Origin of the sequence: Scleromatobacter humisilvae, from assembly GCF_023231945.1 — a bacterium.
In the GTDB taxonomy this organism is placed as follows: domain Bacteria; phylum Pseudomonadota; class Gammaproteobacteria; order Burkholderiales; family Burkholderiaceae_C; genus Scleromatobacter; species Scleromatobacter humisilvae.
This window is the reverse complement of the sequence record NZ_JAJLJH010000004.1, coordinates 57,094-111,674: the sequence shown is the minus strand read 5'-3', so window position 1 is coordinate 111,674 and position 54,581 is coordinate 57,094. Positions and strand designations below refer to the sequence as shown.

General features: G+C 69.0%; 57 protein-coding genes, 1 tRNA gene and 1 pseudogene (2 of these 59 only partly in view). 21 read left to right on the top strand and 38 right to left on the bottom strand.

The genetic code is table 11. The annotated features are described in order from the left end of the window. A protein-coding gene (locus tag LPC04_RS16270) for a hypothetical protein (protein WP_275683306.1) crosses the window boundary here: on the top strand, positions 1 to 214 show its 3' end. Its footprint begins 497 nt before the window's first position; only the last 214 of its 711 coding nucleotides appear in the window; its start codon lies off the left edge, out of view; the stop codon is at positions 212 to 214. Continuing rightward, positions 211 to 681 (top strand): hypothetical protein, encoded by a 471-nt coding sequence (locus LPC04_RS16265; RefSeq protein ID WP_275683305.1) that lies wholly within the window; start codon positions 211 to 213, stop codon positions 679 to 681. Before LPC04_RS16270 ends, LPC04_RS16265 begins: the two co-directional genes overlap by 4 nt. A 44-nt stretch (positions 682 to 725) precedes the next feature. On the opposite strand, the gene LPC04_RS16260 is transcribed toward LPC04_RS16265, so the two are convergent. The 4 genes from LPC04_RS16260 to LPC04_RS16245 all read right to left on the bottom strand — a co-directional run bounded on the left by LPC04_RS16260 (position 726) and on the right by LPC04_RS16245 (position 3,655). After that, a complete protein-coding gene (locus LPC04_RS16260) occupies positions 726 to 1,493 on the bottom strand; it encodes a hypothetical protein (RefSeq protein ID WP_275683304.1) in 768 nt (255 codons plus the stop codon). A gap of 10 nt (positions 1,494 to 1,503) precedes the next feature. Continuing rightward, positions 1,504 to 1,710, bottom strand: coding sequence for a hypothetical protein (locus tag LPC04_RS16255; RefSeq protein WP_275683303.1), 207 nt, complete (start codon positions 1,708 to 1,710; stop codon positions 1,504 to 1,506). Between the two features lie 157 nt (positions 1,711 to 1,867). Next, positions 1,868 to 2,641: a hypothetical protein gene (locus LPC04_RS16250; protein ID WP_275683302.1), complete on the bottom strand. Its 774-nt coding sequence runs from the start codon at positions 2,639 to 2,641 to the stop codon at positions 1,868 to 1,870. A gap of 75 nt (positions 2,642 to 2,716) precedes the next feature. Then, positions 2,717 to 3,655, bottom strand: coding sequence for a hypothetical protein (locus LPC04_RS16245; protein ID WP_275683301.1), 939 nt, complete (start codon positions 3,653 to 3,655; stop codon positions 2,717 to 2,719). A gap of 353 nt (positions 3,656 to 4,008) precedes the next feature. Between LPC04_RS16245 and LPC04_RS29085 the strand changes: the two genes are divergently transcribed. Then, entirely contained in the window at positions 4,009 to 4,656 is a 648-nt protein-coding gene (locus LPC04_RS29085; protein ID WP_420854736.1) for a DNA topoisomerase, read from the top strand. Between the two features lie 156 nt (positions 4,657 to 4,812). Here LPC04_RS29085 and LPC04_RS16235 read toward each other — a convergent pair whose 3' ends face one another. Next, positions 4,813 to 5,697 carry a hypothetical protein gene (locus tag LPC04_RS16235; RefSeq protein WP_275683299.1) on the bottom strand — a complete coding sequence of 295 codons (885 nt, stop codon included), beginning with the start codon at positions 5,695 to 5,697 and terminating at the stop codon, positions 4,813 to 4,815. On the opposite strand from LPC04_RS16235, the pseudogene LPC04_RS29055 reads away from it, so the two are divergent. Both LPC04_RS29055 and LPC04_RS16225 read left to right on the top strand, forming a co-directional pair. Then, positions 5,654 to 6,721: pseudogene (locus tag LPC04_RS29055) on the top strand (HNH endonuclease); the annotation flags it as partial. The gene LPC04_RS16235 and the pseudogene LPC04_RS29055 sit on opposite strands and share 44 nt — an antisense overlap. 42 nt (positions 6,722 to 6,763) lie before the next feature. Next, entirely contained in the window at positions 6,764 to 6,982 is a 219-nt protein-coding gene (locus LPC04_RS16225) for a hypothetical protein (protein WP_275683551.1), read from the top strand. A 239-nt stretch (positions 6,983 to 7,221) separates the two neighbouring features. Here the strand turns inward: LPC04_RS16225 and LPC04_RS16220 are convergent, their stop codons facing one another. After that, entirely contained in the window at positions 7,222 to 7,653 is a 432-nt protein-coding gene (locus LPC04_RS16220; RefSeq protein ID WP_420854733.1) for an OsmC family protein, read from the bottom strand. A 166-nt stretch (positions 7,654 to 7,819) separates the two neighbouring features. After that, positions 7,820 to 8,644 (bottom strand): polysaccharide deacetylase family protein, encoded by an 825-nt coding sequence (locus LPC04_RS16215; RefSeq protein WP_275683298.1) that lies wholly within the window; start codon positions 8,642 to 8,644, stop codon positions 7,820 to 7,822. 145 nt (positions 8,645 to 8,789) lie between these two features. Between LPC04_RS16215 and LPC04_RS16210 the strand changes: the two genes are divergently transcribed. Further along, entirely contained in the window at positions 8,790 to 9,218 is a 429-nt protein-coding gene (locus LPC04_RS16210; protein ID WP_275683297.1) for a hypothetical protein, read from the top strand. Positions 9,219 to 9,280: 62 nt separating this feature from the next. Here LPC04_RS16210 and LPC04_RS16205 read toward each other — a convergent pair whose 3' ends face one another. The 9 genes from LPC04_RS16205 to LPC04_RS16165 all read right to left on the bottom strand — a co-directional run bounded on the left by LPC04_RS16205 (position 9,281) and on the right by LPC04_RS16165 (position 20,128). After that, positions 9,281 to 9,970 (bottom strand): DUF899 family protein, encoded by a 690-nt coding sequence (locus LPC04_RS16205; RefSeq protein ID WP_275683296.1) that lies wholly within the window; start codon positions 9,968 to 9,970, stop codon positions 9,281 to 9,283. Between the two features lie 62 nt (positions 9,971 to 10,032). Further along, positions 10,033 to 10,473, bottom strand: coding sequence for a CopD family protein (locus LPC04_RS16200; RefSeq protein WP_275683295.1), 441 nt, complete (start codon positions 10,471 to 10,473; stop codon positions 10,033 to 10,035). Positions 10,474 to 10,479: 6 nt separating this feature from the next. After that, the gene (locus tag LPC04_RS16195; protein ID WP_275683294.1) at positions 10,480 to 14,187 is read right to left on the bottom strand and encodes a DUF748 domain-containing protein; all 3,708 of its coding nucleotides are present in this window, start codon (positions 14,185 to 14,187) and stop codon (positions 10,480 to 10,482) included. 317 nt (positions 14,188 to 14,504) lie between these two features. Next, positions 14,505 to 14,861: a hypothetical protein gene (locus LPC04_RS16190; protein ID WP_275683293.1), complete on the bottom strand. Its 357-nt coding sequence runs from the start codon at positions 14,859 to 14,861 to the stop codon at positions 14,505 to 14,507. A gap of 57 nt (positions 14,862 to 14,918) precedes the next feature. After that, positions 14,919 to 16,391: a TolC family protein gene (locus LPC04_RS16185; RefSeq protein ID WP_275683292.1), complete on the bottom strand. Its 1,473-nt coding sequence runs from the start codon at positions 16,389 to 16,391 to the stop codon at positions 14,919 to 14,921. Between the two features lie 2 nt (positions 16,392 to 16,393). Further along, entirely contained in the window at positions 16,394 to 17,353 is a 960-nt protein-coding gene (locus tag LPC04_RS16180) for an efflux RND transporter periplasmic adaptor subunit (RefSeq protein WP_275683291.1), read from the bottom strand. Positions 17,354 to 17,361: 8 nt separating this feature from the next. Further along, positions 17,362 to 17,574 carry a DUF1656 domain-containing protein gene (locus LPC04_RS16175; RefSeq protein ID WP_275683290.1) on the bottom strand — a complete coding sequence of 71 codons (213 nt, stop codon included), beginning with the start codon at positions 17,572 to 17,574 and terminating at the stop codon, positions 17,362 to 17,364. Further along, positions 17,571 to 19,637, bottom strand: a complete 2,067-nt coding sequence (locus LPC04_RS16170) for an FUSC family protein (protein WP_275683289.1) — start codon at positions 19,635 to 19,637, stop codon at positions 17,571 to 17,573. Before LPC04_RS16170 ends, LPC04_RS16175 begins: the two co-directional genes overlap by 4 nt. After that, positions 19,634 to 20,128: a MarR family winged helix-turn-helix transcriptional regulator gene (locus tag LPC04_RS16165; RefSeq protein WP_275683288.1), complete on the bottom strand. Its 495-nt coding sequence runs from the start codon at positions 20,126 to 20,128 to the stop codon at positions 19,634 to 19,636. The genes LPC04_RS16170 and LPC04_RS16165 overlap by 4 nt, the downstream gene beginning before the upstream one ends. Before the next feature lie 205 nt (positions 20,129 to 20,333). Here LPC04_RS16165 and LPC04_RS16160 point away from each other — a divergent pair, with 205 nt between their 5' ends. Together LPC04_RS16160 and LPC04_RS16155 are read left to right on the top strand one after the other, a co-directional pair. Next, a complete protein-coding gene (locus tag LPC04_RS16160; protein ID WP_275683287.1) occupies positions 20,334 to 20,597 on the top strand; it encodes a hypothetical protein in 264 nt (87 codons plus the stop codon). 187 nt (positions 20,598 to 20,784) lie between these two features. After that, positions 20,785 to 21,243: a hypothetical protein gene (locus LPC04_RS16155; protein ID WP_275683286.1), complete on the top strand. Its 459-nt coding sequence runs from the start codon at positions 20,785 to 20,787 to the stop codon at positions 21,241 to 21,243. A 31-nt stretch (positions 21,244 to 21,274) separates the two neighbouring features. On the opposite strand, the gene LPC04_RS16150 is transcribed toward LPC04_RS16155, so the two are convergent. From LPC04_RS16150 to LPC04_RS16100, 11 genes are all read right to left on the bottom strand, one after another. Continuing rightward, positions 21,275 to 23,017 (bottom strand): DUF4382 domain-containing protein, encoded by a 1,743-nt coding sequence (locus tag LPC04_RS16150; RefSeq protein ID WP_275683285.1) that lies wholly within the window; start codon positions 23,015 to 23,017, stop codon positions 21,275 to 21,277. A 2-nt stretch (positions 23,018 to 23,019) separates the two neighbouring features. Then, positions 23,020 to 23,589, bottom strand: coding sequence for a DUF2059 domain-containing protein (locus tag LPC04_RS16145; protein WP_275683284.1), 570 nt, complete (start codon positions 23,587 to 23,589; stop codon positions 23,020 to 23,022). A 16-nt stretch (positions 23,590 to 23,605) separates the two neighbouring features. Then, a complete protein-coding gene (locus LPC04_RS16140; RefSeq protein WP_275683283.1) occupies positions 23,606 to 25,273 on the bottom strand; it encodes an OmpP1/FadL family transporter in 1,668 nt (555 codons plus the stop codon). A gap of 4 nt (positions 25,274 to 25,277) precedes the next feature. Next, positions 25,278 to 26,405, bottom strand: a complete 1,128-nt coding sequence (locus LPC04_RS16135; protein ID WP_275683282.1) for a transporter — start codon at positions 26,403 to 26,405, stop codon at positions 25,278 to 25,280. Next, positions 26,402 to 27,178 carry a C39 family peptidase gene (locus LPC04_RS16130; protein WP_275683281.1) on the bottom strand — a complete coding sequence of 259 codons (777 nt, stop codon included), beginning with the start codon at positions 27,176 to 27,178 and terminating at the stop codon, positions 26,402 to 26,404. Before LPC04_RS16130 ends, LPC04_RS16135 begins: the two co-directional genes overlap by 4 nt. A 25-nt stretch (positions 27,179 to 27,203) precedes the next feature. Continuing rightward, the gene (locus LPC04_RS16125; protein WP_275683280.1) at positions 27,204 to 27,665 is read right to left on the bottom strand and encodes a DUF6160 family protein; all 462 of its coding nucleotides are present in this window, start codon (positions 27,663 to 27,665) and stop codon (positions 27,204 to 27,206) included. Between the two features lie 41 nt (positions 27,666 to 27,706). Then, the gene (locus LPC04_RS16120; protein WP_275683279.1) at positions 27,707 to 28,702 is read right to left on the bottom strand and encodes a hypothetical protein; all 996 of its coding nucleotides are present in this window, start codon (positions 28,700 to 28,702) and stop codon (positions 27,707 to 27,709) included. Next, entirely contained in the window at positions 28,699 to 29,469 is a 771-nt protein-coding gene (locus tag LPC04_RS16115; RefSeq protein ID WP_275683278.1) for a hypothetical protein, read from the bottom strand. Before LPC04_RS16115 ends, LPC04_RS16120 begins: the two co-directional genes overlap by 4 nt. A gap of 156 nt (positions 29,470 to 29,625) precedes the next feature. Next, positions 29,626 to 30,159, bottom strand: a complete 534-nt coding sequence (locus LPC04_RS16110; RefSeq protein WP_275683277.1) for a DUF6160 family protein — start codon at positions 30,157 to 30,159, stop codon at positions 29,626 to 29,628. Between the two features lie 487 nt (positions 30,160 to 30,646). Next, entirely contained in the window at positions 30,647 to 31,675 is a 1,029-nt protein-coding gene (locus LPC04_RS16105; RefSeq protein ID WP_275683276.1) for an AraC family transcriptional regulator, read from the bottom strand. Between the two features lie 411 nt (positions 31,676 to 32,086). After that, entirely contained in the window at positions 32,087 to 32,434 is a 348-nt protein-coding gene (locus LPC04_RS16100) for a nucleotide pyrophosphohydrolase (RefSeq protein WP_275683275.1), read from the bottom strand. Positions 32,435 to 32,508: 74 nt separating this feature from the next. Here LPC04_RS16100 and LPC04_RS16095 point away from each other — a divergent pair, with 74 nt between their 5' ends. Next, positions 32,509 to 35,106, top strand: a complete 2,598-nt coding sequence (locus LPC04_RS16095; protein ID WP_275683274.1) for a S9 family peptidase — start codon at positions 32,509 to 32,511, stop codon at positions 35,104 to 35,106. A 40-nt stretch (positions 35,107 to 35,146) separates the two neighbouring features. Here the strand turns inward: LPC04_RS16095 and LPC04_RS16090 are convergent, their stop codons facing one another. Next, on the bottom strand, positions 35,147 to 35,794 hold the full coding sequence (locus tag LPC04_RS16090) for a TetR/AcrR family transcriptional regulator (RefSeq protein WP_275683273.1): 648 nt from the start codon (positions 35,792 to 35,794) through the stop codon (positions 35,147 to 35,149). Between the two features lie 117 nt (positions 35,795 to 35,911). On the opposite strand from LPC04_RS16090, the gene LPC04_RS16085 reads away from it, so the two are divergent. Genes LPC04_RS16085 through LPC04_RS16075 form a run of 3 tightly spaced genes read left to right on the top strand, consistent with a single transcriptional unit; the run spans position 35,912 to position 39,428 of the window. Then, positions 35,912 to 37,030 carry a dipeptidase gene (locus tag LPC04_RS16085; RefSeq protein WP_275683272.1) on the top strand — a complete coding sequence of 373 codons (1,119 nt, stop codon included), beginning with the start codon at positions 35,912 to 35,914 and terminating at the stop codon, positions 37,028 to 37,030. Positions 37,031 to 37,047: 17 nt separating this feature from the next. Next, positions 37,048 to 39,045, top strand: coding sequence for an amidohydrolase family protein (locus LPC04_RS16080; RefSeq protein ID WP_275683271.1), 1,998 nt, complete (start codon positions 37,048 to 37,050; stop codon positions 39,043 to 39,045). Next, complete coding sequence (locus LPC04_RS16075; RefSeq protein ID WP_275683270.1) at positions 39,042 to 39,428, top strand: RidA family protein; 387 nt, start codon at positions 39,042 to 39,044, stop codon at positions 39,426 to 39,428. The genes LPC04_RS16080 and LPC04_RS16075 overlap by 4 nt, the downstream gene beginning before the upstream one ends. 115 nt (positions 39,429 to 39,543) lie before the next feature. On the opposite strand, the gene LPC04_RS16070 is transcribed toward LPC04_RS16075, so the two are convergent. From LPC04_RS16070 to LPC04_RS16035, 8 genes are all read right to left on the bottom strand, one after another. Beyond that, a tRNA-Asn gene (locus LPC04_RS16070) sits at positions 39,544 to 39,619 on the bottom strand. A gap of 39 nt (positions 39,620 to 39,658) precedes the next feature. After that, positions 39,659 to 41,833: a TonB-dependent siderophore receptor gene (locus LPC04_RS16065; protein ID WP_275683269.1), complete on the bottom strand. Its 2,175-nt coding sequence runs from the start codon at positions 41,831 to 41,833 to the stop codon at positions 39,659 to 39,661. Between the two features lie 248 nt (positions 41,834 to 42,081). Further along, entirely contained in the window at positions 42,082 to 43,137 is a 1,056-nt protein-coding gene (locus LPC04_RS16060) for an NAD(P)/FAD-dependent oxidoreductase (protein WP_275683268.1), read from the bottom strand. Positions 43,138 to 43,162: 25 nt separating this feature from the next. Further along, positions 43,163 to 43,486 (bottom strand): ferredoxin FdxA, encoded by a 324-nt coding sequence (gene fdxA, locus LPC04_RS16055; protein WP_275683267.1) that lies wholly within the window; start codon positions 43,484 to 43,486, stop codon positions 43,163 to 43,165. Positions 43,487 to 43,527: 41 nt separating this feature from the next. After that, entirely contained in the window at positions 43,528 to 44,286 is a 759-nt protein-coding gene (gene cobA, locus LPC04_RS16050; RefSeq protein WP_275683266.1) for a uroporphyrinogen-III C-methyltransferase, read from the bottom strand. A gap of 67 nt (positions 44,287 to 44,353) precedes the next feature. Continuing rightward, the gene (locus LPC04_RS16045; RefSeq protein WP_275683265.1) at positions 44,354 to 45,139 is read right to left on the bottom strand and encodes a phosphoadenylyl-sulfate reductase; all 786 of its coding nucleotides are present in this window, start codon (positions 45,137 to 45,139) and stop codon (positions 44,354 to 44,356) included. Between the two features lies 1 nt (position 45,140). Next, positions 45,141 to 45,620 (bottom strand): DUF934 domain-containing protein, encoded by a 480-nt coding sequence (locus tag LPC04_RS16040; RefSeq protein WP_275683264.1) that lies wholly within the window; start codon positions 45,618 to 45,620, stop codon positions 45,141 to 45,143. Positions 45,621 to 45,634: 14 nt separating this feature from the next. Beyond that, the gene (locus LPC04_RS16035; RefSeq protein ID WP_275683263.1) at positions 45,635 to 47,335 is read right to left on the bottom strand and encodes a nitrite/sulfite reductase; all 1,701 of its coding nucleotides are present in this window, start codon (positions 47,333 to 47,335) and stop codon (positions 45,635 to 45,637) included. Between the two features lie 120 nt (positions 47,336 to 47,455). Here LPC04_RS16035 and LPC04_RS16030 point away from each other — a divergent pair, with 120 nt between their 5' ends. From LPC04_RS16030 to arsC, 5 genes are all read left to right on the top strand, one after another. Beyond that, a complete protein-coding gene (locus tag LPC04_RS16030) occupies positions 47,456 to 48,412 on the top strand; it encodes a patatin-like phospholipase family protein (protein ID WP_275683262.1) in 957 nt (318 codons plus the stop codon). 118 nt (positions 48,413 to 48,530) lie between these two features. Next, positions 48,531 to 48,854: an ArsR/SmtB family transcription factor gene (locus tag LPC04_RS16025; RefSeq protein ID WP_275683261.1), complete on the top strand. Its 324-nt coding sequence runs from the start codon at positions 48,531 to 48,533 to the stop codon at positions 48,852 to 48,854. A gap of 23 nt (positions 48,855 to 48,877) precedes the next feature. Then, a complete protein-coding gene (locus LPC04_RS16020) occupies positions 48,878 to 49,318 on the top strand; it encodes an ArsI/CadI family heavy metal resistance metalloenzyme (RefSeq protein ID WP_275683260.1) in 441 nt (146 codons plus the stop codon). A 1-nt stretch (position 49,319) separates the two neighbouring features. Further along, positions 49,320 to 50,006: an aquaporin gene (locus LPC04_RS16015; RefSeq protein WP_275683259.1), complete on the top strand. Its 687-nt coding sequence runs from the start codon at positions 49,320 to 49,322 to the stop codon at positions 50,004 to 50,006. After that, on the top strand, positions 49,999 to 50,430 hold the full coding sequence (gene arsC, locus LPC04_RS16010; RefSeq protein WP_275683258.1) for an arsenate reductase (glutaredoxin): 432 nt from the start codon (positions 49,999 to 50,001) through the stop codon (positions 50,428 to 50,430). The genes LPC04_RS16015 and arsC overlap by 8 nt, the downstream gene beginning before the upstream one ends. Positions 50,431 to 50,544: 114 nt before the next feature. Here arsC and LPC04_RS16005 read toward each other — a convergent pair whose 3' ends face one another. Continuing rightward, on the bottom strand, positions 50,545 to 51,102 hold the full coding sequence (locus LPC04_RS16005) for a phasin family protein (protein ID WP_275683257.1): 558 nt from the start codon (positions 51,100 to 51,102) through the stop codon (positions 50,545 to 50,547). A gap of 179 nt (positions 51,103 to 51,281) precedes the next feature. Here LPC04_RS16005 and LPC04_RS16000 point away from each other — a divergent pair, with 179 nt between their 5' ends. From LPC04_RS16000 to LPC04_RS15985, 4 genes are read left to right on the top strand one after another with little or no spacing between them, the layout of a single operon-like run. Continuing rightward, positions 51,282 to 52,235 carry a histone deacetylase family protein gene (locus LPC04_RS16000; protein WP_275683256.1) on the top strand — a complete coding sequence of 318 codons (954 nt, stop codon included), beginning with the start codon at positions 51,282 to 51,284 and terminating at the stop codon, positions 52,233 to 52,235. Positions 52,236 to 52,258: 23 nt separating this feature from the next. Beyond that, entirely contained in the window at positions 52,259 to 52,735 is a 477-nt protein-coding gene (locus LPC04_RS15995) for an acyl-CoA thioesterase (protein WP_275683255.1), read from the top strand. Continuing rightward, positions 52,732 to 53,436, top strand: a complete 705-nt coding sequence (locus LPC04_RS15990; protein WP_275683254.1) for a nitroreductase — start codon at positions 52,732 to 52,734, stop codon at positions 53,434 to 53,436. Before LPC04_RS15995 ends, LPC04_RS15990 begins: the two co-directional genes overlap by 4 nt. Beyond that, positions 53,433 to 54,425: a 2-hydroxyacid dehydrogenase gene (locus LPC04_RS15985; protein WP_275683253.1), complete on the top strand. Its 993-nt coding sequence runs from the start codon at positions 53,433 to 53,435 to the stop codon at positions 54,423 to 54,425. Before LPC04_RS15990 ends, LPC04_RS15985 begins: the two co-directional genes overlap by 4 nt. Positions 54,426 to 54,501: 76 nt before the next feature. On the opposite strand, the gene LPC04_RS15980 is transcribed toward LPC04_RS15985, so the two are convergent. Beyond that, positions 54,502 to 54,581, bottom strand: the 3' end of a protein-coding gene (locus LPC04_RS15980) for a sodium-translocating pyrophosphatase (RefSeq protein ID WP_275683252.1). It continues 2,119 nt past the right edge of the window; 80 of the gene's 2,199 nt are visible here — the last part of the coding sequence; its start codon lies beyond the right edge, outside the window; the stop codon is at positions 54,502 to 54,504.

Genomic DNA, 54,581 nt, shown 5'->3' with positions numbered 1-54,581 from the left:
CAGCGTTTCGCCCACGCTCACGGTCGAGGAGCCGGCGCTTCCCAGTCCCTCGGCGGCTACGCCATGGTCTGAGCCGGATATCGCGTCGACCCCTGCCGCCGGCGAGGATGCTCGCGCCGCGGCAGCTGCGGAACTCGCTCAGCTGCGCGGCGACACCCCGAGCGAGCTCGAATCCGTTCTGAGCAGGTTCCTCCCGCAGAAGGCGTCGCAATGACGGCGCCCCTTCTCATCGAGCTCGTTCCAAAAAGCGCGCATGGCGTGAACCTGCGCTCAGCCGGCACGAAGTCTCAGTGGAGGGCCATCAAGGAGCTCACCGTACGGCTGGCCTGCGGCCGGTGTGAAATCTGCAACGCTCCCCCTATCAAGGAGCACCCGCTCGAAACTCATGAAGTCTGGCGCTGGGACGTTGCCACATCGCGCCAGGTGCTCGTGCGCACCATCGCGCTCTGCTGGCTCTGCCATCTCGCCAAACATCCGGGGATGGCCGACAAGCTTCGCCTCACGGAGCGCATGCACCGGCACGTGATGCGCGTCAACGGATGGACGGGTGAGGAGCTCGTTCACCACACCAAGGCATCGCTGCGCGAATGGGTGGAATTCTCGTTCGTGCGCTGGAGCTTCGAGCCTGACCTGGCCGCTGTCCTCGCCGACCTGAAGGCCAAGGCGCTGGTTCAGACGTAGGAAAGCCCGGCGGTGGCCGGGCTTTTACTGTTGCTGGTTGCGCGTCAGTGCGCGTACGGGCTCGGCGCACTCATCGTGAAAGGGCTTTCGTACTCGAAAGCGCTTCCGACCTCGACGCCGAGCACGCTCGAGGTGCCAGCCTGCGGCTTCGTCATGAACGCCTCGGCAATGAAGATGGCCGATTGCATCAGCGGGTTCGCGTCCTTGGTTTCCGCCGGCAGCGACCGGTAGAGTGCCATGGCGCCCTTGATGTCACCCATGAACAGCATCGAGGAAATGGCCAGGCCATTCCCGTCGTCACCGCGATACATCTTTTCCATCTGCTTCAGGTATTCGTTGAAGCGCTTGCGGCGGTACGCCATCACGTTGCCCTCCATGAAGTCATCACGACGAGCGAGCCGCTCATTTTTCCCCCCAAGGATTTCCGCGCCGAGCTTCTCCGCACGCTCCTTCCGGTGACGAGCGGCGATGATTTGCCTCATGCGCTCTTGGTCACGGATATCGTCGACGAGCTTGTAGCTCGCCACGACGTTCGCCGCCTTGGCATCGTAGGCACGCTCCAGGATGTCACGCATCAGCTGCTCGACATCACCCATGCGCTCCGCGTTGAGGTACCAGTCGCGCTCCAGCTTGTCCCTGAGCTCACCCGCAAGCCGGTTCAGCATCCCGTCTTTCGATGTACGCACTTCGACATACGCCTCGACGCCCAGATGCTGCCGAAGGAAGTCCACGCAGGTCAGGCGGTCACCAATATCGAGACCTGCCAGTACCCTGCCGACCTCCTGATTGATGTTGCATGCCTGCGCCTTCATGATTCCCTCCTTACAGCACTACAGCCACTACAGCGGAGATGAAAATCACCGCGCCCCCAAGAACCCAAGCGGCTCCGCGAAACGTCTTCACACCAGTCAAGAGAATCAGAATCGCCAGCCCGGTCATAAGCGACTTGCCAACGGCCACGGCAACCTCGACCGCGGCAGTCAGCGCACGATTGATTCGGTAGTCGTTCGTCCAGTCAACGGTTTTCATAGTGCTGCTCCTTCATGTTGCTTACAGTATATACTACTAGTGGCGCTTGGTCAAGCGGCGGCACCAATAAGATGTCCACCGTATGCTTGGACAGCACGGTGGACAAGTAGAGCTGTGTCGTTCAACGCCAGTCGAACATTCGGGGTGGCTTCGATTGCTACTTTTTCGAGCTCGCCTGTCCAGCGGGGTCCGCGAGGACGGCCCATGCCGGATGTGAATTGACGACCTGGCAATGCATGAGCAGCTGGTCGGCCAGGCGGGTGGCGGATTCATTCGTCATCCGCACCGTCCCGCATTCATAAGCCGACATCAGGGCGGCCGGTGACACGCTGTTTGGCGCAGCCCACCGACCAGCGCACTCTTGCGACACACGAGCACCTGTGCACAACTCTCGAAGCGCCTCCGTCGACAGACGGACTTCTCGGTCAAACGCCAGCCTCGCATCACCAGCCTGCCGTTTCATCTCGAGCAGTGCAGCTTCGATTGAAGCAATGCGCTTGCTCGTCATCTGCTTGCGAGAGCGCCCACCGAGTACCAACCCCAGCATCCGATGGGTCACGCCACTCTTCTCGGCCAGTTCGTTTGAGCTGAGCTCGAAGACGTACATCAGGCTCTCGATGGCCTGCGCAACGTCGAGGCGGCGCTCCTCCGTCACCCAGAGCATCTCGTCGACGCTTACCTGTACATTTTGCCGCGTCTTGCCTGCCGCCACCTCCGACCTTGCCAGCTCGCCTCGCCCTGCCGCTTCGAGCACGAGCTGCCAGCGCCACGGAGCCAGCTCGACACTCCCCTCCTCGACGAGCCACCAGCTGCGTTTGGTCTGGTACCCAGCCGCGCGCGCCATCGCGTAAATCGGCGCACCAAGCCGCACACGCAACGCGCGTACGTCACGAGGATGAGGTGGACTCGCGCTCGACTCCACGTTGGTCACTGCGAGTAGCGCATGTACCACTGTCACCTCCGATACTCTTCTATATGTGGGTGTATTGTCGCACATTAGTGCGAACTAGAAGGCGTATCCAACGCTGGCTTGCGCCCCGCCTTCTGGCGACGTCCCCAGACTGACTCCCGTCAAGCCCACCGACTCGGTTTTCTGAATGAGGTAGGTGAGCTGAAACATCATCGTCGGTGTGGCGTTCCAAATTTTCCCCTTGACGACAATTTTCGGCGCGAAGGCAATGTTGACACCGACACCGCTCTTCTCTTCGTTGATAGAGAGCGCAGGCAGGATGAAGGGTACCGTTCGGCGCCCCAATGCCCAGCCACCGTCCGTGGCCTCACTGCGACGCCACAGCCCCGCCACAACCCCTCCATCGACGCTGAGCGTGCCCAGCGCAGCGATGGGCCACTCGCGACCGCCCGCTGCCATGAACGATGGCGTGCCGTAAGAATCGCGCACGAATGTCGCGTAGACCAAATCGACGTGGTCGCTGTATCGCCAGTCGCGTTGCAAGCCGAACGCTGGATTGTCTTGGTGCCAGGCGCGAACCTGGCCGGTATTGTTCGTCGAATCGCATGTGGCACTCTTGTACGTCTCGGTTTTGGTACCAGGGTCGTATGCGAGAGAGCCAGTGGCCTTATAGTCCAGTCCACCTTCGGCGGGGATGGTCGGACCGCCATACCCCGACGGCTTGCCGACGGCTTCTGCCAGAGCACCGGTCGGAACGAACGAATTCTTGGCGTCGAAGGGGTTGGTCGTTTTGAACGTATAGACGATGTTCGACTGGATGACGGCGTTTTCGTGCGCCTTCACCGCGGAGACCGTGCAGTACCACGTCGGAGGCGTCTGAACGCGAAGTGCGCCGTCTTTGCTGAAATGATAGCTAAACGCCGGCCCAAGGACTCGCCACTCATCAGTCGCGCCTTCGGCATGAGCTGAACCACCAAGGACGGCAGCCGAAGAGGCTGCGATGTTGAGGATGGTTCGTTGGATTGACGTGGACATTGGTACCTCCTTGGAATGCATGTTGATAGGTGTTCCCCTCGAAGACGCTTCAGCAAGCGGTGCCCATAGTATATCCTATACGCGTTAGTTTGGTCAAACCAATGCATGAGAGAGAGGATATTCATGCGGGCTGGATAGAAGGTGTGTGGCAATACGCATACATCTCTCGACCCTCGCGCGTCGCTTCTGCCAGCTCGCCTCGTTTCGAGGCGGCAGCGCCGGCGATGTGCGGACGAACAGGCCGCTGTATTTCCTTCTTCTTCTACTTGTCTTCGAGCCCTGGCGCGCCCTGCGCACATGGAGTGACATGACCGAACTCTCTCCTTGACCCTTCTACTTTCTTCCTTAGGCGCATCGCCTGCCTTCGGCCAGGTGATGAAGAACATCCACCAGCACATCCAGGACGAGGCGTCAAGAAGCGCCTAAAGGAAGGCGCCGGCATTGGCACTGATGCCACGCGGGCAACCATCATCGACGGCCTGAAGACGAAGGGGCCGCTGCTCAAGGAAGGCAAGAACCTGAACCCAAGCGAAGATGCCATCAAGCTCATCGAGCTGCTTCCGGTCGAAATGACGGCGCCCGACATGACGGCCGAGTGGCAACTGCGGAACGATGAAGTGCTTCGCCGGCGTTCTACGCACGCGGACTTCATGGCGCAGCTCAAGCCTTGGCTGCATGACCTGGTGGGCCGCTCGGCGTCGTTCTTCCGGCCCGAGCACTTCCCTGGTGGGACGCCACAGAAGCTGCGCGCTGAACGCGTGGAGTGGGAGGTAACCGACCACGCCTGCTTCGGCAGCTTCGAGAAGGAGGGCTGTGGCTCGGCGCTGAAGCGCATCCCTGGGCAGTACGGGTTCTTCTACGGCTGCACAAACACCAATTGCAAGAAGACCATCCGCGAGGTCGATGGCAAGCCGGCGGAGAAAACGCCGGCCCGGCACCCAAGGCGGTGGACAAGACCCACGTATGCATGGCCTGCAAGGACCCGGAGCTCGGTTTCCTAAGGCGAATCGCGCACAAGGATGGCTCTGGCCATTTATGGGGTTGCACCAACTGGAAGGGCGGCTGCAAGGGCTCTGCAAACGATGTCGACGGCCAACCCGTTGCGAAGCAAGCCGTCAGGGCCTCGGCTTGACTAGCACAAAGAAATCTATTGCCTTCTACGTCGTCGCCGGCGTGGCTACCGCGCCAGCCGGCCTCGCGCACAGGTCACGCAGCATCGCAATGGTCTCGTCCTGACGCGCGACCTCGCGCTTCAAACCATCAACCTCGGCAGCGGCCGCGGCGGCACGCACAGCCTCCGGCTCGAGGCGACGAACACTCGCCTGGACTTCGTCGAGGTGGGACTGCCGTGACGCCTGCGCTTCTTGCAGTCCCACGAGGTGAGCCTTAGCGGCGGCGGCTTCACTGACTGCTGAGGCCACGCGCCGTTCTGCATCCACCTGGCCGGCACGGGCCTGCGCCAATTCGGCTCGCAGTTGCTCCATCTGGCGGTCTGCCGACGACCGGATTTCCTGCACGCGACCATCGGCGGCCTGGGCGATTGCTTGGGCAGCGTGAAAGTCACGCTCGGTGAGCGAGAGTCTCCCCTGGACTTTGGAGAGCATGTCCTTCAGCTCGGCGATTTCTCGCACTTGCTGCTCAAGCTGGCCCGTAAGCTCGCTGTTGCGGCTACCCAACTGCGCCGAGGTCGCCCGGACCTCCTCGAGCTCATCGCCGAGTTCCTTGGTTTCGGTAAGGAGTGCCACTTCCGCTGCCTTGGCTTGCGCGAGCTGGTTTCCAAGCTCCTCGCGAGCAACGGACTCGCGGCGGTCGCCGTAGGACTCGATAGAGGCGACGATGTCGATTGGCAACTCGCGGGCGACTGGTTTCGTTTCGGGGTGCGCTTCAAGGTAAGCGTTCCGCATTTTTACCAAAGTCGAGTTGCTGGCCGGCAGCCGCTCGGCCAGCATCTTGAGGGTAACCTTGGAGGGTGACGACCCAGCGGAAACGAATTCCGCCATGGCTTCGTTGAACTGGACGGGGGTGATTCCGGGACGGGGCATAGATGAGCACTCTCGACGAATAGTAGTACCGTACAGAAGCACATATACTATACTAAACGCGTCTTGTCTGCAACGGAACTGTGACGAGTCGACTACCGCTCACCCGATGCTGCGAAGCACCATACGGAGACAGCCGGCGTACAGTAGCGCGACCGCATCGCCGCAATCCTCCATGGCCGCCCAGTCTCAAGCAGCATTCGATACCGCACACAACGAGGCTTTTCGAGCTCTCGGGGCGCTTGCACCAGGCCAGCAGTGGTCGGCGTTCGATGTCTCGAGGGATGAGGCACGAGCTGGGCGAGCGAAGTTGTTCGTGACCACAATCTGGAACTTCAACAGTTCTCGCGACGGCGCCGGCAAGCGAGTTCGCGAGGGCAGGGCTATCCTTCAAGACCGTATGGACGGCACTCTCTGGTACCGGATGGGGTGCCCAGCCGAGAATCCGCGAAAGACTTGGGTAGCGCACTGGACAGGCCTGCAGCTAGCGTTCGAGCAGGGACTGCCGGTGGTTGGAGTTCTGAAGGACGTCGACACGGGTCGATGCTCACTGGGCTCGTTGTTTGACTGTCCGACGATGCTCTATGAGCCTGAGGAGCAGGCGATTTGGTTGCACCTCGTACCGCGAGGCGACGTAGGCTGTGACGTCGGTGTAGCCGACGTCCGGGCGGCCACGGGCGGCCAAGCCGCTCGGCCTCTTGAAGCCGAGCGCGTTGCCGCTGATTTTCAGGCCGCGGTGGCTCGGGCAGCCAAATCCACGGAAGAGCAGCGTTTGGACAGGCTCGCGCGCGCGCCTCAGGTGCCCCGACGACTGACAGTGACTAGTACGGCATTTGCTCGCAATGCAGATGTTGTCGCCCAAGTGCTCTTCCGGGCCGGAGGCTACTGCGAGTGCTGCAGAGCGCGTGCGCCATTCTTCCGACGTGCCGATGGCTCACCGTATCTGGAGGTGCATCATCGCGTTCAGCTCGCGGTAGGCGGGCATGACACCGTCGAGAACGCCATCGCGGTGTGTCCGAACTGCCATCGCGAGGCGCACTTCGGCGCGTCATCAAGCATCGGAGTTCCCATGACTGACTTAGACATTTCCCCCGAAGAAGGCCGGCGTCAACAGGACCTGATTGCCGCAGAGGAAGCTGAAGCGAAGAGGCTTCAAGCGGCGGGGGTTGAGGTGACGGTCTTACTGGAATCGAAAGACAATGAAGTACTGGCCGTATGGCTAAGGTCAGGCGTTCCGCCTAGAGACTTCGAGGCACGCCCTCCGGGCGAGGCGAGCGGGAAAAGCTGACCCAATTTTGTTGAATACTTCGCCTGAGCTTGCAGCCAAGTTGTTGATTCATAAGACCGCGGTTATCCCCACTTGTATTCAACACAAGAGTCTGAAACCCGCATGGATGCTGGCTCCGAAGGCTTTCTTCGCGTGCATGGGGTGCAAGGGGTCGCGAGTTCGAATCCCGCCGCCCCGACCATTGAACAAGCAAAAGCCCGGTATCGAAAGATGCCGGGCTTTCTGCTTTTCGGGACGCCTCAAGCCACCAGCTGCGCATCCAGCGAGATGTCCGCCTTCAACAGCTTGGACACCGGACACCCCGCCTTCGCCTTGTTCGCCAACTCGACAAACTGCGCGGCTGTCGCGCCGGGCACCTTGCCCTTGAGCGTCAGGTGCACGGCGGTGATCGCGAAGCCGCCGTCGACCGACTCGAGCGTCACCTGCGCGCTGGTATCCATCTGCTCGGCGGTCAGGTTGGCCTCGCCGAGGATCTTGCTGAGGGCCATCGTGAAGCACGCCGAGTGGGCCGCGGCGATGAGTTCCTCCGGATTCGAGCCGGGCGTGCCCTCGAATCGGCTCGCGAAGCCGTACGGATACGCCTTCAGAGCGCCGCTCTGCGTCGAGATGGAGCCCTTGCCGTCCTTGATGCCGCCTTGCCATGCGGCCGATCCCGTGCGGTTGATCTTCATCGCTGTGCCTTTCGTGTCGTTGGGTGGAGAGAAGCGAGTTCTACTCCCGAACGATGCCCCTCGTGGGAACGTGTGTCGATGGCGGCGCGGCCTCGACCGGCCTTCGCTTCGTACGCTTCGGTCACGTCGGGCAGCGACAGCGCGAACTTGCGGACCGTGGCCATCCTCATGGCGTGGTCCGATGCGCCGCCTGCCGCGCCTTCACGTACGTCATGATGTTCATGAACGTGTCGGTCCAGTAGACGTCGCGATGCGCCGCGAGGTAGGCCAGCAGTTCCTCGTGGGCCTGCCTCGACGTGGTGATGTAGTCGCCGCCGATGCCGTGGAAGGTGAAGTTGATCATCGTGCCGGCCCGCGCGGCCTGCTCGACGAGCGCGATCAGCTGCGCGCCCGTCGCGCCCTCCGGCGCGGTCACGCCGACGGCGTAGGGATCGAGCGTGTCCATGTCCGCGACGACGGCGCCCGGGCCCGACTTGATCGCCACGAACTCGCTCTTGACGAGGTCGACGTAGTCGCCGTCCTGGGCCCGGCGATCGCCGCACGGCACGGTGAACGTGCGCGCCGTCCTGCCGTCGATCGCGTGCAGCAGGGTGTTGGCCAACTTGACCTGCGCGACCATGCGCGCAGCGCTCACGGTGTCGAGATCCAGTTCCGGCGTGACCCATTCGTGGCCGGCGGCCTTGGCCGAGCAGAAATGGAACAGCGTGTGGTTGCCGAGCTCGTGCCCATGCGCGGCGGCGGCACGCCACTCGTCCAGCCGGTTGCGCAGCGAGGGGTTGGCGAGCGTCAGGTAGAAGCTGCCCTTGAGGCCGGCCCGGTCCAGCGCGGGGATCGCGTTGTCGAGCTGGCTGTCGATGGCGTCGTCGTAGGCCAGGCTCACCGCAGCCTTCTCGCCATGCGGCCAGCCGAACGCGGCGCCCGCCGAATGCGCGAGCGTGGCCGCGGCCAGGCATGACGCGACGACGGCATGGCGGAGGCGAGGGCGCTGCATGTTGCCGCGAGGATAGGCGAAATCGACGCGACGCGGCGTTGTCCGACACCTGTGGAGCTGCGCGCGGCACACGCGTTGCCTCATGAGGGTTCCTACCAGCTTCGAGTCGCGAAGCGTCCAGCCTCACCCCCCACAGGAGTTCACCATGCGTCAAATCTTCAAGAAGCTCGCGGTTGCCGCGACCGCCACGGCCCTGGTCGGCGCGATCGGCGCGTCCGTTGCGCAAACCGACGAGACCAAGAGCACGGATCCGATGGCCACGCCGCAGGAAGTCGTCGTGCCGGCCAACCCGTCCGGCCAGGAGATCTACTTCTTCCATGACCAGGGCAATTCGCCCGAGAGCGATCCCGCGGCCCACCTGATGCTCATCAAGCACCAGCACATGGTGCCCGTGGCCGAGACGACCACGACCACGACGGTGGCGCAGGCGACGACCACCAACGACACGTCGACCGCGGACACGACCACGGCCATGCCGGCCCCGGCCGACACCAGCAACACGATGTCGACCGACGCCAGCACCGCCTCGACCGACACGACGCCGGCCCTGGCGCCGAAGGCCGACCGCAACTGATCCGCTGGTTGACCTGACGACGAGGGCGGCCGCGCGAGAGCGCGGGCCGCCCTTTCTGCTGGTCAGCGCAATTGCGGATACCAGTCGGTGCCGCGCCCGCCCGGCGTGAGGTCGAGGATGTTCCACAGCGGCGTCGGATCGGGCGCGCCGCGCGGGTCCTGGCCGGGATCCTCGGTGCCGCCCAGTTCGCCGGCCCAGAAGTGATGCACGCGGCCGTCGCGCCTGACCCAGACGTCCAGCGCGGGCATCTCCTCGTCGTTCGGGCCCAGCGCCCGGTAATCACGGGCGAATTCGTCGCCGATGCACTGGAAGAATTGCAGGTCCCGCCAGCCGCGCTCGCGCGCGAACGCGAGCTGGCGCGCGACGGGCGAGCGGCCGATCACGACGAAGCCGATACGCTGCGTGATGCTGCGCGAGGGCAGGTCGAACGCATCGAGGAACGCCGTGCACATCGGGCACGGCCGGGGTCGCTGCGGGCCGAACATCCAGATGTAGCTGACCAGCGTGTCGTGCTCGCCGAACAGGTCGGCGAACTGCAGGACGGCGTCGTCCTGGTCGCGGAACGTGTAGCCGCGCGCCTCGCCGCCCAGCGGCATCGCGCGCCGCTGGCGGGCCACGCGCTCGATGTGGCGACGCAGCTCGATCTCCTCGGCCAGCAGCGCGGTGCGCGCGCGCCGGTATTCGGCACTGTCGCCGGGGTAGGGCTTGCTGGCGGCGGCGGCCAGCTCGGCGGCGGGGCTGAGTTCACTCATGGCCATCCTTTCGCGCGGTCGTGGGCATTCGACGTCGGCGGCAACCGACGCACCCGCGCCGGTCAGAACGGCTTGCCCAGCGCCAGCCAGACCACGCCGGCGACGCCGGCCAGCGCGAGCGCGGGCGCGGCGCGCCACGCGCGCGCGGGCACGCGCGGCGCGTCCGCGCCCGCGCGACGCAGCGCGGCCGACAGCCCGCCATGCAACGCGCTCAGCGCCAGCACGAGCACCAGCTTGACGTGCAGCCAGCCGCTCGCGAACCACCCCGCCTGCCAGGCCAGCCACAGCCCGCAGGCCCACGCGAGCAACAGCGCCGACCCAGTGACGACCCGGTTGATGCGAAGCATGGCCGCGACGAGGCGCCGTTCCTTGATCAACGCCGGCGCGGCCTGGAAGCTCAGCGCCGCCAGCACCAGCGCGCCCGCGAGCAGCCCGGCGACGAACACGATGTCCGCGCCGATGTGCAGCACCCGCACGAGGTCGTAGCGCGTCGCGGCGTCCATCTCGATTCAGGGCATCGCCAGCGCGAGCGACGCGCGGGGCGTCCACGCGTCGGCGCCGGCCGCATGCAGGCTGGGGGCCGCGAGGAACACGCGGTCGGTGGAGATGCCGCGAGCCACCAGCGCGTCGCGCACCGCGATCGCGCGGGCGAGCGCCTGCTGGCGCATCGCCTCGTCGTTGACGGCCACGTTCTTCTCGAGCAGCGCCTCCATGTCGGCGTCCGGCAGATCCTTGGCCATGCCGACGAGATTGCGCGGCTTGTCCGGCAATCGCGTCAGCTGGTAGAGCTTCTTCAACAGCGCCGAGCGCGTCGCGGGCGCGAGCGCGACCGGCGCGCTCGAAGGCGCGCTGGCCGGTGCGCCGGTGCGCAACGCGTCGTCGCGCGCCATCGTGCGCAGCTGCGCCTCGATGGACTCGCGCTGCCAGTCCGCGCGCTCGGCCTGCGGGTCGGCGCTGCCCGTGATGGTCAGCTGCAGCGCGGGGCGGTCGGCGAGTGCGGTGGCGACCTTGTCCAGCGAGGCCGCGCTCGCGTCGGTGACGACGGCCGTGCCCGGCCTGAACTCGATCGCGCTCATGTCGGGGCCATCGCCGCCGCTGCTTCCACCGGTGAGCAGCGAGAACGGCGAGGTCAACGCCTTCACCAGCAGGTTGACGATCAGCTTGACGACGATGCCGCCGACGCTGAACTGCGGGTCGTTGACGCTGCCGCTGATCGGCAGGTTGATGTCGATGACGCCGTTGCGATCCTTCAGCAGCGCGATCGCCAGCTTGACCGGCAGCTTGGTCGCGGTCGGCGAGGCGATGGCGTCACCGAAGGTCAGCTGGTTGAGGATCACCTGGTTCTTCGCCTCGAGCTTGCCGTCGGCATCGATCTTGTAGGCGACGTCCATGCTCAGCTTGCCGCGCTCGATCGCGTAGCCCGCGTACTTGCCGGCGTAGGGCGACAGCGGCGCGAGCTCGAGGTCGGTGGCCTTGGCCTGGATGTCGAGCGCGAGCGGACGCGCCAGCGGGTTGACCTGGCCCGAGATGTCGAGGTTCGCCGTGCCCTCGGCGCGCCCGTGCAGTTGCAGCGCGGCCATGTCGCGCGACGTCGAACTGAACGCGCCCAGCGAGCCGTTCAACTCGGTCAGCGCGGCGCTGTAGTTGGGGCGCACGAAATGGTCGGTGTAGTCGACGCGGCCGTTGACCAGCTTGATGCCGCCGACGTTGACGACGATGGGCAGCGGCGCGGGCGCTGCAGTCGCCGGTTCGGACGCGGCGGCCACGGGTGCGGACGCCGCGCCGCTGGCCGCGGAGGCCGGCGCCGCCGCGCCGCCGCCGATGTCCTGCAGGTTCAGGCGGCCCTGCTCGGTCACGAGCACGCGCGCGAACAGGTCGTCGAGTTCGACCTGGCCGACGTCCAGCCGCGGCGTCGCGTTCGGCTTCATGGCGAACTTCACGCCCTTGAGCGACAGCGACTGCCAACCCAGCAGTTCATCCGGCGCGGACGCGGCGCTCGCGGGCGACGCGGCGGCCAGCGTCGTCAGGTGCACGTCGCCCAGCAGCGCATCGCCGGACGTCGTCACCGCCAGGCCGGCCGGCGCCGACTGCAGTTCGACATGGCCGCTGTAGCCGGCCTCGGCGCGCAGCAGGCTCACCGGCAGCTTGTCGGCGACCCAGGGCGTGACGAGGGCGACCGGGAATCGCACGATGCGGAGGTCGCCGCGCGCCGCCAGGGGGCTCGTGCCCAGCGTGCCCTTCCAGCCCAGCTCGCCGCCGTGCGCGGCCTTGCTGGCGGCCAGCGACGGGCGGCCGATGCGCGCGGCCAGCGTGACCTTGGCGGGCGGCACGGGATGGTCGCCGAACCAGGCGAAGTCGCGCACGTCCAGCTGCAGCTGGCGCAGCTCGGCGCGCAGCGGCGGCAGGTGCTGCTCGGGGTGCAGCGACGCGTCGGTGAACTGCACGAGGCCGTCGTCCAGCGTCGCGCTGCGCACCTGCACGTGCCACGGCGCGGCGGCGGGTTGCGATGCCGGCGCGGCCGGGCCGGGCGTGCTCGCGCGCAGCCAACCCGCGGCGTCGAGCTGGCCACGGGCGTCGCGTGTCACCTGCGCATTCGGATGCACCAGCTTGACGGCGCCGATCGACACGGTGCGCGCGGGCACGTCGAGGCTGAGGTCGTCCAGCGCCAGCCGATCCCAGCTCGCGCCCGAGGCCGCGCCGGTCGGCTGCACGCGCAACGCGTCCAGCGTCGCGTCCGCGATCGCGATCTTCAGCGCGGGTGCATCGGCCTTGCCCGACCAGGTCAGCGACGCCTTCGCCGCGAGGCGGCCGTCGATGCGCGGGACGACGCTCTGCGCGATGTAGGGCGCGAGCGCCTGCAACGGCAGGCCGGCGAGCGTCATCGCGACCTGCGCGTCCTGCGCGTTGGCGTTGCCCTCGAACGCGAGGCGCGCCGCGGCCGACGCGCTCGAGGCGGCGGGCGCGGCGACGTTGGCCGAGAGCGTGAAGGCCATCGTCGCGGTCGCGGGCCATTGCAGCTTCTTCGCGTTCAGCGCGAGGCCGTCGAACACGAGCGCCGCGGCGGGCTGGGTCGACGCGTCGTTCCAGACGATCCGGCTGTCGGCGATGTCGAACGTGGCGACGGTCACCTGCCAGGGCACCTCCGGCGCGGCCTCGGGCGCGCTGGCCGACGAGGCCGCGGCCGCCGCGTGCGACGGCGATGGCACGCCGGCGCGCAGCGGATCGATCGCGCCGTTGGCGTCGCGATCGAGATGCCACTGCACGCCCTGCAGGCTCACGCTGTCGAACGCCAGCTTGTGCGCGAGCGGCTGCACGTCGGCCAGGCCCACGCGCGCCTGCTTCCACGCCAGCAGCGGCTGGCCCGCGGCATTGCCGACGGCGAGGTCCTTCGCCGACACCCAGCCCGTCAGCGACAGCGTGGCCGGTCCCGTCGCCGGCTGGGCGAAGGCCAGCGACACGTCGGCCGACAGCGCCCCGCCGGCCACGCGCACCGGCAGCGAATCGGGCAGGTAGCCGAGGTAGGGTCGCACGTCGAGGTCCGTCAGCGCGAGCTTGAGCGTGCCGCGATCGGTGGCGGCGAACGGCGTGGCCTGCGCCGCGCTGTCGAAGGCCGCGCCGTTGAGGCGTAAGGCCAGGTGCGGCTGCACGGTGATGTCGACGTTGGCGGGCAGGTTGGACAGGAAGGGCAGCGACAGGTTGAACTGGTCGACGACGTGCACGTGGCCGGCCGGCCGGTCGTCGAAGCGCAGGCCGAGGTCACGCACCTGCAGGTTGTAGAGCGCGAAGCGCGCCGGCTCGGACGGCGGTGCGTCCGGCTTGGCGGCGAAGCGCTTGAGCAGGTCGTCGATGTCGTAGTGGCCGGGCGCCGTGCGGGCCAGCGCGATGCGGGCCTGGTCGAGGTCGATCGCCTCGATCACCGGCGCGCGCCGGAAGATCGACGAGATCGCGAGGTTGGCGCGCACGCGCGCGACGCGCAGCAGCGGCGGCCCTTGCTCGCCCGACGCGGCACCGACGGCGAGGTCGTGCAGCACGATCTCCAGCGCCCACGGGTGGAAGTCGACCGCGCCCAGCGTGACGTCGCGGCCCAGCGCCGCCGACAGCCGCGCCGGCGCCTGCCACTTGACCAGCGGCGGCACCGCCAGCCACGTCAGCACCCACAGCGCGATCACCGCGGCGATCGCCGTCGCCAGCCGCCGGATCCACTTGCCTTGCACCATCTCGCCCGCACCTCCGCGCCGTCGGGAAGGGCGCGACCTGCGGAGTATGGTGGGATTTCGAAGTCCGGTGGTTCCGGCTGTCCGCCGACGTCGAGGATGTCGCACCGGCGTTGCATCCGCCCCATGCCGGCACGGACAGGGCGGGCGTTTGTCGGGTTTGACGCAAAGCCGCTAAACGGCGGTTACGCAACTGGGGTCTACTCTCGGCATACCTTCGATGGGGTATGTCCCGGCAGTGCAACTTTCCTCTTTCCTCCCTGGCTGCCGGCTTCACGGCCCGGACTCACCTCCGGGCCGTTTTCTTTCCGCAACGCGCTTCAGCGATCAGGATAGGGATTGGTGACCACGTCGGGCTTCTGCGCCACCGGCTGGTGCTCGCCGCCGGGCACGCCGACGCCGGGGCCGGTCGGGAAGCCGTAGGCGCCGTCGCCGCGTTCGTTGGACTTGTCGACCTGGGCCGTGCCGCTGTCGACGGCCGGCAGCGGGCCGCCCATGTAGCCGCCGCCCTGGCCGACGTAGGTGCCGTCGTCGGCGATGCCGTTGGCGCTCTGCATCGGCTCGTCGCCTTCGGGCGCGAGCGCACGCTCGGACGGGCTGGCGGTCTCGGTCTTGACGCCGGCGGCGTGGTTCTGGCCGAGGGCGGGGTCGTGGGCGCTGGGATTTTCGAGAGGCATGGTGCGATCCTGTGAGGCGCCACCGTCGGCGCGCTCAGCAGGGGCAAACCGGATGCCTCAGCGCGCCGCCGCCGTCCGCGCCGGTTCCGGCTCCCAGCCGCCGCCCAGCGCCATGAACAGGGTGACCTGGTCGTCGGCCAGTTCGGCGTCGGACTGGGCCAGCGTGGCCTCGCTGCTGGCCAGCGCGCGCTCGGCGTCGAGCGCGTCGAGGTAGCCGGTGCGTCCGCTCTGGTAGAGCCGGCGCGCCTGGCCGGCGACGGTGGCGCTCTCGTCGCGGGCGGCCTGCAGCGCGGCGTGGCGGTCGAGCTCGCGGGCGTAGGCGTCGAGCGCGGTCTGGGTCTCGCGCAGCGCGGTCAGCACCGTGCCGTCGAACTTCGCGAGCGCGCCCTCGGCGCCGGCGTTGGCCTGCGCGATGTGCGCGCGCACGACGCCGGTGTTGGGCACCGTCCACGAGATCAGCGGGCCGACGCTGTAGCTGAAGGTGTCCTTGCCGAGGAAGTCGTTGCCCAGGCCTTGCGAGCCCAGCGACAGCCCCAGCGACACGCGCGGGTAGAGATCGGCCGTGGCCACGCCGATGGTGGCGGTGGCCGCGGCGAGCTGGCGCTCGGCCTGGCGGATGTCCGGCCGCCGGCGCAGCAGCGCGGCGCCGTCGCCGACGGGAATGGTGCCCGCGACGTGCGGCGGCACGGCGCAGCTGGCGACGTCCTGGTCGAAGTCCTGCGGCAGCTCGCCGGTGAGCGTGGCCAGGCGATACAGCGCGGCCTGGCGGCGCGCCTGCAGCGGCGGGAGCGCAGCCTTGAGCACCTGCAGCTGGCTGCGGGCGCGCGCGGCGTCGGTGATGCCGACGCGGCCGGCTTGCTGCAGCCGCACCGAGATGTCCAGCGCCTGCTGCTGCAGCTCGGTCGAATGTTCCGCGCTGGCGATGCGCAGGCCCGACGCGCACGCGTCCGCGTACGCGCGCGCCGTGCCCGCGGCCACGTTGATGCGCACCAGGTCCAGCGCGGCCTGCGCGGCCTGGGTGTCGTCGTGCGAGGCCTCGATGGCGCGCTGGATGCGGCCGAACAGGTCGAGCTGGTACGACAGCGACGCGCCCGCGCCGTATTCCCAGGTGCTGGGCGGCACGTAGTTCGGCGCGAGGTAGTCCAGGCCGGACTGGTGGCCGAACGCGGGCCCGAACTCGGTCGAGATCGTCGGCTTCTTCTGGCCTTCCACCGCGCGATCGGACGCCTCGGCCTTCTCGAGGTTGGCCAGCGCCACGCGCAGGTCGGTGTTGCGTGCGAGCGCCTTCTCGATCAGCGCGTCCAGCTTCGGATCCTGGTACAGCCGCCACCAGTGCGGCGGCAGAGGGGCGTCGGCGAACGGCGTCGCGCCCGAGGCCGCCGAGGCCGGCGCGAGCGCGAACGGCGCGGCGGCCCCGGGCTTGTTGACGACGGCCGCGGCCGGCACGCTGTAGTCCGGGCCGACCGGCTTGATGGCGCAGGCGGCGAGCGAGGCGGCCAGCGCGAGCGATGCGAGGGCGGGGATGCGCATGATCAGCTCCTGTTCGCGGACGCGGCCGACGCGGCGGACGCCGCCGGCTGCACGGATCGGGCCGCGCCCGAGGCGCCGCCTTCGACGACCTGCACCGTCACGGTCGCGCCGGCGACCAGCCGCGTCCCGGCCGGCAGCGGGTCGAGCTTGACGCGCACCGGGACGCGCTGCGCGAGCCGCACCCAGTTGAAGGTCGGGTTGACGCTGGGCAGCAGGTTGCTGCTGGTCGAGCGGTCGCGGTCGGCGATGCCGGCGGCGATGCTCTCCACCGTGCCGTCGACGCGCGCGCCGCCCATCGGCGTCACGTGCACGCGGTCGCCGACGTGGATGCGCGGCAGCTTGGTCTCCTCGAAGTAGCCCTCGACGTAGAACGAGTTCGCGTCGACCAGCGCCAGCGCGGCGCGGCCGGCCTGCGCGTAGCTGCCGGTGCGCATGTCGAGGTTGGTGACGAGGCCCGCGGTCGGCGCGCGCACCTGGGCGCGCTCGAGGTTCAGGCGCGCCGAGTCGAGCGCCACGTTGGCCTGGGCGACGCTGGCCTGCGCGGCCTCGACGCGCGTGGACGTCTGCTCGCGCAGCTCCTGCGAGACGATGTCGCCGAGGCCGGTGTTGCGCGCGTTCTCGCGCTGCGCCTGCGCCAGCGCCACCTTGGCCGCGGTCAGCGAGGCCTCGGACTGCCGCAGCGCGAGCGCGTAGCGGGCGCGGTCGACCTCGAACAGCAGCGTGCCCGCAGGCACCAGCTGGTTGTCCTGCACCGGCACCGCGGTCACCAGGCCGGACACGTCCGGCGCGATCTGCACGACGTTGGCGCGCACGCGGCCGTCGCGCGTCCACGGTTCGAGCTCGTAGTGGTCCCACAGCCGCAGTCCGGCCCAGACGGCGGCGCAGACGACGGCGAGCGTGACGAGCAGGCGCGCCAGGCGCATGGGCCAGCGGCCGGGAGCGAGGAGATCGGAGGACGACATGACGGGACTCAATGCGTTTGCAGCGTGGAAGCGACGTTGCTGACGGCGTAGAGCAGCAGCACGTACATCGCGGTGTCGAACAGGGCCGGGTGCCAGACCCAGCGATAGAAGCCGATCGCGCCGAGCGCGCGGCGGACGAACCATTGCACGGCCAGCGTGATGCCGCACAGCAGCATCAACCAGGGCACGTACAGGCCGTAGAAACTGGCTTCGCCGATCATGCAGAGGCTCCGGTGGCGACAGGGGCCAGCGCCGCGGGGGCGCCGGGGAACAGTGTGCGGCGCAGGCCGACGAGCGCGGTGACGGCCACGCGGCCGTCGATGCCGTCCTTGCCGAGAGCGCCTTGCAGCGCGCCGTCGAGCTCGGCGAGCAGCGCGGCCGGCGGCGGATCGTCGCGGCCCTGGCCGCGCGAGCGGAACAGGCGCGCGACGCCCTGCATCACGGGGCCGATGCCCATCGACGGCAGGCGCGGACGCGCGCGTTGCAGGGCGACGATGTCGAGACCCGAGCGCAGGTCGCTCAGCGCGCCCTCGACGGTGTCGTTGCGCACCGCGGCGTCGGCCTGCACGACGCGCGGGGCCAGCAGCGCGATGCGGTCGACCATGCGCACGGCGTAGGCGTCGTCGACGGCCGCGCCGCGCCCGGCGTCGGCCATCGCGCCGAGCTCGTTCCAGGTGGCGCGGCGGATGCGTTGCGCGCTCCAGTCGGCGCCGACGGTGCGCACCAGGCGCGTGACCAGCGCCGCGGCGAAGATGCCCAGCACCTGCGCGAGCGTCGAGTTGAGGAACACCGGCAGGTCGACCGTGGCCTGCGTGTCGTGGATCGACAGCGTGCCCGCCACGCCGAACAGCATCGCCAAGGCCGACGGCGCCGTGGCCGCGCGGGCGATGAACAGGCCCAGCACCAGGAAGGTCGGGGCGATGACCAGCACCAGCATGCCGAAGTCGTGCACCAGCGGCAGCAGCACCAGCACGTAGAGCGCCGACACGGGCACCGACCAGATCATGAAGCGCATGAAGTTGCGGATCGCGGGCACCGGGTCGTCCATCGTCGCGAAGAAGCTGCAGAAGACCGCGGCGAACATCGCGGCCGCCGAGCCCGCGGGCCACGCCGCCACGATCCAGGCCGCGCAGCACAGGCAGATCGCGAGCACCGCGGCGAAGGACGACAGCAGCGCGAGGCCGACGTCCTTGTGCAGCACGCGGTTGCCGAACGGCTCGCCGTGGCGGCGCGGCGGGACGGCGCCGGCCAGGCCGGCGTCGATGTCGCGCCGCAGCGACTTGGCGTCGCGCCAGCCATGGATCAACTCCTCCAGCCGCACGGCCAGGCTGATGCGCAGCGCGCGCGCCCAGGGCTTGCAGGTGGCGGCATCGGCGCCGAGGGCGCGCAGCTCGGCGAGCAGGTCGTCCAGCGCGGCGTCCTGCGCGGTCGCGGCGTCGGCCCGCAGCCACGCCGCGGTGCGCGCGAGCAGGGCGGTGACGTCGGGCGCCAGCGTGCCTTCGGCCTCCTCGAGCGCGAGCAGGCGGTTCTCGACGGCCGACAGCGCCGGCGTCAGCGCCGCGAGCGCGTCCTGCATCGCGCCGATGGCGCCGGCCGTCCAGCGCAGGTGGCTGGTGTCGAACGGGACGTGCGTGGACAGCAGCCGCAGCTGCGTGATGTCGCCGGCCAGGCGCTGGCGGTCCGTGGCCAGCGGCTTCGCGGCGGCGCCCGGCTCGCGCAGCACGTCGGCGAACCAGCGGCGTGCGTCGCCCAGGCCGCGATCGAGCACGGCCAGCAGCGTCGGGCCCATGCCCACCGGCAGCACCAGGCTGTGCACGAGCGTGGCGCTCAGGATGCCCAGGCTGATCTCCTCGACCCGCGCGACGGCGGTGTCGAAGATCGCCGCCGGCGTCTCGACGGACGGGAAGCCGATCAGCGCCGCGGTGTAGCCGGCCAGCATGAAGAGATAGGAGCGTGCGGTGCGATCCTGCAGCGACAGGAACAGGCACGTGCCGACCCACAGCGCGAGCGCCAGCGTCAGCAGTTCCGGCGCGTTGGCGAAGGCGGGCACCATCAGCACGGTGGCGATGCAGCCGATCAACGTGCCGCAGAAGCGGAACACTGCCTTCGAGCGCACGTTGCCGGCCAGCGGCGCGGACACGATGTAGCTGGTCAGCAGCGCCCAGAACGGCCGCGGCAGCCCGGCGCGGCTGGCGATGTACATCGCGAGCACGGCGGCAGCGAAGCTCTTGGCCGAGAACAGGATCTCGGCGCCCGAGAAGCGCGGAAGCGACGGCAGTTTCATTCGACGCTCGCGGCCAGGCCGGAAAGAAGGGGGTGCGCGGGGCGGCCCAGCTTGTTGTCGAGCGCGGCGAACACGCGGATGCAGGCGTCCAGGTCGGCGTCGGGGATGCCGTCGAACAGCTCGGCGCGCATCGCGTCGAGCGCGGCCTCGATCTTCGCGCGGGCGCGCGTGCCCGCGGGCGTGAGGTGCAGCGTCTTGGCGCGGCGGTCGACCGGATGCTCGCGGCGCTCGACCAGCCCGGCTTCGGCGAGTTGATCGAGCTGGCGCACCAGCGACGCCCCCTCGATCGCGAGCACGTCGGCCAGCGCGCCGGGGCGGATGCCGCTGCCCAGGCGTCCGATCATGACCAGCGGCCAGGCCATCGCCTGCGACAGCCCGATGTGGCCGACCGCCTTGTCCGCCGCCGCCTTGTAGGCGCGCGACATGACCTGCAGCGTCGCGCCAAAGGCCATGCGGTTCTGCTGGCGGGTGCTGGCGGCGGACCTGGTCATGATTGATTTAAAAGTAGTTAGCTTGCTAATGATAATGTACGGCGATCGCTGTTGCGCCGCATCCGGCAGTCCAGTAGGCCTTTGCCCGCAAGGGCCAATCGCGCGGCCGCGTCAACTGTGCGTCGATCCGGGCCGGGCGGCAAGTGGCCGCACGAGGCGTTCACAACGACTAGGCATACTTCGGCACCCCTGTCCTCGAACGCCCATGAATTTCAGCGATGCCCTCCAAACCGCCCAGGCGCTCGGCCTGGAACTGCCCACGCCGGCCTGGATCGCCGGCTGCATCCTGTTCAGCCTGGTCGGGATGTGGGCCTGGTACTGGGGCAAGGCGCGCAAGGAGCCACGCATCCGCTGGCTGGGGCTGGCGCTGATGCTTTATTCGTACGTCACGTCGCCGACCTGGCTGTTGTACGGCGCGGGCATCGCGCTGTGCGTGGCGATCTGGTGGTATCGCCCGGGCCGCTCCTGAGCGCGTCGCCGGGCGACGCATTGGCTGGTCAGCCGCGCGCTGTCCTTCCAGGCCCGTGAACTAGTTCTCGAAGGCGGCCCTTCGCGCCGCTCATCCGTCCAGGACCGCTGTCGATATGACAGCAAGCACTGCTCCAGCGTCGCCCTGACGCCCCGGCAGCAGCGCAAACCCCGGACTGGAGACGCGAATGAAGTTGAGCTGCATCCCCCAAGGCCTCGCGCTGGCCGCCGTGCTGGCCCTGTCGTCCTCCGGCGCGTTCGCCGCCTCGGGCGAGCTGCAGCCGCTGAGCGAGTCGGAGATGTCGACGGTCTACGGCCGCGGGCTCAGCGACCCGACGCTCACCGCGCTGGGCGCGCTGACGACGCAGGAACAGAGCCGCAGCGGGCTGTCCGCGACCGACGCGCTTGCGGCGCTCGGCGCGATCAGCAACGACGGCTCGCAGGCCCTCGATCGCCAGATGGACCAGCAACGCCTGCAGACCACCGTCAACGGCGTGCAGGCGACCGTCAAGCTGGCGCAGAACCTGACCGCGCTGGACAAGGCGCTGGCCCCCATCGCGAGCGCCGTGACGCTGCCGTTCATGCTGATGCCGATGTTCGGGCTGCCGTCGCTGGCCAGCCTCAACGCGATCCAGAACAAGCATTGATCGCGGCCGGCGGCGCGAGGCCGCCGGAGCTTCAGGGCAATGCCAGGGCAGCGGTCGCGCTCGTCGCCGTCGACAGATCGAGCGGCGAGCCGACGCGCACCCAGCGCGCGCTCGTCGTCTCGGACGCCGCGACCCAGGTGCGCAACGCGACGCCGTAGGCCGCCGCGCCGGGCGCACTCGCCGTTGCGCCGCTCGGAACGTTGAATACGGTCGTGCCGCCGTGCGACGCGAGCTGCGACGACACGTCCGCCACCGCCACGATGCCGCCATCGTTGAAGACGATCAGCTCGGCGTGGTCCGCGCCGTTCGTGGCGGCGCCCGACACCGTCACGGTCAACGTGCCGGCGGCGAACCCCGCGAGCGCGACGGGGTTGGACACCGTCGCGGCCGGGGCGCCGGACGCCAGCGTGGTGAGCGCGCTGGTGCCGGTCGCGAGCGTCCCTTGCGACCACACCGTCCACGCGCCGGCGCCTTCGGCGGGCGTGACCGTCGTGAACGTCGGTGGCTTGCCGTTGCCGTCCTTGGTCGTGTCGAAGCTCGCGTAATGCAGCGGGCCGGCCGGCAGCGCCAGCGCGTGCAACAGCGTGCCCGTGGCGGGATCGGTGTTGCCGGCGACGATGGCGTACGGGATGTCCGCGCCGCCGCTGCCGCCGCCGGTGCCGGCGACGGTCTGGCCGAAGAACACGCGGCTGGCGGACGGCACGAGCGCGTTGGCCAGGCTCACCGGGCGTTCGCCGGTGTTGAGCGTCGGCACGATCGGCGTGGCCGCGCTGCTCAGCGAGGTCGGGACGGGCTTGAGGATGCCGGTCGGATCGACGAACACGTTGTGCACGACGATCGTCTCCATGTTGCCGCCGTGGATCACGACGTCGAACTGCGTCGCCGGGTTGGGCAGCGGATAGAGCAGGAAGCTGCCGTTCGCGCCCACGTTCACGCTGCGCACCTCGGCGTGGAAGCGGCTGTCGGACGAGATGCTGGTGGCGCTGGCGACGACGTCGTGGATGCAGCCGGCGTGGCTGGCACCGGTGCAGAAGTTCGTCGTGTCCAGCTGGCCGGAGATCGAGTCGAAGAGGCTGCCGTCGATCTGCAGGTTGCCGTCGCCCAGCGCGGTCAGCAGCTGCTGGTTGTACAGCTGCAGCTCGTTGCGCAGCGTGAAGCGGTCGGCGCCGGCGACGGAAGCGCGCCGCACCAGCGAGTTGGCGTTCCACTCGATGCCCAGCGGCGTGGTGGTGTCGGCGCTGAGGTTGAACGGCGTCAGCAGGCGCAGGCCGGATTGCGGGTCGACGATCTCGAGCGGCACGACATGCGCGCCGGTCGCGTCGGTGTATTGCACCTCGTCGTTGAACTGCAGGTTCTTCGCGCTGGCCGAGGACGCCAGGGCCAGCGCCGGATCCGACGGCGCGACGAGCAGGCGCAACTGGGCGTAGGTGCCCAGCGTGCTCACGCTCTGCTTGAGCAGCGACACGGCGCCGCCGTCGGCGAGCGACGGATCGGCCAGGTCCACCGTGACCGGCGTGGCCAGCGTCTGCACGACCCAGCCGGGGTCGCCGTCACCGTAGACACGCGTCGCGTCGGCATGCATCGCGATGCCCGTGACAGTGACCCAGAGATGGTCGATGCCCGGGCTGGCACCGCCGGACAGCGACACGCTCAGCACCGCGTTCGACGGCGTTCCGGGCGGAGGCGGCGTCGCGCCGCTGCCGCTGCCTCCGCCGCCGCAGGCGACGAGGGCGAACAGGGCGGCGAGCGAGGCGAGCGAACGGGCCGAAGCCATGCTCACTTCTCCGTGGCGGCGATTCGCAGCTTGGTGCCGACGGCCTCGGTCATCGCCTTGATGTCCTTGTCGATCTCGGCGGCCACGTCGGCCTGCACCTTCTGGCCGATGGCGGTCTCCAGCTGCGGCACGAGCTTGTCGAATTTCTCGTGCGCCGGCGATTCGAGGAACGTCGCCAGCTGGCGCAGCTCGTCGACGCTGAGGTTCTGCGCGAGGATCGGACCGACGGTCTGGTTGGTGTACTTCTTCGCGCTGGCGGTGACGATGGGCGTGGCCGTGTCGACGTACTTCTGCACGTCGACGCTGATGTCCTTCATCGTCTTGTCCAGGCGCTCCTTGGTCACGTGCGCGGTCTGCAGCGCGATCATCGACTTCTGCATCGCTTCCACGGCCGGACGCTGCGTGGCTTGCAGGACGCCGTTCTCGGGATGCACCTTCGCGAGGATGCGGTCGATCAGCTTCTGCTTCTCGGGATCGGGGGCGGGCAGCGCGGCCGTCTGCGCGTGGGCGGCGGACAGGGCGCCGATGGTCAGGACGACGGCGAGCGGGACGATGCGGCGGAGGGGGTTCATGGCGTGGGATGGGGCGTCAGAAAGGTTGCGTGATCTTGAGGCCGAAATAGCGCAGCACCAGCGTGCCGGAGACGTCGAGCCCCGCGTACGGGTTGTAGATCACGTTGAAGAAGTCGGTGCAGTTCAGGTTGCAGTCGGTGTTGGCGGGCACGTTGTACTTGCCGCGGGCGTAGCTGAAGCCGGTCTCGAGCTTCATGCCGTTCTTCATCTCGTAGCTCGCGCCGATGCTCTTGACCGGCAGCTCGGGCATCGGGGCGATCAGGTCGATCTTGTTGGTCGGCACGGAGCTCTTGCGCGGCTCGTAGCCCAGGCGCAGCTTCACGCCGTCCCAGACGTCGAACTGCGCACCATAGCCGAAGCTCCAGACGCTCTGGTAGCCGCGCGGGATGACCAGCTTGGTGGAGTCGGCCTGGCCGAACAGGCGCGCCATGTCGAGCAGGTTGACGTTGCGGTCGAACTGGAACGTCAGCGTGTTCCACTTGGCCCAGTCGGTCCAGCCGGCGTCGACGTTGAACTGCACGCCGGTGATCGGGATCGCCTTGACGCCGAACTGCCAGTGCGCCGGCGTGGGCATCACCAGCGTGAAGTTGCCGCCCTGGTCGGTCGGGATCGACGTGGGGAAGCCGAACATCGAGGCGACGATGGGCCCGAACAGCGAGCTGTACATGTGGCGCACGAACTCGGGCAGCATCGGGTTGGCGTGGAAGTTGTAGTCGCCGGTGATGACCGTCTTCGACCCCGACTGGTACACGGCGCCGAAGCCGATGTACTGGCTCGGCTGCCACAGTGCGCCGACGTTGAACGTGACGTCCGCCGGCGACGTGCCGTCGAAGCGCATCTCGCCGACGCTGTCGAACGGGCGCAGGCGGCCGCTCTGCTTGCCGGTGGAGTCGGTGCCGCACAGGCCGAAGCCAAGCGTGTCGAGCGGATTGCCGTTGTTGCCGCACCAGGCGTCCTGCAGCTTGCCGATGATGCCCAGCAGCTTGTTCGGGAAACGCATCTCGGTGTCGAGCGAGAAGCCCTGGTGCGCGATCGGCACCCCGAAGCCCACCTGGAACTGGTCGTTGACCTTGTAGCCCACCGACGGCGACAGGTAGACCAGCCGCTGGATCACCACCTTCTTGCCGTCGAAGCGCGCCGGGTCGTCCGGATTCTTCGTGCGGTCGATGCCCACCGCCTGCGGCACGTAGGTGGCCGTGGCGAATGTCCAGGGCGAGCCCTCGTTGTGCCAGGACAGCCCCAGGCCGGCCGCGACCGCCAATGGCAGGCGGTTGCTCGGGACGCCGGCGATCGGGATGAAGATCGCCTGCTTGTTGTGGTCGGACGTCGTGCCGGCCAGCGGATCCTCGGTGAAGCCGCCGATGTCGAAGCCGGCCGGCTGGTGGAAGTGCGCGGTGGTGCGCAGCACGGCGCCGAAGATCGTGTCCGAGCGGGTGTCGGACTGGATCTTGGCCAGGCCCGCCGGATTGAAGTGGATCGAGTCCAGCCCCGGCGGATCGGCGGTGACCGCGTTGCCCAGCGACATCGCGACGGGACTCACGGCGAGGTTCTCGGTCAGCGCGGCATGCGCCGGCAGCGCGCCCAGCGCCCCGGCGGCGGCCAGGGCCGACAGTGCGATGCGGGCGGGGCGGGTGGGCCGCGGCGGCCGGTGGCGCGCGGCGCGCGTCGTCGGGGGCACGATCATGGGGTCAGAACGGCGAGAAGGTCAGCGGCATGTTCAGCCCGAGGCTGAAGTCCGGCGAGTCGACGGTCAGGCCGATGCCTGCGGTGAGGTTGACCGTCGTCTTCGGGTTCAGGCGGATGCCGAGGCCGAAGTTCAGGATCGCCGCGACCTGCATCGTCGTCGCGCGCGCGGCGATCGAGTGGTTGCTTTCATCCGTGACGCTGATGTGCGACGGTGTCGTCACCGTCTCCTGGAACGACACGCTGGTCGACACGTTGTACGACAGCGCATACGTGAAGCCCGCGCCGAAGCCGATGCTCTTGCCCGGGCGCAGGCCCGTGAGCACGCTGCTGTCGGCCGGGTTGGCCTGGTGCAGGTTGGAGATGCTCTTGGCGCCGGTGAAGTTCAGCGAGCCGAACAGCGCCACCGGATCGAACACCTGCGAGGCGTTCACGCCGACGGTGGCCGACGCGTAGCCGCTGCCGGTCGACGTGTTCTGGCCGACGATCTCGTCGAACGGGCTGCGGCCGGTGGGCAGCGACACGGAGCTCGTCAGCGTGTACGTCGGCCCGGTGGGACTCTGCACGAACGGCTGGTAGCGCGCGCCGAACACGAGGTCGCCGATGTCGTAGCTGGTGCCGCTGAACGCCGTGCTCTGCGTGAACTTGCTGACGAACGGGAAGGTGCCGCTGATCGTCAGGTTGTCCAGCAGGCCGTAGTCGACCGACAGCGTGTTGGTGATCGTGTGCGCGCGCGTCGTCTCGATGCGCAGCAGGTCGATGTCGCTGGTGGTCTGCGCGAAGCCGACGTCGATCGACTGGTTGCCGACGTAGGTGTAGTTCAGGTCGTAGTTGGCCGCCAGGCGGCCGGCGCGCAGCAGCGAGTACTGGCGGTCGGTCTTGGTCAGCGTGTCCTTCAGCAGCGTGGCCTGGTCGACGTCGCCGGCCTGCTTCTTCAGCGCATCGGCCGCGGAACTCGCGGCGGGCGCGGGCGGCGCGGGCAGCGTGTTGGGGGTCGGGACGGGGGCGTCCGGCGCGGCGGGGCCGGGGATGGGCGGCTGGTTGTCCGGTTGCGCGTGCGCGGCCACGCAGGTGATGAGGCCGCACGCGAGCGCCAGTGCGGTGCCCTTCCAGTTTGCCGATGTCATGTTCATTGGTGCTTGAAATTGAGGGTGCCGAGGCCGGACTGTACGGCGTGCTGCAGAGCATCGCGATTGTCCACGGCGCGCAGCGCGACGTCCTCGCGCACGAGGTCGGGCGAGATGATTCCGAGCTCCTGGTCGGTCAGCGCCAGGCTCGATTGCACGGCGGGTTTCGTCTTCGAGGGATAGATGACGAACATCGTGCCCTTGTCCCACAGGCCGGCGAATTCGGTCACCGAGAACGCGATGTTGCCGGCGGACGGGTCGGCGATGAACACCTTGCCGTCGCGGATGCCCTTGACGACCACGAAGTGCTTGAAGCCGGCGTAGTCGATCGGCACGATGGCGGGCTGGTCGAGCTTGGCGAGGTCGTTCATGTCGCCGCGGAAGCCCCCGCTGTCGCTGCCCAGCGTGGCGACGTAGCGCTTCATGTCCAGCAACGAGAAGCCGCGCCGCGCGATGATCTTGTCCTGCTCGCCGTGTTCGAGCATCCCCTTCATCGAGTCCTGCTCGGTGACGGCCAGCCCAAGGTGGAACTGCAGCACGGTCGTCAACGCCGCGGAGCCGCAGCTGTAGTCGTAAGCCTGGTGCACGATGTGCTTGTACTTGTAGTACTCGTTCGGGAACACCTGCACCGACTCGGGCGAGACGCCGCCATTGGGGCCGTTCATCCGCGCGACGTTGATCTCGTAGTCGAGCGGCGGGCGGTTCAGCGGGGTTTCGCGCGAGCCGACGCCCGCGCCGATGATGGCGGCGGCGACGACGCCAAGGAGGATCAGCAGCATGTCGGTCTTTCTTCAGGACGGGCGTTCACTTCGGCCAGACGTTGAGCTGGCCCGTCATCGAGGCGGTGCCGTTCAGCGTCAGGGCGCCGAGGCTGCCGGTGAGCGGGGCGTTCGCGTCGGTCTGCACGCCGATCGCGTGGATGCCGAAGTCCTGCGCATTGAGGTAGCCGGGCATGCCGATCGCGAGGTACCCGCTGCCATCGGGCTTGGTCGACGGGTCGATGGTGATCGAGAACATCTGCAGCCCGCCACCGAAGTTCTGCACGATCGCGTAGGTGGTGGTGCCGCCGACCACGAAGCCCGCCGAGATGTTGCTGGCCGGCGCGGTGCCGGCGATAGCGCCGGTGTTGAGCTGCAGGTTCACCGCGATGGCGATCCCCTTGCCGGACACGGAGCGCAGCTGCTCGTCGTCCAGCGGCATCTTTTCGGCGCAGGCGCACGAGGCCGCCAGGGCGAGGCTGCAGGCGAGGGCGAGGCGATGGAGCATGGTGCGTTGGTGGTGGGGTGCGGAGCGTGGGCGCGGCGCGCTCACTGGCCCGTCCTCAACTTGAGGTCGAGGTAGTTGATCTGCATCGACGCGATGCTGGCCGAGCCGAGGTTGGTGACCGTCGCCGGCGCGCCGCCGATGCCCGCGGTGGTGAACGTGATGTTGTCGATGCGCAGCGCGCCGGCGGCCACCGGGTCGGACGTCGTGGGCCAGCCGATCTGCAGGTGCAGGTACGAACCGTTCGAATCGGTCGCGGCGTTGATCAGGCCGGGGTGCTTGTCGAGGTCAGCCAGCATCCAGGCGCCGCCGGTGTTGGCGTCGACCAGGTGGATGCCCGTGATGGCGAGGGAGTCGCTGGTGTCGATGACGCCGGCGGCGTTGCGGCCGCGCGAGTAGACCGCCAGGCTGCCGATGTCCAGCTGCGTGCCCAGGCCGAAGGCGATGCCCTGCGTGTCGGCGATCGTCGACGGCGACACGTACAGGCCGCCGCCCTTCATCGTCAGGTCCTGCACCTGCAGCGTGCCGCCCAGGAAGGTGGTGCCGCTGGCGGCGTCGTGGTTCGCGAAGTCGGCCGTCAGCTGCCATTTCTGGTTGCCGGCGGCGTTGAGCGGGAAGTCGACCGCGATCACGTCGGGCAGGCCGGTGCGCGTGAGCAGCGACAACTGGTACGGATCGGCGAACTGGTCGGGGTCGTCGCTGCGCGAGAGATCCAGGTTGGACAGCGCCAGCGAGGCGCCCGTGGGCGACAGGTAGGTCAGCGTCAGCGGATTGGTGAGGCTGCTCGTGAGCGAGAAGTTCTGCAGGTTGAACGCGATGCCGTCGGCGCCGCGCACCTTGGACAGCTCGTCGTCCTCCAGCGGCTGCATCGTTGGCGCGGCCTTCTCGGCCGGCACCGCGGCCCGGGCCACGGGATGCGACAACAGCAGCAGCGCGATGGCGCCGCTGAAGACGCCGGTTAGGACGCCCGCGCCACGCTCTCCGCGGCACCGCGATGCGATGGCGAACAGCTTTGCGCGGACGGCCTCCTTCAGCATCACGGCCCGATCTTGGGCACGTTGGGCGGCACGCTGCCGGTGGTGTTGAGCGCGGCGAGGCGATCGGTCCAGTTCAGCCAGAAGCCGGCCTGCGCGGTGGCGGGGGCGGCGACCCCGGCGGTCGTCGGGTAGGTGACGGCCTGCTTCAGGATCGACAGGAAGAAGTCGCGGCTGGGGCCGTCGACCGTGCCCGCCGTCACGCCGCCGATCTGGTTCAGCGCGATCGTGGCGCCGGTCGTCGTGGGGAGCGAGGTCAGCTGCGAGCCGGCGCCCGTGGCCTGGCCCGACGACGGCGTGCTCAGCGACAGCGAGCCGCTGACGGTGTTCATCATCAGGCCCACGTCGCCCGCGATGCCCCCGAAGCCGATGCGCATGCCGATGACCTGGCTGCTGGCGGTGCCCGTGCCGGAGTAGACCCACTCGAAATACGGGTTGCTGATGGCGACGGTGCGTTGCGCGTCGGTGCCGTCGCTGCGGCCGAAGTTCAGCGTGGAGATGTTGATGTCGGACGTGCCGTCGGCATGCGTGCCCAGCACCAGTCCCTTGAGCGACGACGACATCGTGATGTCGGCGTTGAGCGTGATGCGCGAGAAGTCGTAGCCGCCCTGCGAGGTGTTGGTCAGGTCCAGCAGCGCCTGGCCGTAGACGCCGGAGAGCTCCGCGTCGTCCAGCGGCTTGAGCGCGGGCTTGCCCTGCGCGTGCGCGGCTCCGATGGACATCGCGCAGGCGAGCATCGTGGCGGGGACGGCGAGGACCAGGCGATTGTTCATGGCTGGATTGTCCGTTGAAGCGGGACTTGAAAATCCCACAGTCGTGGGGCGAAGTTCGCGCTTATGAGGAGAAAGGCCCCGTGACGGACATCACGGGGCCTTTCTTGGAATGGCCGCGGCCCTGCGTCAATCAGAGCCGCGCATCATTCAGGCAGATCAGTGAGCCCACATCCACACGGTCGTGCCCCGCAGGTCGAGGTTGTTGATGGCGACCGAGCCGAACGACTTGGCGGTGCCGTCGGCGTTGGCGGCGGCGTTGCCCAGCGTGATCGAGCCGACCTTGATGCTCGGGGTGCCGATGGCGCCCGCGTTCGTGTCAGCCGGGAAGGCGAACTGGACGACGTCGCTGACGCCGTCGTACGACGCGCCGGCGCTGGCGCCGACGGCGGCCAGGGTGCCCTTGAACGTCGCGGCGTTGACGATGTCGATGTTCATTTCCATCAGGCCCTTGATGCTGATGTTGTTGAAGCTGACCGAACCGCCACCACCGAAGCCGCCCTTGGTCGCGTCGCCCACGTCGGTGTCGGTGTAGACGAACGAGCCGATGTTGATGTTCAGGTTGGCGGCGATGGACACGCCGTCCTGGCCAGCGACGGTGCTCAGTTCTTCGTCGTTGATCGTGGTCATGGCCGAGGCCGACAGGGAAGCGGCGACGAGTGCGGCGGCGGCGGTAAGCTTGAGCATGTTCATGTTTGTCTCTCCAGAATGGAAGTGTACGAATTAGGTAACTTGAAAACCCCTCGCGAACAATTCAAGTTTCGGCGCCTGGGGTTTTGCCCCGGGATCGTCGACCACCTTGTTGGGTGGCCTGCCGCCGCTGAAACCATATTTGTAGCGCGTGCCGCAACTATGGTCGGGATCGTGCTGGACCGCACTGACTTGCCGAGCCAAGGCCATGGCTTGCGAAACCATTGCCGGAGGGTGTCTTCCCTAGTTTTTGGGGGTGTTGGCCGCTCGTCGGCGCACACCGCCAAAGGGCCGGCCTTCCTCTGAAAAGTGAAGCCCGGCAAGCCCTTACGTAGTTACCCCTGTCGCGCTGAGCCTACATGGCCTCAAAAGCCATGCCGCCGATTCTGGGGTGTTATCCGGGAAAATAAAAATGGAGCCTTTCGACTCCATTGAACAATGGCCGGAAATCAATCTCCGGCGGATTTCTCAAGAAACTATTTATTCAATATCAGGCCGCGCAGCGCAGGGTATTTGGCGTGCGTCCGAACCAGCGTTTGCAGGCTCGGTAGAAATTACTCGGATCGGAGAATCCGAGGGCGAAGCTCATTTCCGTCGGGCTGTAGGCGCCGTTGACGAAGTAGCGCTGCGCCAGCTCGCGCCGGGTGTCGTCGACCAGCTCGATGAAGCTGGTGCCTTCCTCGGTCAGGCGGCGTTGCAGCGTGCGTTCGCTCATGCAAAGCGTGGCGGCGACGAGCTCGCGGCGCGGATCGCCCTTGGAGATCAGCTGCATCAGCGCCTGGCGCACGCGCGCCGTGATGCAACCGCCCTGTTCGGCGGCCAGTTGCGCCACCATGCGCTCGCACATTTCGCCGACCGTCGGATCGGAAGTGGGGAAGGGCTGGTCGAGCGCCGCCAGCGGAAGGTCGATGACGAAGGCGGCGGCGCCGAAGTGCACCGGGCAGCCGAACGCGGTTTCCCAGGGCGTCGGATCGGCCGGCGCGGCGTAGGGGTGATGCACGCGCAGCGGCGTCACCTTCTCGCCGATCAGCCAGAACATGCCCTTGAGGAAGGTGGCCGCCATGAAGTCGTAGCGCTGCTGCGGCACGGCCAGCTTGCCCGCCGAGATGCGCAGCGTGATGCGGCAGGCGTCCTGGTCGACGCGCAGGCCCACGCTGGTGGACGGCATGTCCATGCCGATGGACGTGGTGGGCGAGATCAGGCTGGTGTAGCGCGCCATCCGCTGCAGGCCGGTGCGCAGGTCGGGCGCCGACAGGATCAGGCTGGACAGCGAGCCCAGGCCGATCAGCGGCTGGCGCGGGCACAGCGCGAGGCCGATGGCGGGGTCGCCGGTCCGGGCGACCGCGGCGTCCCAGGCGACGCTGAACATGTCGGCGAGGTGCTCGGCGTCGACGGATTCGTTGGGGTCGGGATTGAGGCCGGCCTCGGCGAGGATGCCGGACAGGTCGAGGCCGCGCTGCGCAAAGCCGTCCTTCATCGCCTTGAACGCGCTGAGCTGGGACAGGGGAACGACGACCACGGGGTACTCCGATTCGCTGCGAGAAACGGTGACCGCAAAGGGTCGTCGGCTCTCTTCCTAAAATAGAACGACCGTTCTATTTATTGAATGAAATGTTAGCCAGCGGGGGTACGCACCGACATAGGAATGAACCCGCACTTCGCCCCAAGCGGGTGCGGTTGCGGCTTCAATCTGGGGGTGTTCTCCCCAAAGCCGGTGAAGGGTAAGTACCGCTTTTCAGAGGGGCGGAGCCCGCTGCATTCACCGGGCGTCAGCGGACGGCTGGCCTGCTGCTTGCGCCTCGTCGCGGTGCATGCGTGCGGGGGCGGGGACGATTGTGCAGGCCGTCGTCCCGGGTGACGCGTCGTTTGCGTCGGCGCAAGTCCGCGCTGCGCTGCGAACGACCGTGCGAAAAAGAGATAGGCGGACGGCTCATCGGTCCGGCCGCCGGCTGTTGCCGCGGGCGCTCGCGACCGGGTACTTCGCGGCGTTCAGCGCGATCTTGCGATCGGCGGCCTCGAGCAGGTCGATGCCCAACTGGTCGGCCAGCTGGATCAGGTAGAGCAGCACGTCGGCCGCCTCGTGCGCGATCCCGGCGCGACTGGCCTCGTCCGGCGCGCGGCTCTGGTCCTCGGTCATCCACTGGAAGTGTTCCAGCAGCTCGGCGGCCTCCACCGACAGCGCGCAGGCGAGATTCTTCGGCGAATGGAACTGGCCCCAGTCGCGCTCGAGCGCGAAGGCGCGCAGGCGGTCGCGCAGGGTATCGAGGGTGGTGGTCATGAGGCAAAGCATAGCCTCGGCCGCCGTCGGCCCGTGACATAGTCGAAGGCTTGATTGGCTCGAAGGTTTCACTCATGCAGATCGCCCTTGTCCGCCGCGCTGCGCCGGCATTCGTCGCGGCGCTGGTCGCCGCTTCGGCCGGTGCGGCCACGCCGCCGTCCGCCGCCGCGTCGTCGGCCAGCGCCACGCACGGCTACGACCAGCCGCCGCGCAACATCCTCGACGTCCTGCACGCGCCGGCGCCGCCGGTGGCCTACCTGAGCCCGACCCGCCAGGCGATGCTGCTCGTCGCGTGGCAGGAGTTCCCGCCGATGTCGCGCGTGGCGACGCCCTACCTGAAGCTCGCCGGCACCCGCATCGAGATCGCCAACCACAGCAAGCACGACACCCCCGGCGGCTACGGCGTGACGCCGTGCGCGAGCAGCTTCGAGCTGGTGGCCGTGCCGGGCGGCGCGTCGACCAGGGTGACGCTGCCCGCCGGGGCCTGTCCGGCACGGCCCTACTGGTCGGCCGACGGCAAGCGCTTCGCGTTCGCCAACACCGCCAGGGACGCCGTCGAACTGTGGATCGGCGACGCCGCCACCGGCGCGCTGCGCAAGGTGCCGGGCGTGCGCCTCAATCCGATGCTCGATGGCGAGCTGCAGTGGATGCCCGATCACCGAGAACTGTTGGTCAAGCTGGTGCCCGACCACCTGGGCGCGCCGCCGGCCGCACCGCTCGCGGCCATCGGCCCGAGCATCCAGGAGACCGGCTCGGGCAAGGGCGAGAGCAGCACCTACGAGACGCGGGACACGCTCAAGGACAAGCACGACGAGGACCTGTTCGACTACTACGCGGCGTCGCAGGTCGCCTTCGTCGACGCGGCGACGCTGGCCGTCACGCGGGTGGGCAAGCCGGGCAACATCGAGAACCTCGACCCGGCGCCGGACGGCCAGCACCTGCTGGTCGCGACGATCCACAAGCCCTATTCGTACGTCACGACGGCCGAGCGCTTCCCGCGCGAGGTCGAGGTGTGGAACATCGGCAAGCGCTCGGCGGTGACGTCGACGACGATCGCGTCCATCCCGCTGACCGACCGCGTGCCCGTCGCGGGCGTGCCGACCGGGCCGCGCGAGTTCGAGTGGCGCGCGACCGATCCGGCCACGCTGGTCTGGGCCGAGGCGCTGGACGGCGGCGACTGGAAGACGAAGGTGCCGCAGCGCGACAAGGTCATGCTGCAGAAGGCGCCGTTCACGACGCCGGCCGTGGAGATCGCGCGCACCGAGCAGCGCTTCACCGGCCTGGGCTGGACGGAGAAGCGCGACGTCGCGCTGCTGCAGGAGTACGACGAGAACCGCCACTGGCGCCACACCTCGTTGATGGACGTCGACCATCCGGAGGTGACGCCGCGCGTGCTGTGGGATCTGTCCAGCGACGAGAAGTACGCCGATCCCGGCAGCCCGGTCTATCGCGTGCAGCCCGATGGGCAGTTCCTGATCCGCATGAAGGGCGACGCGATCTACCTGTCCGGCAACGGCGCCTCGCCGGACGGCGATCGCCCCTTCCTCGATCGCCTCGACCTCGCCACGCGCAAGTCCGAGCGCCTGTTCCGCAGCGACGCCGACTCGCTGGAGCGCTTCATGGCCTTCACCGGCCCCGGCGACGAGCGCTTCCTGACCTGGCACCAGTCCGCGGCGACGCCACCCAACGCCTTCCTGCGCACGCTCGCGGCCGCGCCCGCGGCGAGCGCGTCCGCGGGCGAGGCGGCGTTCCGTTCGGAGCGCGTGGCGGTCACGCACATCGCCGATCCGACGCCGGCGGTGCGCGCGATCAAGAAGCGCCTCGTGACGTACAAGCGCGCCGACGGGGTCGACCTGTCGTTCACGCTGTATACCCCACCGGGGTACGTCGAGGGCACGCGCGTGCCGACGATCCTGTATGCGTATCCGCTCGATTTCGCGGATGCGTCCAAGGCCGGCCAGGTCTCGGGCTCGCAGGCGACGTTCACGCGGCTGCACCAGTACCAGCTGCTGCTGCTGGCGGGCTACGCGATCATCGACCGCGCGTCGTTCCCGGTCATCGGCGATCCGAAGAAGGCCTACGACGACTACCTGCCGCAGCTCGTCGCCGACGCGAAGGCCGCCGTCGACGAGGCCGTGCGCCTGGGCGTGGCCGATCCCGACCGCATCGGCGTCACCGGCCACAGCCACGGCGCGCTGATGACGGCCAACCTGCTCGCGCACTCCGACCTGTTCCGCGCCGGCGTGGCCACCAGCGGCTCGTACAACAAGACGCTGACGCCGTTCGGCTTCCAGAACGAGCGCCGCTCGGTGTGGGAATCGCCGGATGTCTACGCGAAGGTGTCGCCGTTCTTCTCGGCCGACAAGATGAAGCTGCCGATCCTGATCATGCACGGCGAGGACGACGCCAACCCGGGCACGACGCCGCTGCAGTCGCAGAAGCTCTACGAGGCCATCCGCGGCAACGGCGGCACGGCGCGCCTGGTGATGCTGCCGCACGAGCCGCACTGGTACTCGGCGATGGAGTCGCAGGAGCAGCAGATCTACGAGATGGTGCGCTGGTTCGACCTGTACGTGAAGAACGCCGGGCCGCGGTCGGCGCGAAATGGCGAAGCCAAGAGCGCGACCCCGCAGGGGGCGCCGATGGCGGCCGCATCGGCGGCTGCGAAGTAGGGCGGGGGCGGGCGGCGTCGGGAGACGCGTCGCCCGCGCCTCAGGCGGTCAGCGCGCGCCAGGCCGCCGTCGAGAAGCGCTGCGCGTGGGTCGCGGGCGTGGCCGTGCGGCGGCCCGCGAGCCAGCTGCGGGCGTAGAACTCGGCGGCGCCCAGCACCAGCGACGGGATCAGGTCGGCCGGCAGCGGCAGGATGCGGCCGGCCGCGGCGTCGCGCGCCAGCAGCTCGTCGATCGGCTCGTAGCGCGCCTTCAGCCGCTGCAGCAGCTCGGCCCCGTGCGGACCCTGCGCGACGGAGTCGAGCGCCAGGAACACGAAGTAGGCGCATTCGGGCTGCGCGGTGATCCAGGCGGTGTAGCAGGCGATCAACGCCTCGATGACGGCCTGGCCGTCCGTCAGGCCCTCGATGTGCTCGGCGATCACCCGGCTCTGGTCGTCCAGCGCGGTGAAGAACAGCGCGGCGACCACGCCTTCCTTGTTCTTGAAGTGGTGGTAGATCGTGCCGACGCTCTGGCCGCTGGCCTTGCGCAGGTCGTCGATCGTCGTCGCCTCGACGCCGTTGGCGTTGAACAGCGACAGCGCGTGGCGCAGCACGCTTCGGCGGCTGGCCTGGCGGGCATCCGGAAACGCGCGCTCCAGCAGCCGGTCGGCGGCTGCCGCCTGTTGAGCCGACAAATTCTTGCGTGCCATCCGTGTACTTTAACCGAAAACTATTCTAGAATATTGTTCTAGTTACCTTGACGTCGCCTGGGCGATGCCGAAATGGCCGCGCTGCAAGGCCGGTCGACTGCTTGCACAGAGGACGCCGTGATCGAGATCCGTTCCCCAGCCCGCTCCGAAAGCCGCTACGCGACCATCAACGCGCTGGGCGTGCTGGACAACCCCAACCTGGTCGCCTCCGCGGAGGTCGACGAGGCCGATGCGGCCGACGTCGACACGCTGGGCTACGTCAGCGGGACGCGCGGCGTCGATGCGCGCGCGCTGGCCGATGCGCGCAGCGCCGGGCTGTCGGCGGTCAACATCACGCTGGGCCACGTCGCGGGCTCGGGCGACGCGTTCTGCGAGACGGTGCGCGACATCACCGGCTGGAACGCGTTCGTCGCGAATCGCGCGGACACGCTGCGCCGCGTGCTGGGCGTGTCCGACATCGCCGCCGCGTCGCAGGCCGGCCAGGTCGGCGTGATCTTCGGCTTCCAGAACACCGAGATGCTGGGCCGCGAACTCGATCGCGTGCGCCTGTTCGCCAAGATGGGCGTGCGCGTGATCCAGCTCACCTACAACGGCCGCAACGCGGTCGGCGACGGCGCGACGGTGCCCGACGACCAGGGCCTGACGCGCTTCGGCGCGGAAGTGGTGGAGCGGCTGCAGGCCGAAGGCGTGCTGGTCGACCTGAGCCACAGCAGCGAGAAGACCTGCCTCGACGCGCTGGCGCTCGCGCAGCGGCCCGTGGCGATCACGCATTCCGCGTGTCGCGCGGTGGCCGACCATCCGCGCAACAAGAGCGATGCCGAACTGCGGCTGCTTGCGGAGCGCGGCGGCGTCATCGGCCTGTACTTCATGCCGTACCTGCGCCTGGCCGGCCAGCCGATGGCCGCCGACCTGGTCGCGCATCTGGAGCACGCGATCAACGTCTGCGGCGAGGATCACGTGGGCCTCGGCACCGACGGCGGCACCACCGCCCACGACGACATGACGGCCTACCGGCGGCGGCTCGAGGACGAGATCGCGCAGCGTCGCGCGCTGGGCATCGGCGCGCCGGGCGAGACGGCCGACGTCGCCACCTTCCTGCCCGACCTCTGCGGCCCGACGCAGTTCCAGCGCCTGGCCGACCTGCTCGCCGCGCGCGGGCACGGCGAGGCGCGCATCGAGAAGATCCTGGGCGGCAACTTCCGCCGCCTGATGGCCGACGCCTGGGCCCATTCCTGAAGATGCGAGGACACGGCATGTCTCATCCCTTGCGCCGCCTGCTGTCGGCGATCGCGGCGCTGGCCTCGATCGTCGGCGGCACGCCCGCGCTGGCGCACGACGACGACGTGCGCATCCACGGCGTGGCCGTCGGCACGCAGAAGCTGCAGGCCTTGCCCGGCGGCGCGATGCAGGCCGACTACGGCTTCAGCGAGCGCGGCCGCGGCGACCAGATCCGCGCCCGCTGGACGCTCGACGCGCACGGCCTGCCGGCCAGCTACGACGCCGAAGGCAACGACTACTGGAAGGTGCCGCTGGCCGAGCACTTCGGCGTCGCCGCCGGCAACGCGCACTGGAAGAACCGCATCGAGGACGGCTCCGCCGCGTGGAGCGCGCCGGGCGCGTTCTACCTGCCGGCCAACGCGCCGCCCGAGTTCATGGGCGTGCTGGCGCGCGCGCTGCTGAAGGCGCCGGGACAGCGGCTGAAGCTGCTGCCCGCGGGCGAGGCCTGGCTCGAGCGCGGCACGCACCTGTCCGCCGGCGGTCATACCCTCACCCTGTATCGCATCGGCGGCATCGAGTTCACGCCGGTGCCGGTGTGGCTGGACGAGAAGGGCGCCACCGCGGCCGTCATCGACGACTGGTTCGAGGTGCTCGGCGATCGGCTCAAGCCCTCGCTGGCGAAGCTGCAGGCGCTGCAGGACGCGGCCGGCCAGGCGTGGAGCGCCGACGTCGCGAAGCGCCTGACGCACAAGCCGGCCGGCGCGCTGATGATCCGCCACGCGCGCCTGTTCGACCCGCGCGACCTCACTGTGCGCGACGACATGCGCGTGCTGGTGCGCGGCGAGCACGTCGTGCGCGTCGACCCCGACGACGCGAGCGCCGCGCCCGCCGACGCCGAGGTGATCGATGCCGCCGGCCGCTTCCTGATGCCGGGCCTGTGGGACGTGCACCAGCACTTCGCGGGCGTCGACGGCACCTTCGACCTGATCGCCGGCGTCACCAGCGCGCGCGACATGGCCAACGACAACGAGCCGCTGCTCGCGCGCGTCAGGCGCTTCGACGCCGGCACCGAGCTGGGCCCGCGCGTGATCCTCGCCGGCATCGTCGAGGGCACCGGCCCGCTCGCCGGCCCGACCCCCGTGCGCATCGAGAACCTGAAGCAGGCGCAGGACGCCGTCGACTGGTACGCGAGCCATGGCTACGAGCAGATCAAGATCTATTCGTCGTTCCCGCCGGCGCTGGTCGCGCCCATCGCCGACATGGCCCACGCGCGCGGCCTGCGCGTCAGCGGCCACGTGCCGGCCTTCATGCTCGCGCACCAGTTCATCGAGGCTGGCGCCGACGAGGTCCAGCACCTGAACTTCATCGTGCTGAACTTCTTCCCCGACGTGAAGGACACGCGCAGCAAGGACCGCTACACGATCACCGCCGACAAGCTGCAGCAGCTCAAGCTCGACTCGCCCGAGTTCGCCGACTTCATGACGCTGCTGCGCCAGCATCACACGGTGCTGGATCCGACGCTCTCGGTGTTCCAGGATCTCTACTCGGGCGCGCCCGGCCGCTGCGCACACAGCCTGTGCGCCATGATCGATCGCTTCCCGCCCATCACGCGGCGCCGCCTGCTGTCCGGCGCGGTCGCCGTGCCGCCCGGCAAGGAGGACGTCTACGCGCAGGCGCTGCCCAGCCTGCAGCGGTTGCTCAAGACGCTCCACGACGGCGGCGTGACGCTCATGGCCGGCACCGATGCGTTCGCCGGCTACACGCTGCACAACGAGCTCGAGCTCTACGTGCAGGCCGGCATCCCGGCGCCGGAGGTGCTGCGCATCGCCACGCTGGTGCCCGCCCGGGTGCTGGGTGTCGCCGGCCCCGGCCAGCGCGGATTCATCGCGCCAGGCCGGCAGGCCGACATGGTGCTGATCGACGGCGACCCTTCGAAGAACATCGGCGACATCCGCCACGTCTGGCGCACCATCAAGGCCGGACAGGTCTACGATCCGAAGGCGCTTGAACAAGCGATGGGGATGAGCCAATGAACGAGATCGAACGTTTCAACAGCGGCCGCGTGCTGCCGCCTTCGCTGCCGTTTTCCGAAGGCACCGCCGTGGGCGGACTCGTCTTCCTTTCGGGCCAGCTCGGCAACGTGCCGGGCACCCTGACGCTCGTCGAGGGCGGCATCGAGGCCGAGACCCGCCAGACGCTGCGCAACATCGCGACCGTGCTCGAGGCCCAGGGCCTGGGCCTGGACAGGCTGTTGCGCTGCACCGTGATGCTGGCCGACATCGCCGAATGGCCGGCCTTCAACGCCGTCTACAGCGAGTTCTTCACCGACCTGCCGATGCCGGCGCGCAGCGCGTTCGGCTGCGGCGGACTGGCGCTGGGCGCGCGCGTCGAGATCGAGTGCATGGCGGCGCGCTGAGGCGGCCGGCGGCGTGACGCGCGCGCCGGGCGATTCCCCGCCGATCCGGAAAGCAAAAAGCCCAACCATCTGGCTGGGCTTGACGCTTTTCTTCGCTGTGTCCACCTGCGAGAGGTGGCTCCCCGACCTGGGCTCGAACCAGGGACCTACGGATTAACAGTCCGGCGCTCTACCAACTGAGCTATCGGGGAACTGCGAAGCCTCTCAGTATAGCCAGTTTTTTGGAAACGTCAAAACTTTGCTTCGAGTGATGCGTGGAAAGTACGCGGCTCGAGGGGGAAAAGATACGCGTGTTCGTACTGGTACGGAGCCTCGCGCCAGGCGCGGCGATCGAACAGGTTGTCGACCCCCGCGCGCCACACCAGCGTGCTGTTGCCCATCGACTGCGTGTAGCGCGCGCCGAGGTCGTAGCGCGTCCAGCCGGGGATCCGGGCGGAGTCGTCGGGGAAGACCTCGCGCGGGCCTTCGTAGGCCATGTTCGCGAGCACGCTCAGGCCGGGCACCGGCGCGATGGCGTAGTCGGCGAGCAGCTTGACGGAGCGGCTCGGGACGTTCGTCGGGATCGCGCCGACTGTCGGATCGCTGGAGCCCTCGCGGCGCACGTGCTGCAGCATCGCGCTCGCGCGCAGCGTCAGCGCGCCCACGCGCGTCTGCGCCTCGCCCTCGAGCCCGCGCGAGCGCACGACGCCGTCGCGCAGGTGCAGCAGCGGGTTGTCGGGGCTCGCATCCTTGGCCGGATCGACGGCGATGTCCGTGTATTGCGGCTGCTCGACGTCGTACGCCGCCAGGCCCCACTGATCCGTGCCGCTCGCGTGCTTGAAGCCGGCCTCCCACTGGCGGCTCAGCGTCGACGGTTGCACCTGGCCCGGGTACTTGTAGATCGCCAGGTTGGGCGTGACATTGCTCTCGACGCCTTCGCCCCAGCTGAGATAGACCATGTCCTGCGGCGTCAGCTGCTTGCTCAGCGCGACCCAGGGCGTGGTGAACGACTGGCGGTAGTCGGTGTCCTGCGTCGGATCGCCGCTCGCGGTCTGCGCCGTCGCGCGATGCAGGCGCGTGTGGCGCACGCCGACCCAGGCTGCCCAGTCGGCGGGCAGCTCGATCGAGTCGCGCAGGTAGAGCTCGGTGCTGCGCTCGGTGCGATTCGTGTTGGGCACGTCGGGCGTCGGCGCGGGCGGAACGAAGGTCAGGCCGTCGCTGGTGCCGGTGCCGGCGATGTTGTAGGCCTCGTCGTTGAAACGGCCGGTGAACGTGGTCTCGAGCACGCCCGCGGTCGCCGCGTGCCGCAGCGGGCCGGTGGTGAACTTGCCGTCCACGGACACGTCGAGGTCGCGCGTCTGGCGGCGCTCGTCGTCGCTGCGGAAGTCCCAGATCGAGTACTGGCCGTTCGGGCCGAAGGTGTTGCAGTATGGGTCGCAGGTGGTGCCGGTCGGGTCGTAGAGGCCGTACGCGAAGGCGAGGTGGTCGTTGCTGACCAGCCGCTGCTGCAGCGCCTGCACCTTCACCTGCCAGTCGGGCGCGAGCGCCTGCGTGAATCTCAGCGACATCGTGTTGCCCTGCAGGACGACCGGCAGCGACCACGGCTGGTCGTTGAGGTTGATGTGCGGATCGATCGTGTGCGGATCGGGCACGACGCCCGCGAACGTGCTGAACGCCGGCACGCTGGGCTGCGACTGCAGGCTGTGCTCGAACTCGAGCTCCAGCAGGCTGCCGTCGGCGATGCGCCAGTCGGTGGCCAGCGACGCCGTCTGCTTGTGGCCCTTGTCGTCGCGATAGTTCGGGTCGAGTCGCGTCGCCGACAGGTTCAGGCGCGCGCCGAACTGGCGCTGCTCGCCGAAGCGCTGGCTGAGATCGGCCGCGACGCCATAGGTGCCGTTCTGCGACCACAGCAGCGACGCGCTGCGCAGGTCGACGTCGGGCCGCTTGACGACCAGGTTGACGATGCCGCCCGGCGCGCTGGTGCCGGACTGCATGCCGCTGAGGCCCTTGAGCACCTCGACGTCGGACTTGTTCTCGAGCGGCAGCGAGGTCTCCGCGTTGATCGGCAGCCCGTCGCGGCGGAAGTTGCGCTGGTTGTCGACCTGGAAGCCGCGCACCGTGAACGTCGTCCAGTAGCCGACGGCGTTGTACGAGTCGGTGATGCTGGCGTCGATGCGCGTGAGGTCGGACAGCGAGAGGGCGCCGATGTCGGCCAGCGTCTTCGGATCGATGACGTCGGCCTGGATCGGCGTGCGCGAGAGCGGCTGCGAGAAGCCGGTGACGCCGGCGCTGTCGGCCGTGCTGCGCGCGGTGATCTGCACGCTTTGCACGGCCGGGGCATCGTCGGCGCGCGCGGAGCTGGCGAGGGCGAAGACGGCCGCGGCGAGCGGCGTGAGCTTGGAACGGGAACGGAAGATGGAAGCCATCGAGCTCTTTCAAAGCGATGGCAGGGGAACGGAGTCGGGATCGGGGACGCGAGAGGTCCCTGCAGTGCGACCGCTTCCCTGCGCGAGGATTACCTCGGATCGGCGGCTGCCGACCTGGCCGCTTGCACGGCCAATCAGGTTCAAAGGGACTTTCTCAGCCAGCCTCTCGGCCAGCACCCCTAGCGAAACCCACCGCGGAACTGCGGCGAGCGGATGCAATTGTGCCGCAAACGCGGCGTCGCGACGAGTCAGACGCCCAGCAGCTTGTGGATGCGCGGGCTGCTGGTGGTGTATTCGAGCGGCCCGTCGTCGCCCGGAATCAGGTGCCCCGCGACGCCCGCGGCGGCCAGCGTGGCCTCGTGGAAGGCCGACAGGATCAGCCGCTGCTTGCCCGGGTAGTGCACGACGTCGCCAATGGCGAACAGGCCCGGCACGCTGGTCTGGAACTTCGCGGTCTCCACCTGCACCTGGCGGCGTTCGAGCGCGAGGCCCCAGTCGGCGAGCGGGCCGAGCTTGGGCGACAGGCCCTGCAGCACGACGACGGTGTCGACCGGCAGCGAGACGGTCGCGCCCGTCGCGTCGAGCAGCGTCAGCCCGGTGAGCCGATCGCCGTCGACCTGCAGGCCGGTGGGCTGGCCCGCCACGAAGTGCAGCGCGCCGGCGCTGCAGGCCGTGCGGAAGGCGGCGACGGTGTCGTCGGCGGCGTCGAAGGCGTCGCGGCGGTGGATCAGCGTCACGCGCGCGGGCGCGCCGGGCGCGCGGCGCGCGACCGCGTCGCACAGGCGCGCGGCGAAGGCGAGCGCCTGCTCGGTCGCGCCCGAGACGAGCACCTGCTTGCCTTCGAGCGCCTCGGCCGGCACACGGTCCGCGTGATGGAACAGCTGCCGGCCCTCGAACGCGTCGAGCCCGGCCACCTTCAGCGTGCGCGGCACGAAGGCGCCGACGCCCGCGGCCAGCACGATGGCGCCGCAATCGAAGTGCAACCCGGCGCGCGTGCGCACGTCGAAACGACCGTCGTCGCCGCGCGCGATGTGGCTTACCAGCTGGTCGAAGTGGAACGTGGTCGCGAACGGCCTGATCTGTTCGAGCAGCCGCTCGGTCAGCTCGCGGCCCGTGCAGGCGGGCAGCGCGGGGATGTCGTAGATCGGCTTGTCGCCGTAGAGCTCGACGCACTGGCCGCCCGCGAAGGGCCGGGCGTCGACGACATGCGAGGAGATCTCGCGCAGCCCCAGCTCGAAGACCTGGAACAGGCCCGCGGGGCCCGCGCCGATGATCAGGGCATCGGTCTGGATCGGCGAGGCCATCGCGGACGTTCGAGCCGGCGGACGATCAGCGGATCAGCTCGCCGATCTTGTCCTTCTTGTCTTTCCACTCGTCGGCATCGGGCAGCGCGGGCTTGCGCTTGGTGATGCTGGGCCAGTTCTTGGCCAGGTCGGCGTTGATCTTGATGAACGCGAGCTGGTCGGCCGGCACGTCTTCCTCGGGCAGGATCGCGTTGACCGGGCACTCGGGGATGCACACCGCGCAGTCGATGCACTCGTCCGGGTCGATCGCCAGGAAGTTGGGGCCCTCGCGGAAGCAGTCGACGGGGCACACGTCCACGCAATCGGTGTACTTGCAACGGATACAGGCTTCGGTAACGACGTGGGTCATGGCAACGGATGCGTGGCGAAAGGCTGGAGCAGACGGCGATTCTAAGGCTTGGAGGCCGCCGGCAGCGGCGCGAAGGGGATGCTGTCGAGTGCGGACGATGATGCGACAGTCACCGCCGTCGCGCCGACGCCCACGATGACCACCGTCGGGCGGCCCCCGTGGAGCACGACGGCCTCGGGCAGGGTGTCGACGCGATGGTCGCTGCCGTGCTGGTCGGGCCAGCCGGCGCGCGACACGACTGCGACTGGCGTGTCGGCCGGCCAGCCGGCACCGACGAGACGGCGCGACAGCGCGGCCAGCTGGCGGCCGGCCATGTAGAAGACCTCGGTGTCGGCGCCGCGCGTGGCAACCAGCTGGCCCGCGCGCGTCATCGCCGTGCTGAGCGCGACGCTGCGCCCCGAGCCGCGGCGCGTCAACGGGCGCTTCAGGTCGGCGGCCGCGGCGATCGCGGCGGTCACGCCCGGCACGACCTCGCAGGCGATGCCGGCCTCGGCCAGCGCCTCGAGCTCCTCGTCGAGGCGCCCGAACACGCTCGGGTCGCCGCCCTTGAGCCGCACGACATGCCCGCCGGCGCGCGCGTGCTGCACCAGCAGCGCGTTGATGCGCGCCTGCGCGGTCGAGTCGCAGAAGCCGCGCTTGCCGACGTCGATCCACTCGGCCTGCGGCGCCATCTCGCGCAGCGCGGGGTCGATCAGCGCGTCGTGCAGCACGACGCGCGCGCTGGCCAGCGCGCGCGCGCCGCGCAGCGTGATGAGGTCGGCGGATCCGGGGCCGGCGCCCACGATGGTCACTCGGGTCATGGTGTGAGACGGTAGTGCAGCACGCATCCCCCTGCAAGCAGCAGGAAGGATGCCGGGCGGTCGACGATCAGGCCGCGGCGGTCTCGGCGGTCTTGGTGGCGTGCAGGCCGCATTCCTTGGCGGCCTCGTCTTCCCACCACCAGCGGCCGGCGCGGAAATCCTCGCCGACGGCGATCGCGCGCGTGCACGGCTCGCAGCCGATGCTGGGCATGAACTCGTCGTGCAGCGGGTTGTACGGCACGTCGTGCGACGCGATGTAGTGCCAGACGTCGTTCCACGTCCAGTCGGCCAGCGGATTGACCTTGGTGCGGCCGTTGGCCTCGGTCTCGATGAACGGCACCGTGCCGCGGTTGTTCGACTGCTCGCGGCGCAGGCCCGTGACCCACGCGGTGCGGCCTTCGAGCATGCGGCCAAGCGGCTCCATCTTGCGCACGCTGCAGCAGCCCTTGCGCAGCTCGAGGCTGCGGTACATCGCGTCCTCGCCGTTCTTGCGCACGAAGTGGACGACCTGCTCCTCGCGCGGCCGATAGACCTCCACGGGCAGTTCGTAGCGCTGCTCGATGCGCGGGATCAGCGCGGATGTCTGCGGGTGCAGCTTGCCCGTCTCCAGCGTGCCGATCGCGACGGGCAGGCCCAGGCGCGCGATCAGGTCGGTGACGACCATGTCCTCCGCGCCGAGGCTGGTGGCCTGCACGATGGCGCCGCGGTGATCCTGCGCGGCGGCGCGCAGCAGCTCGATGGTGGCGTCGAGCTTGGCGGCGAAGTGGGCGCTGGGGCGCGCATACAGCGCGATCGCCGACGCCTTGGCCGGCGCCTGCAGCGACGAGAAGTTCGAGATCTCGGAGACCGTCATGTCACGCCGCCTTGCGCGCGAACAGCGGCTTCGGCTGCGGCACGTCGCCTTGATAGTGGCCCGCCGGGAAGAAGCCCAGCGCGCGTTCCGCCGAGCTCTGGCGCTCGCCCTCGCGCAGCACCACGGCGTCGAAGCCGGAACGCTGCAGCAGCGGCATCATGTCGACGACGACCTCGCCGGTGGCGCGGATCTCGCCCGCGTAACGCAGGCGCGCGCGCAGCACGTGGGCCTGCGAGTAGGCGCGGCCGTCGACCCACTTCGGGAACTCGAGGGCGACGAGCGCGATGCGCGGCAGGTCGCCCTTCAGGTCCTCGACGTCGGCGGTGTTGGGCAGCAGCACGCCCACCGGCACGTCGGCGCACCAGGCGTCGCGCACGGCCTCCCATTGCGTGAGCGTGAGCAGGCGATGCGGCGCCGGGCCGGCGATCTCGGAGTCCGGCAGCAGCAGCCAGGCGTCGTTGTGGCGGTCGATGAATTTCATTGGGTTGTTCCTGCTCATGCGGCCACAGCCGTTTCGCGACGCACGGCGTCGGTGGCCTGGCGGAAAGGGGCGATGCCGATACGGCGTGCCGTATCGACGAAGCGCTCGTTGGCGGCGCGCTGCGCGCGGAAGGTGTCGATCAGGGCCTGGATCACCGCGGGCACTTCCTCGGCCGCGAACGACGGGCCGATCACCTTGGCCGGCACCGACGCGCCGCTGAGCGTGCTGCCGTCGGAGCCGCCGACGCTGACCTGGTACCACTCGGCCCCGTCCTTGTCGATGCCGAGGACGCCGATGTGGCCGGTGTGGTGGTGGCCGCAGGAGTTCATGCAGCCGCTGATGTGCAGGTCGATGTCGCCGAGGTCCAGCAGCGCGTCGAGGTCGTCGAACTGCTCGGTGATGGCGGCCGCGATGGGCAGCGAGCGGGCGTTGGCCAGCGCGCACAGGTCGCCGCCGGGGCAGGCAATCATGTCGGTCAGCAGGCCGATGTTGGGCGTGGCGAAGCCGGCGTCCTGCGCCGCGTGCCAGACGGCGCGCAGGTCGGCCTCGCGCACCCACGGCAGGATCAGGTTCTGGTCGTGCGAGACCCGCAGCTCGCCCAGCGAGTAGCGGTCGGCCATCGTCGCCGCGGCCTCCATCTGCTGCGACGTGACGTCGCCGGGCGGCAGCCCCGCGCGCTTCAACGACAGCGTGACGGCGCGATAGCCCTCCACCTGGTGCGCGTGCACGTTGCGGTCGAGCCAGCGCAGGAAGGGCACGGGCGCGGCGCCGGTGCGGTTCGGATCGAAGCCGCCGATGGCCGGGCGCACCTTCTCGGGACGCGTGAAGAACGCGGCGACGCGGTCGAACTCGGCCTGCGGGATGATGTGCGCGGTGCCGCCGACATCGTCCGCCAGGATCTTGCGGTATTCCTCGTCGACCTGGTCGAAGAACTTCTGGCCTTCGGCCTTGACGAGGATCTTGATGCGCGCCTTGTAGGCGTTGTCGCGGCGGCCGAAGCGGTTGTAGACGCGCACGATCGCCTCGATGTAGACCAGGATCTGGTTCCACGGCAGGAACTCGGTGGCCACCGAGCCGATGACCGGCGTGCGGCCCATGCCGCCGCCGACAAGCACCTTGAAGCCGACCTCGCCCGCCTCGTTCTTGCGCAGCTGGAGGCCGATGTCATGCCAGGCGATGGCCGCGCGGTCTTCTGCCGCGCCGCTCACCGCGATCTTGAATTTGCGCGGCAAGAACGCGAATTCCGGCTGCAACGTGCTCCATTGACGCAGCAACTCGCAGTAAGGGCGGGGATCGACGATCTCGTCGGGCGCAATGCCGGCGAACACGTCGGAGGTGATGTTGCGGATGCAGTTGCCCGAGGTCTGGATGCCGTGCATGTCGACATCGGCTAGCAAATCCATCGCATCGGCCGACTTCTCGATCGGAATCCAGTTGAACTGCGCGTTCTGGCGAGTCGTGAAGTGCAGGAAGTCGCGGTCCAGCTCCTTGGCCATGCGCGCCAGCTGGCGCAGCTGGCGGCTCGCGAGTTCGCCGTACGGGATCGCGACACGCAGCATGGGCGCATGGCGCTGGATGTACCAGCCGTTCTGCAGGCGCAGCGGACGGAACTCGTCGTCGCCCAGCTCGCCTGCCAGGTTGCGCTCCAGCTGGTCACGGAACTGCGCGGCACGGGCGCGTACAAACTGGCGGTCGAATTCGGTGTACTGATACATCGTTGTCTTCTCGTTGCTCGACCGGAGACGCTCGCACCGGCCCTATTGAAGAGACAATGTAATGAGCCTCCTTCATAACGAGAACTACAATTTTTCTATGGAATCATGCTTGTGAGGAATATGGAAATTCGTTTTCCGGCCGGAATCCTGGTCGTCGTCGCCTCGGTGCTCCTCGCCGCCTGCGGCGCGACGCTGCCGACGCGGCCCGACACGGCGCCCCTCGCTGCCTGCCCGGCACCGGCCTCGGCCCCGGTCGTTTCCGAGGCGGTCGTGCCGCCGCCCAGGCCCATGCGCCCGCCGCGCGTCGCGCTGGCGCTCGGCGGCGGCGCCGCCCGCGGCTTCGCGCACATCGGCGTGATCGAGGTGCTGGAAGAGAACGGCATCCACCCGGACATCGTCACCGGCACCTCTGCCGGCAGCCTCGTGGCCGCGCTGTACGCGTCGGGCCGCACCGGCAAGGAGCTGGAGAACATCGCGATCGGCATGGACGAGTCGGCGCTGACCGATTGGTCCTTCCCCGGCCGGGGCCTGATCCGCGGCGAGGCGCTGGCGCATTACGTGCGCGAGGCCACCGGCAACAAGCCGCTCGAGCAGATGAAGATCCCGCTGGGCATCGTCGCCACCGACCTCGACAGCGGCAAGCCCATCCTGTTCCGCCGCGGCGACGTCGGCACCGCGGTGCGCGCCTCCAGCGCGGTGCCGGCGGTCTTCCAGCCGGTCAAGCTCGGCACGCACGAGTACGTCGACGGCGGCCTGACGTCGCCCGTGCCGGTGCGCGCGGCGCGCGACATGGGCGCCGACGTGATCATCGCGGTCGACATCTCGCAGCTGCCCGACGGCGGCGACACCAGCAACGCGCTGCACATGCTGCTGCAGACCTTCTCCATCATGAGCCGCAGCATCAACGAGCTGGAGCTGAAGGAAGCCGAGATCGCGCTGCATCCGCGACTCGTGGGCGTGGCCGGCACCGACTTCACCGTGCGCAAGAAGAACATCGAGGCTGGCCGCGAGGCGGCACTGGCGATGCTGCCGCAGATCAAGGCGAAGGTCGCGATGCAGGTGCCGGTGGTGCGCTGAGAGGGCGAGCCGGCCGGATTGGGGCTGCGGGTGTCGCGCCGCTTGACGGCGGCGCCCGCGCGCCATCGGCGCCATTTCCGGCTTGCCTTCCGCATTTAATTCAAGTATTCTTGAATTCATGGATTCAATCGAAACCGTCCAGGCCCTCGCGGCGTTGGCGCATCCCGTCCGCCTCGGGGCGTTCCGTGCGCTCGTCGTCGCGGGCCCCGCGGGGCTGTCCCAGAAGGCGCTGGCGGAGGCCGTGGGCGTGGGCCCGACCAACCTGGCGTTCCACACCAAGGAACTGCTGGCCGCCGGCCTCGTGACCCGCGTGCAGGCGAAGCAGTTCGTGACCTACCACGCGGCGTTCGAGCGCATGAACGACCTGCTGGGCTATCTCACCGAGAACTGCTGTGCCGGCGCAGCCTGCGCCGCACCTGCGCAGGCGTCCTGCGCCTGCTGATCCACCCATCGAAGGAGTCGAGGATGAAGCGTTTCCATGTCCACCTGCACGTCGGCGACCTGTCGGCCAGCGTCGCGTTCTACTCGAAGATGTTCGCGCAGCCGCCCATCCGGCTGGAGGCCGACTACGCCAAGTGGCACATCGAGGATCCCCGCCTGAACTTCGCCATCAGCACGCGCGGCAGCGAGCCGGGCGTCGACCATCTCGGCTTCCAGACCGACACCGACGAGGAACTCGCCGAACTCAAGGCGCGAGCGCAGGCCGCCGACATGGCGCTGCTCGACGAGGGCGAGACCGCGTGCTGCTATGCGCGCAGCGACAAGCACTGGCTGACCGATCCGGACGGCGTGGCCTGGGAGCAGTTCCGCACGCTGGGCAGCATCCCGACCTTCGGCCAACCCCGTCAGCAAGAAGCTGCCGCCTGCTGCGCGGCGCCCGCGCCCGCGGGCCGATCCTGCTGCTGACATGGCGCTGCACCGGAAACTGCTGGCCGAGGGTCTCGGAACGGCACTCCTGCTCGCGATCGTCGTCGGCTCGGGCGTGATGGCGCAGCGGCTGGCGGGTGGCAACGCGGCCATCGCGTTGCTGGCCAACACCCTCGCGACCGTCGCGGGGCTCTATGTGCTCATCGAGCTGTTCGCGGCCGCGTCCGGGGCGCACTTCAACCCGGCCGTCTCGTTCGTGGCGTGGCTGCGCGGCACGTTGTCGGCCTCCGAGGCGCTGTCGTACGCAGGCGCACAGCTGACCGGCGCGGTGCTGGGCGTGTGGCTGGCCCATGCGATGTTCGGCCTGGACATCGTCCAATGGTCGGCCAAGGTGCGTCCGGGCTTCGGTGCGTGCCTGGCGGAGGGCGTGGCGACGTTCGGCCTGCTGCTGGTCATCCTGCGCGCGCCGGCGTCCCGCGGCGCGCCGATGGTCGCGGCCTGGATCGGCGCGGGCTACTGGTTCACGGCGTCGACCTCGTTCGCCAATCCGGCGGCCGTCCTCGGCCGCATGTTGACCGACACGTTCACCGGCATCGCGCCGTCCAGCGCGCCGGGGTTCGTCCTCGCCGAGTTCATCGGGGCGGCCGCGGCGCTGGCCGTCCAGCGCCTGTTCGAGCCAGCTCGTCGCCCATCCTCCCCACCCGATGCCGTTCCCACCCATGTCTGACGTCACGATCTATCACAACCCCGCCTGCGGCACCTCGCGCAATGCGCTGGCGCTCATCCGCCATGCGGGGATCGAGCCGATCGTCATCGAGTACCTCAGGACGCCCCCCTCCAAGGAGGTCTTGCGCGCGATCGTCCAGGCCACGGGACAGCCGGTGCGCGCGCTGCTGCGCGAGAAGGGCACGCCCTACGCGGAGCTCGGATTGGGCGACCCGGCCTGGAGCGACGAGCAACTGCTGGAGTTCATCGTCCAGCATCCCGTCCTGATGAATCGGCCCGTGGTCGTCACGCCGCTGGGCACCGCGCTCTGCCGGCCCTCGGAAGCCGTGTTGGCGCTGCTGCCCGTGCGCAAGCTGCCGGCGTTCCGCAAGGAGGATGGCGAACTGGTCGAGGACGACGGCATTCGCCGCGGCGGCCAGGCGTGACCCTCCCGCCCGCGGCCGCGGACGACGCGCTCGCTCGGCCGTCCATGCCGCATTCACCGGCCCCATGAAAAAACCCGGCCGAGGCCGGGTTTTCAGAAGTGCGTCCTGAAAGGATCAGACCGACGTCTTCTTGGCAGCCTTGGTGGTGGTCTGCGTGGCCTTGACGGCCGTGTTGGTCAGCGTCTGGAAGTTGGCTTCCGCGACGTCGGCAGCCTGCTTGGTGGCCTTCTGCACGCTTTCCATCGCGTTGGTGGCGGCGGCGATGGCCGACTTCACCAGGGCAGCGGCGGACTCGGTGCCGGCCGGGGCGTTCTTGACGGCGCTGTCGACGGCACCATTGAACTTGGCCTGGGCGGACGCGACCTGCGCTTCGGCGACCTTGGAGACTTCGGCGTTGGTGGACGCGGCGATGTCGTACAGGTGGCGGCCGTAGGCGGCGGCCTTTTCGGCGGCCGGTTGCAGCAGGCCGGCTTGCAGGGCGAGCAGTTCCTGGGCATCCTTGACGCCGAGGCTGGCGGTGGCCGTCGCCTGGACTTCGGTCATCGAGGCCTTGGCGACCTGCAGGTTGAGTTCGACGAGCTTCTCGACGCCTTCGAAGGCCTTGTTGGTCAGGTCGAACAGCGTTTCGAGGTTGGCCTTCTGGGCGGCGACGAGTTGTTCAGCGGTCAGCATGGGTGGGATCTCCTGGGTTTCGTAGTGGAAAACAGGGTTGCAGCGCTTCGCAAACTCGTTTGCTGCAGTGCAACATGAAGCCTAGTATAGGGCGGCGTCAGGCTTTTGCAAGCGCTCTTGCTGCAGCGCAGCATCCTTTAGGGGCATCCCTCCAACAGTCACCGTTTGTACACCTGCCCGTGATTGCTTTCCACTTCGACCCGCACATTCTTCCGCTGCCGCCGGGGCACCGTTTTCCCATCGGCAAGTACGGTCTTCTGCGCCGTCGCGTCGAGGCCGAACCGCGCGGCATCGAGCTGCGGATCGCCGGCCCGGCCAGCGAGGGCGAGCTCGCGCTGGCGCATGACCCCGACTACATCGCCGACGTGCTGGCCGGCACGCTGAGCGCGGCGCGCCAGCGCGAGATCGGTTTCGAGTGGACGCCCGCGCTGGCCACGCGGGCGGTCTGGTCGGTGGGCGCGACGATCGCCGCCGCGCGCATGGCGCTGTCCGACGGTCCGGACGGCGGGGTCAGCGCCAGCCTGGGCGGCGGCACGCACCACGCCAACGCGACGCAGGGCTCGGGCTACTGCGTGTTCAACGACGTGGCCGTGGCCGCTCGGCTGATGCAGGCCGAATGGCACCGGCGCCACCGCGCGCTGCTGCAGGTGGGCGTGATCGACCTCGACGTTCACCAGGGCAACGGCACCGCGGCGATCTTCGCGGACGACGACACGGTGTTCACGTTCTCGATGCACGGCGAGCGCAACTTCCCGTTCCGCAAGTCGCCCAGCGACCTCGACGTTGGCCTGCCCGACGGCTGCACCGACGACGTCTACCTGGCGGCGCTGCGTCCGGCACTCGACGAGGTCTGGCGGCGAATGGCCGCGCGGCCGCCCGGCCTGGTCTTCTACGTCGCCGGCGCCGATCCGCACGAAGGCGACCGGCTGGGCCGCCTGAAGCTGACGACCGGCGGCCTGGCCGCACGCGACGAGATCGTGCTGCGGGCGCTGGCCGAGCGCGGCATCCCGGCCGTGGTGCTGATGGCCGGCGGCTACGGCCATGACGTCGAGACGACGGTGGAAGTGCACCTGCAGACGCTGCGCATCGCCGAGCGCGCGCAGTCGGCATGGGCCCACGTCAGCGCCGTGTGAGTCTCGTCGCTCACAATGATGCGATGAGCAGCAACGAACCGTCGCGCCGCGGCCCCGAGCCGCGCGGCGCCTACGCGGCCTTCCGGCCCATCACCACGCGCTGGATGGACAACGACGTCTACGGCCACGTCAACAACGTCGTCTACTACAGCTTCTTCGACACGGCCGTCAACGGCCTGCTGATGGACGCCGGCGTGCTCGACATCCACCAGGGCGAGGTGATCGGCCTCGTCGTCGAGACGCAGTGCAACTACTTCGCGCCGATCGCGTTCCCGCAGCCGGTCGCCGCAGGGGTGCGTGTCGCGCATCTCGGGCGGTCAAGCGTGCGCTACGAGATCGGCCTCTTCGCCGACGGCGCGCCCGACAGCGCCGCCGCCGGCCATTTCGTCCATGTCTACGTCGACCGCGCCACGCGGCGGCCGGTGCCGCTGCCCGAGCCGTTGAAGGCGGTGCTGAAGTCGTGGATCGTCAACCCGACCCAAGGAACACAACCCCGATGAGCGAGCTTCCCAAGAGCGATGGACAGGCGGCCGTCGATGCGGCCATCACCTCGCGGCGCTCCATCCGCGCCTTCCTGCCGACGCCCATTCCGGAGGCGACGATCCGCGAGATCCTCGAGGTCGCGACGCGCGCGCCGTCCGGCACCAACATCCAGCCGTGGAAGGTGCACGTGCTGACCGGCGCGGCGCGCCAGCGCCTCAGCGACGCGATCAAGACGGTCTACGACGATCCGGCCGAGCGCGTGCAGCACACCGAGGAATACGACTACTACCCGCGCGAGTGGGTGTCGCCCTACATCGACCGCCGCCGCAAGATCGGCTGGGACCTGTACGGCCTGCTGGAGATCGGCAAGACCGACAAGGACAAGATGCACGCGCAGCACGGTCGCAACTACGCGTTCTTCGACGCGCCGGTCGGCTTGATCTTCACGATCGACCGCATCCTGGCGCAGGGCAGCTGGCTGGACTACGGCATGTTCCTCGAGAACATCATGGTCGCGGCGCGCGGCCGCGGCCTCGACACCTGCCCGCAGGCCGCGTTCACGCAGTTCCACCGCGTGATCAAGCGCGAGCTGCAACTGGGCGATCACGAGATGGTGGTCTGCGGGATGGCGCTCGGCGTCGCCGACCCGGACGCCGTCGCCAACCGATTGACCACCGCACGCGCCAGCGTCGACGAATTCGCGAAGTTCCACTCATGAGATCAACCACCGTCTTCATCGCCCGGCCGGTCTTTCCCGACATCATCGACCGCCTGCGTCCGCACTTCGACGTGCGCACGCACGACGGCGAGGCGCCGCTGTCGCAGCCCGAGCTGATCGCCGCGCTGCAAGGCTGCGCCGGCGTGTTCATCACCGGCAGCGAGAAGATCGACGCGACGCTGCTCGACGCCTGCCCGCGGCTGAAGGCCGTCTGCACGATGGCCGTCGGCTACAACAACGTCGACGTGCCGGCGTGCACGGCGCGCGGCGTGGTCGTCACCAACGCGCCGGGCGTGCTCACCGAGACCACGGCGGACTTCGGCTTCGCGCTGATGATGGCCACCGCGCGCCGCATCTCCGAGAGCGAACGCTTCCTGCGCGAGGGAAAGTGGAAGCACTGGGGCGTGGACATGTTCGCCGGCGGCGACGTGCATGGCGCGACGCTGGGCATCCTCGGCATGGGTCGCATCGGCCAGGCGATCGCGAAGCGCGGGCATGGCGGCTTCGACATGAAGGTCGCGTATCACAACCGCAGCCACCTCGCGCCCGACGTCGAGGCCTCGCTGGGCGCGACGTGGATGGCGCTGCCGGACCTGCTGCGCGCGGTCGATCACCTGGTCATCGTCACGCCGTACACGCCCGAGACGCACCACCTCATCGGCGCCGGGCAGATCGAGCTGATGAAGCCGACGGCGACGCTGACCAACATCGCGCGCGGCGGCGTGGTCGACGACGCGGCGCTGGCCGAGGCCTTGGCTGCGGGCACGATCGCGGCGGCCGGGCTGGATGTCTTCGAAGGCGAGCCGACGGTGCATCCCGCGCTGCTCGCGCTGCGCAACGCCGTGCTGACGCCGCACATCGCGAGCGCCAGCGTGCCGACGCGGCGCGCGATGGCCAACCTGGCCGTGGACAACCTGCTGGCGGCGCTCGGCGCCGGGCCGGATGCGGGCAGGCCGCCGACGGCATTGAATCCCGAGGTGCTCGGCTAGACGAGGCAGGGCGCCATGAAAAAAGGCCGGCGATGCCGGCCTGTCGCGTTGCGCGCGCGTGACGCGCGCGAGGCCCTTACGGCGCCGAAGCCGCGGAGGCCGGCATGTCGGCCGACGGCGACGACGCGCTGACGCCCGACATCGACGGCAGCGGCG

Coding starts and splice junctions, on each gene's coding strand:
- LPC04_RS16265 (WP_275683305.1), top strand. CDS start 211: ATGACGGCGCCCCTTCTCATCGAGCTCGTTCCAAAAAGCGCGCATGGC.
- LPC04_RS16260 (WP_275683304.1), bottom strand. CDS start 1,493: ATGAAGGCGCAGGCATGCAACATCAATCAGGAGGTCGGCAGGGTACTG.
- LPC04_RS16255 (WP_275683303.1), bottom strand. CDS start 1,710: ATGAAAACCGTTGACTGGACGAACGACTACCGAATCAATCGTGCGCTG.
- LPC04_RS16245 (WP_275683301.1), bottom strand. CDS start 3,655: ATGTCCACGTCAATCCAACGAACCATCCTCAACATCGCAGCCTCTTCG.
- LPC04_RS16235 (WP_275683299.1), bottom strand. CDS start 5,697: ATGCCCCGTCCCGGAATCACCCCCGTCCAGTTCAACGAAGCCATGGCG.
- LPC04_RS16225 (WP_275683551.1), top strand. CDS start 6,764: ATGACTGACTTAGACATTTCCCCCGAAGAAGGCCGGCGTCAACAGGAC.
- LPC04_RS16220 (WP_420854733.1), bottom strand. CDS start 7,653: ATGAAGATCAACCGCACGGGATCGGCCGCATGGCAAGGCGGCATCAAG.
- LPC04_RS16215 (WP_275683298.1), bottom strand. CDS start 8,644: ATGCAGCGCCCTCGCCTCCGCCATGCCGTCGTCGCGTCATGCCTGGCC.
- LPC04_RS16210 (WP_275683297.1), top strand. CDS start 8,790: ATGCGTCAAATCTTCAAGAAGCTCGCGGTTGCCGCGACCGCCACGGCC.
- LPC04_RS16205 (WP_275683296.1), bottom strand. CDS start 9,970: ATGAGTGAACTCAGCCCCGCCGCCGAGCTGGCCGCCGCCGCCAGCAAG.
- LPC04_RS16200 (WP_275683295.1), bottom strand. CDS start 10,473: ATGGACGCCGCGACGCGCTACGACCTCGTGCGGGTGCTGCACATCGGC.
- LPC04_RS16195 (WP_275683294.1), bottom strand. CDS start 14,187: ATGGTGCAAGGCAAGTGGATCCGGCGGCTGGCGACGGCGATCGCCGCG.
- LPC04_RS16190 (WP_275683293.1), bottom strand. CDS start 14,861: ATGCCTCTCGAAAATCCCAGCGCCCACGACCCCGCCCTCGGCCAGAAC.
- LPC04_RS16185 (WP_275683292.1), bottom strand. CDS start 16,391: ATGCGCATCCCCGCCCTCGCATCGCTCGCGCTGGCCGCCTCGCTCGCC.
- LPC04_RS16180 (WP_275683291.1), bottom strand. CDS start 17,353: ATGTCGTCCTCCGATCTCCTCGCTCCCGGCCGCTGGCCCATGCGCCTG.
- LPC04_RS16175 (WP_275683290.1), bottom strand. CDS start 17,574: ATGATCGGCGAAGCCAGTTTCTACGGCCTGTACGTGCCCTGGTTGATG.
- LPC04_RS16170 (WP_275683289.1), bottom strand. CDS start 19,637: ATGAAACTGCCGTCGCTTCCGCGCTTCTCGGGCGCCGAGATCCTGTTC.
- LPC04_RS16165 (WP_275683288.1), bottom strand. CDS start 20,128: ATGACCAGGTCCGCCGCCAGCACCCGCCAGCAGAACCGCATGGCCTTT.
- LPC04_RS16160 (WP_275683287.1), top strand. CDS start 20,334: ATGAATTTCAGCGATGCCCTCCAAACCGCCCAGGCGCTCGGCCTGGAA.
- LPC04_RS16155 (WP_275683286.1), top strand. CDS start 20,785: ATGAAGTTGAGCTGCATCCCCCAAGGCCTCGCGCTGGCCGCCGTGCTG.
- LPC04_RS16150 (WP_275683285.1), bottom strand. CDS start 23,017: ATGGCTTCGGCCCGTTCGCTCGCCTCGCTCGCCGCCCTGTTCGCCCTC.
- LPC04_RS16145 (WP_275683284.1), bottom strand. CDS start 23,589: ATGAACCCCCTCCGCCGCATCGTCCCGCTCGCCGTCGTCCTGACCATC.
- LPC04_RS16140 (WP_275683283.1), bottom strand. CDS start 25,273: ATGATCGTGCCCCCGACGACGCGCGCCGCGCGCCACCGGCCGCCGCGG.
- LPC04_RS16135 (WP_275683282.1), bottom strand. CDS start 26,405: ATGAACATGACATCGGCAAACTGGAAGGGCACCGCACTGGCGCTCGCG.
- LPC04_RS16130 (WP_275683281.1), bottom strand. CDS start 27,178: ATGCTGCTGATCCTCCTTGGCGTCGTCGCCGCCGCCATCATCGGCGCG.
- LPC04_RS16125 (WP_275683280.1), bottom strand. CDS start 27,665: ATGCTCCATCGCCTCGCCCTCGCCTGCAGCCTCGCCCTGGCGGCCTCG.
- LPC04_RS16115 (WP_275683278.1), bottom strand. CDS start 29,469: ATGAACAATCGCCTGGTCCTCGCCGTCCCCGCCACGATGCTCGCCTGC.
- LPC04_RS16110 (WP_275683277.1), bottom strand. CDS start 30,159: ATGAACATGCTCAAGCTTACCGCCGCCGCCGCACTCGTCGCCGCTTCC.
- LPC04_RS16100 (WP_275683275.1), bottom strand. CDS start 32,434: ATGACCACCACCCTCGATACCCTGCGCGACCGCCTGCGCGCCTTCGCG.
- LPC04_RS16095 (WP_275683274.1), top strand. CDS start 32,509: ATGCAGATCGCCCTTGTCCGCCGCGCTGCGCCGGCATTCGTCGCGGCG.
- LPC04_RS16090 (WP_275683273.1), bottom strand. CDS start 35,794: ATGGCACGCAAGAATTTGTCGGCTCAACAGGCGGCAGCCGCCGACCGG.
- LPC04_RS16080 (WP_275683271.1), top strand. CDS start 37,048: ATGTCTCATCCCTTGCGCCGCCTGCTGTCGGCGATCGCGGCGCTGGCC.
- LPC04_RS16075 (WP_275683270.1), top strand. CDS start 39,042: ATGAACGAGATCGAACGTTTCAACAGCGGCCGCGTGCTGCCGCCTTCG.
- LPC04_RS16065 (WP_275683269.1), bottom strand. CDS start 41,833: ATGGCTTCCATCTTCCGTTCCCGTTCCAAGCTCACGCCGCTCGCCGCG.
- LPC04_RS16060 (WP_275683268.1), bottom strand. CDS start 43,137: ATGGCCTCGCCGATCCAGACCGATGCCCTGATCATCGGCGCGGGCCCC.
- fdxA (WP_275683267.1), bottom strand. CDS start 43,486: ATGACCCACGTCGTTACCGAAGCCTGTATCCGTTGCAAGTACACCGAT.
- cobA (WP_275683266.1), bottom strand. CDS start 44,286: ATGACCCGAGTGACCATCGTGGGCGCCGGCCCCGGATCCGCCGACCTC.
- LPC04_RS16045 (WP_275683265.1), bottom strand. CDS start 45,139: ATGACGGTCTCCGAGATCTCGAACTTCTCGTCGCTGCAGGCGCCGGCC.
- LPC04_RS16040 (WP_275683264.1), bottom strand. CDS start 45,620: ATGAAATTCATCGACCGCCACAACGACGCCTGGCTGCTGCTGCCGGAC.
- LPC04_RS16035 (WP_275683263.1), bottom strand. CDS start 47,335: ATGTATCAGTACACCGAATTCGACCGCCAGTTTGTACGCGCCCGTGCC.
- LPC04_RS16030 (WP_275683262.1), top strand. CDS start 47,456: ATGGAAATTCGTTTTCCGGCCGGAATCCTGGTCGTCGTCGCCTCGGTG.
- LPC04_RS16025 (WP_275683261.1), top strand. CDS start 48,531: ATGGATTCAATCGAAACCGTCCAGGCCCTCGCGGCGTTGGCGCATCCC.
- LPC04_RS16020 (WP_275683260.1), top strand. CDS start 48,878: ATGAAGCGTTTCCATGTCCACCTGCACGTCGGCGACCTGTCGGCCAGC.
- LPC04_RS16015 (WP_275683259.1), top strand. CDS start 49,320: ATGGCGCTGCACCGGAAACTGCTGGCCGAGGGTCTCGGAACGGCACTC.
- arsC (WP_275683258.1), top strand. CDS start 49,999: ATGTCTGACGTCACGATCTATCACAACCCCGCCTGCGGCACCTCGCGC.
- LPC04_RS16005 (WP_275683257.1), bottom strand. CDS start 51,102: ATGCTGACCGCTGAACAACTCGTCGCCGCCCAGAAGGCCAACCTCGAA.
- LPC04_RS15995 (WP_275683255.1), top strand. CDS start 52,259: ATGAGCAGCAACGAACCGTCGCGCCGCGGCCCCGAGCCGCGCGGCGCC.
- LPC04_RS15990 (WP_275683254.1), top strand. CDS start 52,732: ATGAGCGAGCTTCCCAAGAGCGATGGACAGGCGGCCGTCGATGCGGCC.
- LPC04_RS15985 (WP_275683253.1), top strand. CDS start 53,433: ATGAGATCAACCACCGTCTTCATCGCCCGGCCGGTCTTTCCCGACATC.